General features: G+C 72.7%; 49 protein-coding genes, 5 tRNA genes, 1 other RNA gene and 3 pseudogenes (2 of these 58 running past the window's edge). 31 read left to right on the plus strand and 27 right to left on the minus strand.

Annotated features, from left to right (window positions below; all coding sequences use genetic code 11):
- Together purQ and purS are read right to left on the minus strand one after the other, a co-directional pair.
- Positions 1-14 carry the start of a phosphoribosylformylglycinamidine synthase subunit PurQ gene (gene purQ, locus QRN89_RS16805; protein WP_290350254.1) on the minus strand. 667 nt of this gene lie to the left of the window's left edge, so the window shows 14 of its 681 coding nt (coding positions 1-14); the start codon lies at positions 12-14; its stop codon lies beyond the left edge, outside the window.
- A complete protein-coding gene (purS, locus tag QRN89_RS16810; RefSeq protein WP_017946142.1) occupies positions 11-256 on the minus strand; it encodes a phosphoribosylformylglycinamidine synthase subunit PurS in 246 nt (81 codons plus the stop codon). Before purS ends, purQ begins: the two co-directional genes overlap by 4 nt.
- A 299-nt stretch (positions 257-555) precedes the next feature.
- On the opposite strand from purS, the gene QRN89_RS16815 reads away from it, so the two are divergent.
- The 8 genes from QRN89_RS16815 (at position 556) to QRN89_RS16850 (ending at position 5,315) form a co-directional block, all read left to right on the plus strand.
- Positions 556-885, plus strand: coding sequence for a histone-like nucleoid-structuring protein Lsr2 (locus QRN89_RS16815; RefSeq protein WP_290350255.1), 330 nt, complete (start codon positions 556-558; stop codon positions 883-885).
- A 136-nt stretch (positions 886-1,021) separates the two neighbouring features.
- A tRNA-Gly gene (locus QRN89_RS16820) sits at positions 1,022-1,093 on the plus strand.
- 80 nt (positions 1,094-1,173) lie between these two features.
- Positions 1,174-1,246 (plus strand) — tRNA-Gly (locus QRN89_RS16825).
- A 149-nt stretch (positions 1,247-1,395) separates the two neighbouring features.
- Positions 1,396-2,331 (plus strand): ABC transporter ATP-binding protein, encoded by a 936-nt coding sequence (locus QRN89_RS16830; protein WP_290350256.1) that lies wholly within the window; start codon positions 1,396-1,398, stop codon positions 2,329-2,331.
- Positions 2,328-3,188 carry an ABC transporter permease gene (locus QRN89_RS16835; protein ID WP_435833257.1) on the plus strand — a complete coding sequence of 287 codons (861 nt, stop codon included), beginning with the start codon at positions 2,328-2,330 and terminating at the stop codon, positions 3,186-3,188. Before QRN89_RS16830 ends, QRN89_RS16835 begins: the two co-directional genes overlap by 4 nt.
- A 24-nt stretch (positions 3,189-3,212) precedes the next feature.
- Positions 3,213-4,562, plus strand: a complete 1,350-nt coding sequence (locus QRN89_RS16840) for a sensor histidine kinase (RefSeq protein ID WP_290350257.1) — start codon at positions 3,213-3,215, stop codon at positions 4,560-4,562.
- Positions 4,563-4,599: 37 nt separating this feature from the next.
- Positions 4,600-5,217, plus strand: a complete 618-nt coding sequence (locus QRN89_RS16845; RefSeq protein WP_290350258.1) for a response regulator transcription factor — start codon at positions 4,600-4,602, stop codon at positions 5,215-5,217.
- 22 nt (positions 5,218-5,239) lie between these two features.
- Positions 5,240-5,315, plus strand: a tRNA-Gly gene (locus tag QRN89_RS16850).
- A gap of 42 nt (positions 5,316-5,357) precedes the next feature.
- Here the strand turns inward: QRN89_RS16850 and QRN89_RS16855 are convergent.
- The 6 genes from QRN89_RS16855 to ffs all read right to left on the minus strand — a co-directional run bounded on the left by QRN89_RS16855 (position 5,358) and on the right by ffs (position 14,759).
- Positions 5,358-6,257: a phosphoribosylaminoimidazolesuccinocarboxamide synthase gene (locus QRN89_RS16855; protein WP_290350259.1), complete on the minus strand. Its 900-nt coding sequence runs from the start codon at positions 6,255-6,257 to the stop codon at positions 5,358-5,360.
- Positions 6,258-6,375: 118 nt separating this feature from the next.
- The gene (locus QRN89_RS16860; protein ID WP_290350260.1) at positions 6,376-7,863 is read right to left on the minus strand and encodes a N,N-dimethylformamidase beta subunit family domain-containing protein; all 1,488 of its coding nucleotides are present in this window, start codon (positions 7,861-7,863) and stop codon (positions 6,376-6,378) included.
- A gap of 162 nt (positions 7,864-8,025) precedes the next feature.
- Positions 8,026-9,795: a M48 family metalloprotease gene (locus QRN89_RS16865; RefSeq protein ID WP_290350261.1), complete on the minus strand. Its 1,770-nt coding sequence runs from the start codon at positions 9,793-9,795 to the stop codon at positions 8,026-8,028.
- Positions 9,796-10,829: 1,034 nt separating this feature from the next.
- Positions 10,830-12,083 (minus strand): phosphoribosylamine--glycine ligase, encoded by a 1,254-nt coding sequence (gene purD, locus QRN89_RS16870; RefSeq protein ID WP_290350262.1) that lies wholly within the window; start codon positions 12,081-12,083, stop codon positions 10,830-10,832.
- A gap of 61 nt (positions 12,084-12,144) precedes the next feature.
- Positions 12,145-14,511: a DNA polymerase III subunit gamma and tau gene (locus QRN89_RS16875; RefSeq protein WP_290350263.1), complete on the minus strand. Its 2,367-nt coding sequence runs from the start codon at positions 14,509-14,511 to the stop codon at positions 12,145-12,147.
- A gap of 151 nt (positions 14,512-14,662) precedes the next feature.
- Positions 14,663-14,759, minus strand: an RNA gene (gene ffs, locus QRN89_RS16880) — signal recognition particle sRNA small type.
- Positions 14,760-14,831: 72 nt separating this feature from the next.
- Between ffs and QRN89_RS16885 the strand changes: the two genes are divergently transcribed.
- Positions 14,832-14,919: transfer RNA gene (locus QRN89_RS16885), tRNA-Ser, on the plus strand.
- Between the two features lie 62 nt (positions 14,920-14,981).
- Here the strand turns inward: QRN89_RS16885 and QRN89_RS35610 are convergent.
- The gene (locus QRN89_RS35610; protein WP_356948639.1) at positions 14,982-15,176 is read right to left on the minus strand and encodes a hypothetical protein; all 195 of its coding nucleotides are present in this window, start codon (positions 15,174-15,176) and stop codon (positions 14,982-14,984) included.
- A 284-nt stretch (positions 15,177-15,460) separates the two neighbouring features.
- On the opposite strand from QRN89_RS35610, the gene QRN89_RS16895 reads away from it, so the two are divergent.
- Positions 15,461-16,720, plus strand: coding sequence for a sensor histidine kinase (locus QRN89_RS16895; RefSeq protein WP_290350264.1), 1,260 nt, complete (start codon positions 15,461-15,463; stop codon positions 16,718-16,720).
- Here the strand turns inward: QRN89_RS16895 and QRN89_RS16900 are convergent.
- From QRN89_RS16900 to QRN89_RS35825, 11 genes and pseudogenes are all read right to left on the minus strand, one after another.
- Entirely contained in the window at positions 16,645-17,406 is a 762-nt protein-coding gene (locus tag QRN89_RS16900) for a class I SAM-dependent methyltransferase (RefSeq protein WP_290350265.1), read from the minus strand. The genes QRN89_RS16895 and QRN89_RS16900 overlap by 76 nt on opposite strands.
- Positions 17,407-17,478: 72 nt before the next feature.
- Positions 17,479-18,147, minus strand: a complete 669-nt coding sequence (locus tag QRN89_RS16905) for a response regulator (RefSeq protein WP_356948640.1) — start codon at positions 18,145-18,147, stop codon at positions 17,479-17,481.
- 610 nt (positions 18,148-18,757) lie between these two features.
- Positions 18,758-19,786: an LLM class flavin-dependent oxidoreductase gene (locus QRN89_RS16910; RefSeq protein WP_290350267.1), complete on the minus strand. Its 1,029-nt coding sequence runs from the start codon at positions 19,784-19,786 to the stop codon at positions 18,758-18,760.
- The gene (locus QRN89_RS16915) at positions 19,783-21,681 is read right to left on the minus strand and encodes an ABC transporter ATP-binding protein (RefSeq protein ID WP_290350268.1); all 1,899 of its coding nucleotides are present in this window, start codon (positions 21,679-21,681) and stop codon (positions 19,783-19,785) included. Before QRN89_RS16915 ends, QRN89_RS16910 begins: the two co-directional genes overlap by 4 nt.
- Positions 21,671-24,916 (minus strand): lantibiotic dehydratase, encoded by a 3,246-nt coding sequence (locus QRN89_RS16920; RefSeq protein ID WP_290353739.1) that lies wholly within the window; start codon positions 24,914-24,916, stop codon positions 21,671-21,673. Before QRN89_RS16920 ends, QRN89_RS16915 begins: the two co-directional genes overlap by 11 nt.
- Positions 24,917-24,918: 2 nt before the next feature.
- A complete protein-coding gene (locus QRN89_RS16925; protein ID WP_290350269.1) occupies positions 24,919-26,160 on the minus strand; it encodes a lanthionine synthetase LanC family protein in 1,242 nt (413 codons plus the stop codon).
- An 82-nt stretch (positions 26,161-26,242) separates the two neighbouring features.
- A complete protein-coding gene (locus QRN89_RS16930) occupies positions 26,243-26,425 on the minus strand; it encodes a hypothetical protein (protein ID WP_290350270.1) in 183 nt (60 codons plus the stop codon).
- Positions 26,426-26,598: 173 nt separating this feature from the next.
- The gene (locus QRN89_RS16935; RefSeq protein ID WP_290350271.1) at positions 26,599-27,183 is read right to left on the minus strand and encodes an LURP-one-related family protein; all 585 of its coding nucleotides are present in this window, start codon (positions 27,181-27,183) and stop codon (positions 26,599-26,601) included.
- A 143-nt stretch (positions 27,184-27,326) separates the two neighbouring features.
- Positions 27,327-28,040, minus strand: coding sequence for a DUF899 domain-containing protein (locus QRN89_RS16940; RefSeq protein ID WP_290350272.1), 714 nt, complete (start codon positions 28,038-28,040; stop codon positions 27,327-27,329).
- A gap of 43 nt (positions 28,041-28,083) precedes the next feature.
- Positions 28,084-29,550, minus strand: coding sequence for a DUF6777 domain-containing protein (locus QRN89_RS16945; protein ID WP_290350273.1), 1,467 nt, complete (start codon positions 29,548-29,550; stop codon positions 28,084-28,086).
- An 800-nt stretch (positions 29,551-30,350) separates the two neighbouring features.
- A pseudogene (locus QRN89_RS35825) lies at positions 30,351-30,695 on the minus strand (alcohol dehydrogenase catalytic domain-containing protein); the annotation flags it as partial.
- A 418-nt stretch (positions 30,696-31,113) separates the two neighbouring features.
- Here QRN89_RS35825 and QRN89_RS16955 point away from each other — a divergent pair.
- The 7 genes from QRN89_RS16955 (at position 31,114) to QRN89_RS16985 (ending at position 39,102) form a co-directional block, all read left to right on the plus strand.
- Complete coding sequence (locus tag QRN89_RS16955) at positions 31,114-31,869, plus strand: CAP domain-containing protein (protein ID WP_290350275.1); 756 nt, start codon at positions 31,114-31,116, stop codon at positions 31,867-31,869.
- 312 nt (positions 31,870-32,181) lie between these two features.
- Complete coding sequence (locus tag QRN89_RS16960) at positions 32,182-32,598, plus strand: YciI family protein (RefSeq protein ID WP_290350276.1); 417 nt, start codon at positions 32,182-32,184, stop codon at positions 32,596-32,598.
- Positions 32,599-32,824: 226 nt separating this feature from the next.
- Positions 32,825-34,087: an RNA polymerase sigma factor gene (locus QRN89_RS16965; RefSeq protein ID WP_290350277.1), complete on the plus strand. Its 1,263-nt coding sequence runs from the start codon at positions 32,825-32,827 to the stop codon at positions 34,085-34,087.
- 337 nt (positions 34,088-34,424) lie between these two features.
- Complete coding sequence (locus QRN89_RS16970) at positions 34,425-35,723, plus strand: YncE family protein (RefSeq protein ID WP_290350278.1); 1,299 nt, start codon at positions 34,425-34,427, stop codon at positions 35,721-35,723.
- A gap of 241 nt (positions 35,724-35,964) precedes the next feature.
- Positions 35,965-36,726 carry a class I SAM-dependent methyltransferase gene (locus QRN89_RS16975; protein WP_290350279.1) on the plus strand — a complete coding sequence of 254 codons (762 nt, stop codon included), beginning with the start codon at positions 35,965-35,967 and terminating at the stop codon, positions 36,724-36,726.
- Positions 36,727-36,818: 92 nt separating this feature from the next.
- Positions 36,819-37,400: an HhH-GPD-type base excision DNA repair protein gene (locus tag QRN89_RS16980; protein WP_290350280.1), complete on the plus strand. Its 582-nt coding sequence runs from the start codon at positions 36,819-36,821 to the stop codon at positions 37,398-37,400.
- Positions 37,401-37,560: 160 nt separating this feature from the next.
- The gene (locus QRN89_RS16985) at positions 37,561-39,102 is read left to right on the plus strand and encodes a M28 family metallopeptidase (RefSeq protein ID WP_290353740.1); all 1,542 of its coding nucleotides are present in this window, start codon (positions 37,561-37,563) and stop codon (positions 39,100-39,102) included.
- Between the two features lie 145 nt (positions 39,103-39,247).
- Here QRN89_RS16985 and QRN89_RS16990 read toward each other — a convergent pair.
- Positions 39,248-40,111 (minus strand): annotated as a pseudogene (locus QRN89_RS16990) (helicase HerA-like domain-containing protein).
- Positions 40,112-40,219: 108 nt separating this feature from the next.
- Between QRN89_RS16990 and QRN89_RS16995 the strand changes: the two are divergent.
- The gene (locus tag QRN89_RS16995; RefSeq protein ID WP_003999914.1) at positions 40,220-40,516 is read left to right on the plus strand and encodes a type II toxin-antitoxin system VapB family antitoxin; all 297 of its coding nucleotides are present in this window, start codon (positions 40,220-40,222) and stop codon (positions 40,514-40,516) included.
- A 155-nt stretch (positions 40,517-40,671) separates the two neighbouring features.
- The gene (locus QRN89_RS17000; protein ID WP_290350281.1) at positions 40,672-41,295 is read left to right on the plus strand and encodes a LytR C-terminal domain-containing protein; all 624 of its coding nucleotides are present in this window, start codon (positions 40,672-40,674) and stop codon (positions 41,293-41,295) included.
- A gap of 123 nt (positions 41,296-41,418) precedes the next feature.
- Here the strand turns inward: QRN89_RS17000 and upp are convergent, their stop codons facing one another.
- A complete protein-coding gene (gene upp, locus QRN89_RS17005; protein WP_290350282.1) occupies positions 41,419-42,054 on the minus strand; it encodes a uracil phosphoribosyltransferase in 636 nt (211 codons plus the stop codon).
- Positions 42,055-42,141: 87 nt separating this feature from the next.
- Between upp and QRN89_RS17010 the strand changes: the two genes are divergently transcribed.
- From QRN89_RS17010 to QRN89_RS17045, 8 genes are all read left to right on the plus strand, one after another.
- Positions 42,142-42,348, plus strand: a complete 207-nt coding sequence (locus QRN89_RS17010; RefSeq protein WP_290350283.1) for a hypothetical protein — start codon at positions 42,142-42,144, stop codon at positions 42,346-42,348.
- Positions 42,349-42,530: 182 nt separating this feature from the next.
- Positions 42,531-43,046 carry a tRNA adenosine deaminase-associated protein gene (locus tag QRN89_RS17015; RefSeq protein ID WP_290350284.1) on the plus strand — a complete coding sequence of 172 codons (516 nt, stop codon included), beginning with the start codon at positions 42,531-42,533 and terminating at the stop codon, positions 43,044-43,046.
- A gap of 35 nt (positions 43,047-43,081) precedes the next feature.
- Positions 43,082-43,567 (plus strand): tRNA adenosine(34) deaminase TadA, encoded by a 486-nt coding sequence (gene tadA, locus QRN89_RS17020; protein WP_290350285.1) that lies wholly within the window; start codon positions 43,082-43,084, stop codon positions 43,565-43,567.
- Between the two features lie 48 nt (positions 43,568-43,615).
- Positions 43,616-43,700, plus strand: a tRNA-Ser gene (locus QRN89_RS17025).
- Positions 43,701-44,146: 446 nt separating this feature from the next.
- A complete protein-coding gene (locus QRN89_RS17030) occupies positions 44,147-44,308 on the plus strand; it encodes a hypothetical protein (RefSeq protein ID WP_167746024.1) in 162 nt (53 codons plus the stop codon).
- Positions 44,309-44,607: 299 nt separating this feature from the next.
- Positions 44,608-45,435: an RNA polymerase sigma factor SigF gene (locus tag QRN89_RS17035; protein WP_384077051.1), complete on the plus strand. Its 828-nt coding sequence runs from the start codon at positions 44,608-44,610 to the stop codon at positions 45,433-45,435.
- 234 nt (positions 45,436-45,669) lie between these two features.
- Entirely contained in the window at positions 45,670-46,572 is a 903-nt protein-coding gene (locus tag QRN89_RS17040) for an RNA polymerase sigma factor SigF (RefSeq protein ID WP_290350286.1), read from the plus strand.
- A 567-nt stretch (positions 46,573-47,139) separates the two neighbouring features.
- Positions 47,140-47,424, plus strand: coding sequence for a hypothetical protein (locus QRN89_RS17045; protein ID WP_290350287.1), 285 nt, complete (start codon positions 47,140-47,142; stop codon positions 47,422-47,424).
- A 34-nt stretch (positions 47,425-47,458) separates the two neighbouring features.
- Here the strand turns inward: QRN89_RS17045 and QRN89_RS17050 are convergent, their stop codons facing one another.
- A complete protein-coding gene (locus QRN89_RS17050; RefSeq protein ID WP_290350288.1) occupies positions 47,459-47,674 on the minus strand; it encodes a hypothetical protein in 216 nt (71 codons plus the stop codon).
- A gap of 224 nt (positions 47,675-47,898) precedes the next feature.
- Here QRN89_RS17050 and QRN89_RS17055 point away from each other — a divergent pair, with 224 nt between their 5' ends.
- The 4 genes and pseudogenes from QRN89_RS17055 (at position 47,899) to QRN89_RS17070 (ending at position 52,245) form a co-directional block, all read left to right on the plus strand.
- Entirely contained in the window at positions 47,899-48,348 is a 450-nt protein-coding gene (locus tag QRN89_RS17055) for a MarR family winged helix-turn-helix transcriptional regulator (protein WP_290350289.1), read from the plus strand.
- A 96-nt stretch (positions 48,349-48,444) separates the two neighbouring features.
- Positions 48,445-50,802 (plus strand): MFS transporter, encoded by a 2,358-nt coding sequence (locus QRN89_RS17060; protein WP_494478359.1) that lies wholly within the window; start codon positions 48,445-48,447, stop codon positions 50,800-50,802.
- A gap of 123 nt (positions 50,803-50,925) precedes the next feature.
- Positions 50,926-51,765 (plus strand): annotated as a pseudogene (locus tag QRN89_RS17065) (YceI family protein).
- 9 nt (positions 51,766-51,774) lie between these two features.
- The gene (locus tag QRN89_RS17070) at positions 51,775-52,245 is read left to right on the plus strand and encodes a PPOX class F420-dependent oxidoreductase (RefSeq protein WP_290350291.1); all 471 of its coding nucleotides are present in this window, start codon (positions 51,775-51,777) and stop codon (positions 52,243-52,245) included.
- Between the two features lie 93 nt (positions 52,246-52,338).
- Here QRN89_RS17070 and QRN89_RS17075 read toward each other — a convergent pair whose 3' ends face one another.
- The 4 genes from QRN89_RS17075 to QRN89_RS17090 all read right to left on the minus strand — a co-directional run.
- Positions 52,339-53,136 (minus strand): TetR/AcrR family transcriptional regulator, encoded by a 798-nt coding sequence (locus tag QRN89_RS17075; protein ID WP_290350292.1) that lies wholly within the window; start codon positions 53,134-53,136, stop codon positions 52,339-52,341.
- Between the two features lie 45 nt (positions 53,137-53,181).
- The gene (locus tag QRN89_RS17080) at positions 53,182-54,717 is read right to left on the minus strand and encodes an MFS transporter (RefSeq protein WP_290350293.1); all 1,536 of its coding nucleotides are present in this window, start codon (positions 54,715-54,717) and stop codon (positions 53,182-53,184) included.
- Positions 54,718-54,788: 71 nt separating this feature from the next.
- On the minus strand, positions 54,789-56,918 hold the full coding sequence (locus tag QRN89_RS17085; protein ID WP_290350294.1) for an ArnT family glycosyltransferase: 2,130 nt from the start codon (positions 56,916-56,918) through the stop codon (positions 54,789-54,791).
- Positions 56,915-57,671 carry the 3' portion of a bifunctional glycosyltransferase family 2/GtrA family protein gene (locus QRN89_RS17090; protein ID WP_290350295.1) on the minus strand. Its footprint extends 572 nt past the window's final position, so 757 of the gene's 1,329 nt are visible here — the last part of the coding sequence; its start codon lies off the right edge, out of view; its stop codon occupies positions 56,915-56,917. The genes QRN89_RS17085 and QRN89_RS17090 overlap by 4 nt, the downstream gene beginning before the upstream one ends.

The raw sequence follows: 57,671 nt of genomic DNA on the forward strand, positions 1-57,671 counted from the left end.
ATACGAGCCGTCACGACTCCACCTTTACGACGAAGTCCTCGATGACGGTGTTCGCGAGGAACGTTTCCGCCATCTCATGGATACGGGCGAGGGCGGCCTCGTCGACCGGCCCGTCGACCTCGAGTTCGAAGCGCTTTCCCTGACGTACGTCCGCGATCCCCTCGAAGCCCAGGCGGGGCAGTGCGCGCTGCACCGCCTGGCCCTGCGGGTCGAGGATCTCCGGCTTGAGCATGACGTCGACTACGACGCGTGCCACTGGCACTCCCGGTGGTGTGGTGCTGAAGGCGGTTCCCTCAGCGTACCCGCCCGAAAAATCTACGCGCATAGATATACGGAGAACACGAAGGGAAAATCCAAGGAAAAACCGCGCACGCCCATTGCGGAGGACACGCGGATGCAATTGGCTGGGCTTCCCAATACGACGCCGCCCGCTGTACAAAGGAATACAGCGGAAAGCAGCATTGACCCCGCAACAGCCGGAATACCGGATTCGCCCCGTGTCAGCACTGACCTGTACTGACCCGCACGGCGGACCGCAGGAAAGGACCGACATCCGTGGCGCAGCGCGTAGTGGTGACGCTCTCCGACGACATCGACGGCGGAGCAGCAGCGGAAACGGTTTCGTTCGGGCTGGACGGGAAGTCGTACGAGATCGACCTCAATCGCGCCAATGCAAAGAAACTGCGCACCGCCCTCGCGCCGTACATGGCGGCGGGGCGCAAGGCGGCGAAGCACTCCGGCCGGCCGCACAAGGAGTACCGGCGCACCGACCTCGCCCCCGACCCCGCCGCCGTCCGCGCCTGGGCGCAGTCCAACAAGATGGACGTACCGGCGCGCGGCCGGATCCCCAAGCGCGTGTACGAGGCCTTCCGCGAGGCGAGCTGAACACCCGCCCGCACGGCGGGAGAAGACCCCCCGGACCGGCTCCGGCGAGATCCGAGTTGCGCTGCACCCCCGCAGGTGGGCTACAGTCTGGATCACGCCGAGGGGCGAGGCCGGAAGGCCGGACCTCACGGAGCGTGCGGGTGTAGTTCAGTAGTAGAACAGCCCTCTTCCAGAGGGAAGGCGCAGTGTGCAATTCCTGTCACCCGCTCCGCACCACGTACCCGACCACCTCGGTGGATCAGGTAGAGTGGTGAACGCGCCGCCCAGTGAGAGCTGAGCGGATGCAATGCGGACGTGGCTCAGTTGGTAGAGCATCACCTTGCCAAGGTGAGGGTCGCGAGTTCGAATCTCGTCGTCCGCTCGGGAATGAAGGCCCTGGTCGTCTCGACCGGGGCCTTCGTCGTGTTCACCCTTCCCTCCCGTATGCCGCCCGCCGGTTCTGACATTTGTCATGCGCGCCGATGACAGCGCGCACTCCCCGCGGCCGGGATCCGGCGGAACGCTGGAGCCATGAACACCGAAGGGCACGTGATCGAGGCAGCCGGACTGCGCCGCAGTTACCGCGGCGGGTTCGAGGCTGTGAGCGGAATCACCTTCTCCGTGGGGCGCGGCGAACTGTTCGCGCTGCTGGGGACGAACGGCGCCGGCAAGACCTCCACCGTCGAACTGCTGGAAGGACTGGCCGCCCCGAGCGACGGCGCCGTGCGCGTCCTCGGCCACGACCCGTACCGCGAACGCGCCGCCGTCCGGCCCCGGATCGGGGTCATGCTCCAGGAGGGCGGTTTCCCCTCCGACCTGACGGCCGCCGAGACGGTACGGATGTGGGCCGGATGCACCAGCGGCGCCCGTCCCGTGGCGGAGGCGCTGGAGCTGGTGGGCCTCGGCCGCCGGTCCGGCGTACGGGTCAAGCAGCTGTCCGGCGGTGAGCGGCGCAGGCTCGACCTGGCTCTGGCCCTGCTCGGCCGGCCCGAGGTGCTCTTCCTCGACGAACCGACGACCGGCCTCGACGCCGAAGGGCGCCGCGACACCTGGGAACTCGTGCGGGAACTGCGGGACACCGGCACGACCGTGCTGCTGACCACGCACTACCTGGAGGAGGCGGAGAGCCTCGCCGACCGGCTGGCGATCATGCACGCCGGACGGATCGTCGCCACCGGCACCCCGGAGGAGGTGACCGCCTCGCGGCCGTCGCGTATCCGCTTCGTCCTGCCGCGGGAGGTGCCCGCCTCCCGGCTGCCGCTCACGCTGCGGGCCGCCGCGGACGGGCAGCGCGTCGAGATCCGCACCCGTGAACTGCAGCGCTCGCTCGGCGAACTGCTGCGCTGGGCCGACGAGTCCGGCGTTCGCCTCGACCGCCTCGACGCCCGCTCCGCCTCACTCGAGGAGGCGTTCCTGGAGATCGCCCGACCGGGCACGGACTCGGAACCGGCAGGAGCCGCCCTGTGAACACGAACACCACGCACACGAACACCACGCACACGAACACCACGCGGACGGAGACGGCGGGCGCGAGCGGGACCGGGACCGGCGCCGGCGCCGGGACCACGGCCGCCGGGCGGCTGGGCGCGCTCGGCCGGGCCGAGATGACCCTCCTCGTCCGGAACCGGACCGCGCTGTTCGTCGCCCTGCTCATGCCCGTCGCGATGGTGGGCGCCCTGCGCGGGACGCTCGGCGGGATGGACCTCGCGGGAGCCGGCCTGAGCGTCGAGGAGGCCCTCGTGACCGGCGGCGTCGGCATGGTGCTGATCCTCGTCGTGTACCTCAACCTCACCTCGGCCTTCGTGGCACGGCGCGAGGAACTGGTGCTCAAGCGGCTGCGGACGGGCGAGGTGTCGGACACGGAGATCCTCGCCGGGACGGCACTGCCGGCCGCCGCGCTCGCGCTCGCGCAGAGCGTGCTGGTGGTCGTGGCCGGGGTCGCGATCCTCGGCGCCGGCGGCCCCCGGCACCCCGAACTCCTTGTCGCCGGGCTGCTGCTGGGCACCGTCGTGATGACGGCACTGGCCGCCGCGACCTCCGCGATCACCCGGACCGTGGAGAGCGCGCAGATCACCACCCTGCCGCTGTTCATGGTCTCGGCCGGCGGCTCGGGGCTGTTCATCCCGCTCGACGTCCTGCCCGACCGGGTCGCCTCGGTGTGCGAACTGCTGCCGATGACCGGCGTGATGCGCCTCGTGGAGGCCGGAGTGAGCGGCGGTGCGGACGCGGGACAGCTGACCGGCGCGGCGCTCAACGCGCTGGCCTGGACCGTCATCTCGGTGTTTGCTGTGCGACGGTGGTTCCGCTGGGAGCCGAGGCGCTGAGGACGGGACGGACGGGGGTCCGGAGTGCGGGTACGGGGCTGGAGCGGGCGCAGCGGGCTCGCCAAGGTGGATCTCTACACACGCGGCACCGTGTACCTCCTCGTCTGGGTGGCCCTGTTCGCGCTGGCGCTGCTCATGCTGACCCGTCCCGTCCGCCTCGGCACCCACCCCGTCGTGGCGGTCGGCGCCCCGCTGCTGGCGGTGGCGAACGGGGTGCTCTCCACCCTGCTGGCGCGGCACGCGATGGACGCCTACCTGGGGCAGGGCCCGGTCCCCCCGAGGCTGGTCGGCCGCGCCGCGGCGGCCGCCGCCCTGGCGACCGGCACGGCACTGTGGCTGGCGGCGACGGTCGGCATGGAAGAGATGCTGCCCATGGCCCTGTCGACGGCCCTGATCCCGTTCGTCACGGCGCACTGCCTGATCGTGCGGCGACGGACGACGGTGCTCATCCACGCGGGCGTGCTGGCCCTGCTGGCCGTGCTGGTGCCACTGACCGGCCGGGGCGCCGCGGAGACCCTGTTCACCCTCGGGACGGTCGCCTTCTCGATCGGCTGGCTCGCCTTCACCGCCCGGATCTCGATGTGGGTCCTCGCCGTGATGTGGGAGCTGCGCGAGGCCCGGGACGTGCAGGCGCGGCTCGCGGTCGCGGAGGAGCGGCTGCGGTTCGGCCGTGATCTGCACGACGTGCTGGGCCGCAATCTCGCGGTGATCGCGCTGAAGAGCGAACTGGCCGTACAGCTCGCGCAGCGCGGCGGCGAGCACCGGGCGCTGGAGCAGATGACCGAGGTGCAGCGCATCGCCCGGGAGTCCCAGCGCGAGGTCCGGGACGTCGTACGCGGCTACCGGGGCGCGGACCTGCGGACCGAACTGGACGGGGCCAGGGGCGTGTTGGGCGCGGCGGGAATCAGCTGCACGATCGAGTCGCCGGACGCCGGACCGCCGGCCGAGGAGCTGCCGGCGGAGGTCCAGTCCGCGCTGGCCTGGGTCGTCCGCGAGGCCACGACGAACGTGCTGCGCCACGGGGACGCGGCCCACTGCGCCATCGGCCTCACGACGACCGCCGGCGCCGCGGTCCTGACCGTGGAGAACGACGGAGTCCGCGGGAGCGCCCCGGGCGCTCCCGGCACCGGTCTGACCGGGCTGCGGGAGCGTCTGGCCGTACTGGACGGCACGCTGGACGCGGGCCCCGCCCCGGGCGCCCGCTTCCGCCTCACGGCACGGGTACCGGTCCCGGCGGGGGGCACGGACCTGCCGAGGCGGGAGCCGCCCGCACCGGCCGGCGGCACGGACGACCCCTCGAGGGCCGGGGGCGCGGCGGACGAACGCGCGCCGGGCGCGGAACCCGGGGGAACGGAACGGGGCGCCGTGGTGTGACGTACGGGACGAGCGGAACGAGAGGGAGGGACGGGGCGTGACGCAGGATCGCGTGCGGGTGCTGCTGGCCGACGACGAGCATCTGATCCGCGGCGCGCTCGCCGCGCTGCTCGCGCTCGAGGACGATCTGCTCGTCGTCGCCGAGGCCGCGTCCGGTTCGGAGGCGCTGGCGATGGCCCGCGCGCACCGTCCGGACGTGGCCGTCCTGGATCTCCAGATGCCCGGCGGCGACGGTGTGAAGGTCGCCACATCGCTGATGGCCGAGCTGCCCGGCTGCCGCACGATGATCGTGACCAGTCACGGCCGCCCCGGCCACCTCAAGCGCGCCCTCGCCGCCGGGGTGCGCGGCTTCGTGCCGAAGACGGTCAGCGCCCGGCGGCTCGCCGAGATCATCCGTACCGTGCACGGGGGAAACCGCTACGTCGACCCCGAGTTGGCCGCCGACGCCATCTCCGCCGGGGACTCACCGCTCACCGCGCGTGAGGCCGAGGTGCTGGAGCTCGCCGGGGACGGGGCGCCGATCGCGGAGATCGCCGCACGGGCCTCGCTGTCGTCGGGCACGGTCCGCAACTACCTGTCCTCGGCGGCGGCGAAACTGGGCGCGGAGAACCGGCACACCGCGGTGCGCCTCGCACGGGAGCGAGGTTGGGTATAGTGGGCTCCGCGCCACGGCGCATGCGGACGTAGCTCAGTTGGTAGAGCGCAACCTTGCCAAGGTTGAGGTCGCGAGTTCGAGCCTCGTCGTCCGCTCCAGTCGAGAAAGCCCCCGGCCCGAAGGCCGGGGGCTTTCTCGTGTCACGACCAGGCGGTGCCGGTCAGCAGTTCGTACGCCTCCAGGTACCGGGCGCGGGTCGACTCCACGACGTCCTGCGGAAGGGCCGGCGGGGGCTGCTCGCTCCTGCGGTCCCAGCCGGACGCCGGCGAGGTCAGCCAGTCGCGCACGTACTGCTTGTCGTACGACGGCTGGGCGCGGCCCGGCTGCCACTGGTCGGCGGGCCAGAAGCGCGAGGAGTCGGGGGTGAGCACCTCGTCCGCGACGATCAGCCGCTCGCCGTCGAAGCCGAACTCGAACTTCGTGTCGGCGAGGATGATGCCCCGCTCGCGGGCGATGTCCCGGGCCCGGGCGTAGACGTCGAGCGTCGTCCGGCGCAGCAGCGCGGCCGTCTCGGTGCCGACCTGACGGGCGACCTCCTCGAAGGACACGTTCTCGTCGTGGTCGCCGACGGCGGCCTTGGTGGCCGGGGTGAAGATCGGGGCGGGCAGCTCGGAACCGTCCACGAGCCCCTCGGGCAGGGCCAGCCCGCAGACCGTACGGCTCTCGTCGTACTCGGCGAGGCCGGAGCCGGTGAGGTAGCCGCGGGCGACGCACTCGACCGGGACCATGTCGAGGGCCCTGCAGACGAGGGTGCGGCCGGCCCAGTCGGCCGGGGCGCCGGCCGGGAGGTCGGTGGAGACCACGTGGTTGGGGACGAGGTCGGCGAGGCGGTCGAACCACCAGAGGGAGAGCCTGGTGAGCACCCGGCCCTTGTCCGGGATCTCGGTGGGCAGCACCCAGTCGTACGCGGAGATGCGGTCGCTCGCGACCATCACGAGGTCCCCGGCCTCGTTCTCGTAGAGATCGCGCACCTTGCCCGTGTGGAGATGGGTGAGGCCCGGGACCTGAAGCGGCTCGGGCTTTTCTACGAATCCGGACACGGTTCCTCCGCGTAGGTTGATCCAGGAGCGCTACCGATTCTCTCGCACCCGGGGACCGCGGCGGGCCGGAGGGTCGGCCCGTGCCCCTCCGGAGGGGGCCTCCCCCCGCGGCGGGTACTCAGTCGCGTTTGCAGATCCGGTCGAGGAGGTTGGCCGTGGCGCGCTGGATCCGCTCGTCCACATGGCCCGGACGGTCGAGCCCCGGGGACCAGGCGAACGTGCCGGACGCGAAGACGAGTGCGCCGGAGGGGGCCCGGTAGAGCGAGGTCTCCTGATGCCGGGTGGCCCCGTCGCCGTCGGTGTACGGCGAGTGGGCCAGCAGGATCCGGCCCTCGTGCTCGGGGAGCGGCGTCCGCGGGAAGTAGCGGTCGGCCTCGCCCGCGACGAGGCCGGGGATCTCGTCCCCGTCCCCGGCGCCGGTCGCCTCCCACAGCCAGTGGTCGGCGTTGCGCACCACCATCGGGTGGGGCTCGGGCACCCGGCCCGCGTACTGGATTCCGAGCAGCTGCTGCTCGGCACGGTCGATCTCGCGCCAGAGGGCGGAGCGTCCGGGCCCGCGCCGCTTGCGGCAGGTCAGCAGCCGGTCGGCGACGCCGGAGGGGGACGGGCCGAGCTCCACCTGCCAGTACATGGTGTTGGCCGAGAGGAACACGAGGGACGTGCCGTGCTCACGGGCCAGCTCGGCGGTCCGGCGCATGGGCGCGGACCAGTACTCGTCGTGGCCGGGGAAGACCAGTCCGCGGTAGCGGGTCGGGTCGACCCGGCCGGCGTGCAGATCACGGGTGTCGGCGTACGCGAGGTCGTAGCCGTACCGCTCGGCCCAGCGGATGAAGTCGTAGGCGTGCCCCACGTGCAGCGGGAGGCCCGCCCCGGCGTACGGGCGGTCGAAGGAGACCGTGGTCGCGGCGTCGTTCTCACCGAGCAGCCGGCCCTGCTCGTCCCAGGCGTGGTAGAGGCTGGCGCCGGTCCGCCCGTCCTCCGGGTAGAGGTTGTACGCCTGCCACGTGATGTCGGGCATGAGCAGCAGCAGATCGGCGGGGCGGCCGTCGCGGACCGTGAAGGGGATGTGCGACCGGTAGCCGTCCTCGGTGGTGAGGACGGCGACGTGGGCCCCGACGGACCAGTACGACGGCACCTGCAGCCGCCAGGAGAGCCACCAGTGGTGGCACGAGACCGTGCGGTCGGCGGTGAGCGGCGGCGGCTGGACGATGCCGGCGAGGCGCGGGCTGGTGATGATCTTCGCGGCGCCGTCCCCGCCGTAGTGACCGATGCGGTACACGTCGACCGAGAACCGCTGCGGTGGGTCGACCGTGATGTGGAAGTCGATGGCCTCGCCGGGGGCGACCGCGCCGTTGGACGCGAAGCCCTTGATCTGGCGGTGCACGTCGTCGGCGGTACGGAGGCCGCGGGAGCGTCCGCCGCGGCCCGCCGCCGCGTCCGGGTCCGCGTACCAGGGCACGACCTGGCCGGTGTCGTCGAAGTAGTGCTCACTGCCGCGCAGCCAGGGCAGCGGGCCCTGGCCGAACGGATCCGTGACGGCATGGGCGAGGGCGCCCGATTCCCAGCGCCGGATCGGCTCCGTCCGACGGATCTCCTCCGCCCCCATTGCGCCCCTCCCTCGTCCCCCGGCCCGGTCCTGGCGCGCTGACCGTCAGCGCCGGTCCCAGCACATCACATAACGCACGCACTCCGTCACCGTTCGTCGTGAATTGACGTGAACGGAACGCAATATTCCGGCCTGGGATGGCGAAAACCGACCGGGGCCGCCTCACACCAGCCGGACGGGCTTCTCGGGGCGGATGCCGGCCGTGGCGAGCCAGGCCCGCAGCGGCCCCGGGTCCCCGTCCTCGACCAGGCTCAGCACTCGGGCGCCCAGGTCCCCTCGGCGCTCGCCGTTGATCAGCAGGGCCGGGCCGTCGAGCCAGTCCATGCCCGGGGTGGCGCCCGCCGTGTCCACGGCCGCGCAGCACACCATGGCGGTCACGTGGTCGGCGAGCAGTTCCCGAGCGGTGCGCGGCGGCTGGAGGGGGACGAGCGGCAGCGGGTCGGTACCCCAGGGGTCCGGTTCGTCGCCCGCGCGGTCCGCGGTCCTGGGCGGGATGGCCGAGCGCTCGCGGGCGGCTTCCTCCCGGGCGACGTCGGCGCTGATCCCGGCGGCGAGCGCGGCGCCGGGGCCGTCGGTCCCGGGCGCCTCGGGCACGGGCGGGACCTGCACGGGCGGGACCTGCACGGGGGCGTCCGTCGGCGGCTCGGGCGACGAGCCGTCCGCCGCGGGCCCGTGCGCCGCCCCGGAGCCACCGGCCAGGTGCTCCATGACCCGGGCGAGCGTGGGGCCGGCGGGAACGCCCGCGGACGGCCGTACGCCCATCGCGTCCAGGACGCGGTGCAGTCGCGCGGCCTCCGTGCGCCACTTCCGGTCGACGACCTCTTCCGGGTACTGCTGCCAGTCCACCGGCGACCAGTCCGGGCCGATCTCGGCGGGCCCTCCGTGGAACAGCCGGGCTGCCAGCAGCGACGCGGCCTCGTCCACCACCCCCGGCTCCTCCAGCAGATCGCAGGCCGGCCGCTCCCCGAGCCGGGAGGCGAAGCCCTCCGCCAGCCGGTCGCGGCGGGACAGCTCGGTGAGCGCCGAGACCACTCCCGCGTCGAGGCGGCTCGGCCACCGGCCCATGCGCCAGGCCGGCAGCGCCACCCGCGTCAGCAGGCGGTCCCATCCGGCGTAGGCGAGGCCGACCTGCTCCTGGGCCACGATCCGCAGCCCGTAGTCCACAGCCTGTGCACGCTCCGAGGCGGCGGCGGCGACCCCGCGCTCCATCTCGGCGGCATGACCCCGGCAGCTGCGCAGCAGGACCCGGGCGACCCGGCCCACGGCCCCGCACGCGAGCCTGCGCACCGGCCCGATCCCGGGACGGGAGGCGAGACCGGCCGCGGCGTCCAGACCGCGCACGAAACGACGGGCCGCGGCTATGTCGGGATGCGCCGAGGGCCCCGTACCGGCGACGACCGGTGCGAGCACGGCGCGCAGCTCGGCGACCCGCATCCACCACAGGAACGGGGAGCCGATGACCAGGACGGGAGCGCCCTCCCCGGTGGTGGGTCGGGGGCTGCGGCGCGGGCCGTGCGCCCGGTGCGTACGGTCCTCCAGCCAGCTGTCGCAGTCCGGGGTGAGAGCTATGGCCGAGGGCGCCGGCACGTCCATCCGCTCGGCCAGGTCCTCCACCAGCCGGTACAGATCGGGGGCCGCGGCCGGGGCCAGCGGCACCGTCGGGCTGACGGCGGGCCTGGCCCGGGCTATGACGGCGGCGACCACGGCGGCGACGACCAGCACGATCACGGCGGCCGGGGCCACCACCCAGCGTGCGACGTCCCAGGAGCCACCGCCGATCCGGCCGGTGGCCCCGCCGACGAGCAGCACGACGGCGACGGCCGCGGGCAGCAGCACCAGGGCCAGCGCCCTGCTGCGCACCCGCAGCACGGCGAGGGCACGGGAACGCGCGGTCAGCGCGCCCGCCTCCTCACCGACGACGGTTCCGGACACGGCCGGACTCACCCCCTCTGCCCTGCGGCGGTGTTGCTCACTCCCCCACTGTGGCACCCGCCACGGACATCGCAATGTCGGTGGGCCAAGTGCCGGAACGCTTGCGCCGCACCCTAGTTGGGGCTTTCCCGGCCGTCATCCGGATGGGGCAGCGGTCACTCGATGGAATGCCTTTGGGCAAAGCTGCTGACATTGTGACCGGGCTCTTGCAGGCGCCCGGACCTCGCCGAACGCCGGGCCGCGACCCGACGCGGGCCAGGGCACCGCCCCCGGGGGGACGGCCGCGCGGCGGTCGGACGAACGGGCCGGGAGGGGGCAGTAGGCCGGACGGGTCCGGGCTCGTGCCGCGCACGGGCCGACGAGGCCGGCTGCCGGGCCCGGGAGACCGGGGCGCAGGCGCAGGGCCGCAGGGCCGGGGGGCCACACGGCCGCGCGACCGCAGGGCCGGGGGGCCACACGGCCGCGCGACCGCAGGGCCGGGGGGCCACACGGCCGCGCGACCGCAGGGCTACAGACCCGCAGGACCGCCGTCGCAGGGCTACAGGCCGCAGGGCCGCACGCGCAGGGCTACAGGCCGCAGGGCCGCACGCGCAGGGCAGCCGGCGCAGGGCCACGGGTCCGCAGGCACACGGCCGCGCGTCCGCAGGCGCAGGGCCACGGGTCCGCAGGCACACGGCCGCGCGTCCGCAGGGCTACAGACCCGCAGGACCGCCGTCGCAGGGCAACAGGCCCGCAGGCCCACGGCCGCACGCGCAGGGCCACAGACCCGCAGGACCGCCGTCGCAGGGCAACAGGCCCGCAGGCCCACGGCCGCACGCGCAGGGCCACAGGGCCGCGGGTCCGCAAGGCCACAGGGCGGCTTTCTCCGACAGGGCGGGAGCAGGGAGCGGCCGGGGAGCGGTTTCCGCCGACGGGACCGGGCCGGGGCACGGCCTCCGCCGGCGGGCACGAGCGGTACACCGGCCGGGCGGCGCGGCCCCGCCCGCTCGTGCCGAGGGGCACGGGCCGACGGGGTCGCGCGGGGTCCCGGTCCGTCAGGAGTGCGAAGCGGCCTTCGCGGCGATGTCCTTGCGGTGGTGCGAGCCGTCCAGGTGAATGCGCCCCACGGCGGTGTACGCGCGGTCCCGGGCCTCCGTCAGGTCCTCGCCGGTCGCGGTCACCGAGAGCACGCGGCCACCCGCGCTGACGATCGCGTCGCCCTCCCGCCTGGTCCCGGCGTGCAGGACGTACGCGTGCGGGGCGTCCTGCTCGGCGACCTCGTCGAGTCCCCCGATCGGATCGCCGGTGCGGGGCGTGCCCGGGTAGTTGTGGGAGGCGATGACGACGGTCACGGCGGACTCGCCGCGCCAGTTCAGCGGCGGCTCGTCGGCGAGGGTGCCCCGGGCCGCGTGCAGCAGCACGCCCGCGAGCGGGGTCTTGAGCCGGGCGAGCACCACCTGGGTCTCGGGGTCGCCGAAACGGGCGTTGAACTCGATCACGCGCACACCGCGGCTGGTGATCGCGAGACCCGCGTACAGCAGGCCCGCGAACGGTGTGCCGCGCCGGCGGAGTTCGTCCACGGTGGGCTGGAGCACGCTCTCCATGACCTCGTCGACGAGCTTCGGGTCGGCCCACGGAAGCGGCGAGTACGCGCCCATGCCTCCCGTGTTCGGCCCCTCGTCGCCGTCCAGGGCGCGCTTGAAGTCCTGCGCGGGCTGGAGCGGCAGCACCGTCTCGCCGTCGGTGATGGCGAAGAGCGAGACCTCGGGCCCGTCCAGGTACTCCTCGATGACCACGCGACCGCAGGCCAGCGCGTGCTCCCGCGCCTGCTCCAGATCGGCCGTCACGACGACGCCCTTGCCCGCGGCGAGCCCGTCGTCCTTGACGACGTACGGCGCACCGAACGCGTCCAGGGCCTCGTCGACCTCCTCCGGGGTGGTGCAGACGTAGCTGCGCGCCGTGGGGACGTTCGCCGCGGCCATCACTTCCTTGGCGAAGGCCTTGGAGCCCTCGAGCTGGGCCGCCTCGCGGGACGGGCCGAAGCAGGCGATGCCCGCGGCCCGTACGGCGTCGGCGACGCCGGCGACGAGCGGCGCCTCGGGGCCGACGACGACCAGATCGGCCTCGAGCCTGCCGGCGAGCGCGGCCACGGCGTCGCCGTCGAGGGCGTCCACCGTGTGCAGCTCGGCGACGTCCGCGATCCCGGCGTTGCCGGGGGCGCAGTGCAGAGCGGAGACGTCGGGGTCGAGGGAGAGAGCGCGGCACAGGGCATGTTCGCGGGCGCCGCCGCCGATGACGAGGACCTTCACGGCAGCCAGGGTAGCCCGCTCGCCGCGGGTGACCTTGTGCGGGCCGCCGAAGCGGCCTCGCCTACTCGTTTGTGTATTCCTCCACAACGGTGGCGCCGAGTTCCCTCACGATCAGGTCGTGACCGGACAGAGCCGAGTCCACGAGGTCCGGATCGTCCTCCTCCGGGATGTCGTCCTCGAGCGCGACGGGCGGCGGCGGAGGCGGGGCCTGCGGGGCGGCGGCCCGTGCGGACTGCGCGGCGGACGACCCCTGCTGCGGGGCCGGACCGCCCGTCCCGCCCGCCGGGGGCGGGGAGGAGGGCGCCGCCGGCTGCTGGGACGCCCGCGGAGCCTGCGACGGCTGGGGTGCGGGCGACGAGGCGGCGGGGGACTGGGCCGGCCGACCGGCCGGTGCCCCGTGACCACCGCCGTAGCCGCCCCCGGACGAACCGCCCGGGCCGGACGGGGGCTGCCCCCCGCCGCCCGACGGATCGATGATCGCCTCGATCTTCCACTGCACGTTGAACTGCTCGGCGAGCGCCTGCCGCAGCACGTCCTCGCTGCCGCTGCTCGCGAAGTTGTCACGCGCTCCGGCGTTGATGAAGCCGAGTTGGAGGGTGGTGCCGTCGAATCCCGCCACCTGGGCGTTCTGGCTGAGGAGGATCCAGGTGAAGCGGCGGCGGTTCTTCACCGCCTCCAGGATCTCCGGCCACATGTTGCGCACCTGGGCGGCTCCCTGGGCCGCGGCGGGGGCGACGCCCTGGGGCGGGGAGGCGGGAGCGGCGGCCGCCGGCGCGGGGGCAGGGGCGGCGGCGGGGGGCTCGGGTGCCACCGACGGGCGGGCGCCCTGGCCGGGCGCGGCGGCCGACGGCCAGGCGCCGGGCCGGGTGGCGGAGCCTCCGGAGCCGGGTGCCGCGGCCCCCGGCCACGCGCCGGGCCGCGGTCCGGTGGGCTCCGGGGCGGGGGCCGGCGGCGGGCCGGCCGGCGCCTGCGGGGCCCCGGGCTCCGCGGACTCCGCCTCGACGGGCTGCTGGGGAGCCTGCGAGGGCTGGGGCTGCGGGGACTCGGCCGGTGCGGGCTGCCGGACCGGCTCCGGCCGAACGGGCTGCGACGGGGCCTGCTGTCCTTGGACGGACTGGGGCTGAGCCTGCTGGTCGGGGGCCGCTCCGCCGCCCCGTACCGCCGCACGCGCGGCGGCCGGCCCACCGCCCGGAACCATCGGCGCATGCGCCTCCGGCCCCGGCACGTAGCCCATCGTCGGCCCGGACTGCTGCGCCGGGAACGCCGTGGCGGCGCCGCGCTCCAGCCGGTCGAGCCTGGCCTGCAGGGACCGCTCGTCCCCGAAGGCCGCGGGCAGCAGCACCCGGGCGCAGATCAGCTCCAGCTGGAGCCGGGGCGAGGTGGCGCCCCGCATCTCCGTCAGACCGGTGTTGACGAGGTCCGCGGCCCGGCTGAGCTCGGCGGCCCCGAACACCTGCGCCTGCGCCTGCATCCGCTCGACCACGTCCGCGGGACCGTCGATGAGCCCCTTCTCGGCCGCGTCCGGGACCGCAGCGAGAATCACCAGGTCCCGCAGCCGCTCCAGCAGGTCCGCGACGAAACGACGCGGGTCGTTGCCGCCCTCGATGACCCGGTCCACGACCTCGAACGCCGCGGCGCCGTCGCCGGAGGCGAAGGCGTCGACGACCGAGTCGAGCAGCGATCCCTCCGTGTACCCCAGGAGGGCCGTCGCCATGGCGTACGTCACACCGTCGTCCGCTGCGCCGGCCAGCAACTGGTCCATGACCGACATCGAGTCCCGCACCGAACCCGCGCCGGCGCGCACGACCAGCGGAAGGACCCCGTCCTCGACGGGAATCCGCTCCCTGCCGCACACCTCGCCCAGGTACTCCCGGAGGGTCCCGGGCGGCACGAGGCGGAACGGATAGTGGTGCGTACGCGAGCGGATCGTCCCGATGACCTTCTCCGGCTCGGTCGTCGCGAAGATGAACTTGAGGTGCTCCGGCGGCTCCTCGACCACCTTCAGCAGGGCGTTGAAGCCCGCCGGGGTGACCATGTGGGCCTCGTCGATGATGTAGATCTTGTAGCGGCTGGAGGCGGGCCCGAAGAACGCCTTCTCCCGAAGCTCACGGGCGTCGTCCACACCACCGTGCGATGCGGCGTCGATCTCGATGACGTCGATCGACCCCGGCCCGTTGCGCGCGAGGTCCCGGCAGGACTGGCACTCCCCGCAGGGGGTGGGAGTGGGACCCTGCTCACAGTTCAGGCATCGCGCGAGGATGCGGGCACTGGTCGTCTTCCCGCATCCGCGCGGCCCGCTGAACAGGTACGCGTGATTGACCCGGTTGTTCCGCAGCGCCTGCTGCAGCGGGTCGGTGACATGCTCCTGCCCGATGACCTCGGCGAAGGACTCGGGTCGGTAGCGGCGGTACAGCGCAAGGGACGACACGCATACGAGGTTATCGGGGCGCACCGACAATCACGGAGGCCGGCGGGGGACCGGACGTCCGGGAAGCCCCGCGGGCTCCGGACGAGGACGAGGCTGCGGCCGGGATCCCGCAGCCGGCCGCGACGGGCGACCGCGGCGACCGACGCCGAACGCAAAGGGCCCCCCACGCACCCGCCAGAGCCGACCTACCCTTGCTGCCTTCCGGCCCTGGGGGAGTTCAGTCAGATAGCGCCACGTGAGGGGCTGCGCACAGACTACCTGATGGTGGGGGCGGGGAACGAGTTCGCGAGCACTCCTCCGCGTCATGTAATGTTTCCGGCGGAGGATTCGCCTAGAGGCCTAGGGCGCACGCTTGGAAAGCGTGTTGGGGGCAACCCCTCACGAGTTCGAATCTCGTATCCTCCGCCAGTGCCTCACCGGGCACGAAGTCGAAGGGCCCCACCGTTCGCGGTGGGGCCCTTCGACGTGTCTCAGCTCTCGTTGTCCTGGTTCCCGTCCACAAGGGCCGTGCCCGGGTTTCCCCGGATCGCCGTTCCGATCTTCCGGGCCACCTCCTTGAGTAGCTGGTCCGGCACGTTGGGGTACCAGGTCCGCATCCGCGCGGCACAGCCCGGCTCCCATCCCATGATCCGGTCGATGACCCGGTCCGGGACTCCCAGCAGCACGAGCACCGTCCCGCGCTGTGCGGCGGGCCTGATCGCGGTGCCGGCGAGGGTCGCGAACCTGTGCCCCTTCGAGCCGCCGCTCCCGGTCGTGGGAGTCGGCGCACGGGCTCAGCGGCACGCCCGGCAGCACGAGTCGGGAGGCGGACACCTCCCATCGACCGTCCAGGCGCCGCGTCCTGACGGCTGCGCACCACGCGGCGCGCCTCAACACCCCCTCGGTGATACTGCTTTACGGGGCAGGCGCAACGGCCCGCCCCAGCAGGACACCACGGGGGAAGCACCACATGAGCACCGCCGGACCAGGCTCCGTTCCCACACCGAGGAGGACGCTCCGCGACACGTCCCGACGCACCGCCCTCACCGTCGACGTACTTCTCACTGCGGCGGCGGCACTGGAAGTACTCACCTGGTACGGGCACCACGACATGGCATCCGCCCTGGTGTGCCCACCCGCGCTGCTCGCCCTCCTGGTGCGGCGCAGGTTCCCCGTGCCGGTGCTCCTGGCCACCCTCCCGTCCATGGCCACGGGCGACCTGTGGCTCGCCCCCATGATCGCCCTGTTCACGGTGGCGTCCGGAAGTGCCGGCCGCGCCGCCGTGATCGGTTCCACCGCGGCGGTGTTCGGGGCGGCGCTGTGGTCCGGCTACGCCGTCGACACCGGTTCCCTCGGCTGGGGCGACCACCTCTTCGCCGTCGAGGTGGCCCTCATGTTCAGTGTCGGCCCCGCCGGCCTGGGCCTCCTGGCCCGCACCCGCTCCCGGCTCCGGTCCCGCCTCGCCGACCTCACGGCCTCGCAGTCGCACGGCCGCCGGCTGGAAGCCGAACGGGCCGTCGCCCAGGAGCGCGCCCGTATGGCGCGGGAGATGCACGACACGGTCTCGTACCACCTCGGCATCATCGCCGCCCAGTCCGGAGCCCTGTGGGCGACGGCGACCGACGAGGTGATCCGTGAGGACGCCGACACGATCCGCCGCCACAGTGCCGACGCGATGGCGGAACTCCGCACCATCGTCGGGGTGCTGCGCCGCTCCTCCGGACGGACCGACGACGACTCCCCGGGCCTGGAGCGTCTGCGGACCCTGGTCCACGAGGCGCGTCTGGACGCCGGGCTCGATCTCGTCCTTCCCCCGGCGCCCTGCTCACCGGCCGTGGAGCGCGCCGCCTACCGGACCGTCCAGGAAGCACTCACCAACGTCCGCAAGCACGCCCCCGGCGCACCGGTCACCGTCACCGTGCGCCCCACCCCCCGGGGCGACGCCCTGCTCGTCGAGATCCGCAACGGCCCCGTGCCCGACGCGGTGCGGCCCGTCGTGCCCGACACGACCACGGGCGGATACGGCCTCACCGGCCTCAAGGAACGCACTGCCCTGGTCAACGGCACGTTCAGAGCGGGCGGCACCCCGGAGGGCGGCTTCGTCGTACGCTCCGAGATCCCCTTGGTCCCGGCACCGGCGAGGGGTACGACTCCTCAGCGCGCCTCCGCCCCGGGGGCTTCCGACGCGCGCTCGTACACCGACACGTGCCGCAGGCTGGACGCGGTGTAGGGGTTCCCCGCCCAGTCCTCCGTGCGCTCCACGAGGCGCAGCCCCGACAGTTCGGCAAGCAGGTCGATCTCGAAAGGGAAGGCATAGCGCAGCACGTGCTCGCGGGTCTCCGGTGCGCCGCCGTCGATGATGGTGTGCGTCGACACCATCAGTTGAAGGGACCGGTCGACGGTCAGCGTGTCCAGCATGACGGCCCGCTCGTCGAGGTGCCGTACGGAGAAGTCGGGCTTCTCCATGGTGTGGTACGGCGCCGGATCGAAGGCCTCCAGCACGAACCGCCCCCCGGGTGAGAGCTGCCGGCGGACGAGCTCCAGGCAGCCGAGCTGCTGCTCCTTGGTGATCGCCACGAAGAACGTGTTCAGTATCAGGGTCACCGTGTCGAAGGTGCGGCCCGTGCCCTCCGCGGTGAAGTCGCCGAACTGCGTGGTCACCGCGCCCTGCGGGTCCCGCCTGGCGAGTTCGGCGAGCATCGCCTCGGACCCGTCGACGCCGTGCACCGCGAAGCCGCGCTCCGCCAGGGGGACGGCGATCCTGCCGGTGCCCACCCCGAGTTCGAGGACGCTCCCGCCCGGTGGGGTCAGCGCGGCCACGAATTCGACGGCCTGGTCCGTGTCGTGGCCGATCGGGTACATGCGGTCGTACACGCTGGCCAGCTTCTGGTCGTACAGGGCGTTTCCGAGGGCCATGCAGATGTCACTCCAAGCGGGTTGCCGTCAACGGCGGGGTGGGGGTCGGTTCCTGCGGTCCGGCGGGCGGACTCAGCGGGTGCCGGCGAGCACGGGCCGGCGGTGCCGGCCCTCGGCCGACGCCGCCCGGTGCGCCAGCACGGCCGCCTGCACACGGTTGGCCAGCCTGAGCTTGGCCAGGATGGCGCTCACGTGCTCCTTGGTCGTGGACGCGCTCATCATCAGCCTGCGCCCGATGTCGGCGTTGGTGAGTCCTTCCGCCAGCAGATCCAGAACCTGGTGCTCCCGCGCGGTGAGGGTGTCCAGGCGGGGGTCCCGCGCGTCGTGCCCCGGGCCCCGGTCCAAGTAGCCGTCGACGACGACGCGCGCCGCTGCCGGCGACAGCACCGTCCCTCCCGAGGCCAGCACCCGGACCGCGTGGGCGAGTTCCTGCGGGGTCGCGTCCTTGAGCAGGAATCCCTTCGCGCCCGTTCGCAGGGCCGCCGCGATGTCCTCGTCGGCCAGGAACGTCGTGAGCACGGCCACCGCCGGCGCGGACGTGCGCTCGCCGATCCCGGCCAGGACGGCGAGCCCGTCCACCTCCGGCATGCGCAGATCGAGCAGGACGACATCGGGCCGGTGCACGTCGATCGCGGCGAGCGCCCCGCGGCCGTCGCAGGCGACCGGGACTTCGATGTCCGGCTCGCTCTCCAGAATGCGCTGCATACAGGTCCGGAGCAGCATTTCGTCGTCGACAATCATCACGCGGATCATCACGCCCCCTCAGCGCGGCCTCCCCGTTCGGCCGCATCTTGATCAAGATAGCAATCGGTGAAGGGACCCGAACGTCCGGGGTGGCGCCCCGAAGGGAATTGGGGAATTCAATTCCCTTGGCCGGCGGGGAATTTCAGGCTTCGGTGTCGATCGTCTCCCTGATCAGTGCCACCATCTCGGAGTCCCAGGTGAGCACCAGCAGTTCGACCTTGTCCCCCGTGACAGTGGTGCAGCTCACGGCGGTTCCGCCGCGCCCGCCCCCGGTCGCCGCTTCCGCCGGGCCGGCCAGCCGGACGCGGTTCACGGCCGGCCCTTCCAGAACCGCGCCCGACCCGCTGAGGGTGATTTTCCCGGGCTGCATCGAAGGGGCTGACGGACCCGTCCGGTACTTGCACCGAATCGTGACCTGCTCCCCCCGCCTGAATGCGGCGACACGACGCGCGGACCGGGACCGGTCCACTCCCTTGCCGCCTGTCCAGAGAACCAGATCCATCAGGGAATGCAGCAGGAATTCCAGCAACAGCATGCGATCGCTCGCTCCTCGGCTCGGACGACTCGTCGATGACGAGCCTCGTGTGTGTACGCGGACGCGGGGTCGTCATCGGACGCGGGCCGTCCGGTCCCGCATCGCCTCCGCGATGGCCCGTACGTCGGCCAGTGCCGCCTCGGGACCCTCGGTCAACAGGACCCCGGCACAGCTCAGCGCGATCTCCGTCGCCCCCGCCTCACCGTAGCCGGTGAGGTGTTCCGCCACTTCCTCAGGTGTGCCGTGGACGAAGACCCCGGCGTCGACCAGAGCGCCCGCTCCCGCCCAGGGGTCCGACACGTCCGCGTCGACTCCGCTCGAGCGCAGCATGGCCGCGTAGTGCTCGCCGCCCAGGTGGAGTTCGTGCGCGGCGAAGGCCAGCTTCCTGGGGTCCCGTCCGGGCCTGCGCACCGCGCAGGGAACGATCGCGGTCACCGTCGGCGCGGCCCGTCCGCGTGAGGCGGCCCCCCGGGCGAGGGCGGGCACGATCTGCTCCCTCAGGTACCCCGCCGGCGTCAGCAGGGTGATCGCCACGTCGGCCACCTGCCCCGCCGTGTAGGCCATGCGCGGCCGCAGCACGCCGACGCCGAGGGAGACCGGTGGGTGCGGCACCTGGAGCAGACCGTCGTCGATGCGTACGTACCGTCCCTGGAAGTCCTCGACCACCTCGCCGTCGAGCAGTCGCCGCATCACGGTCAGGTACTCGGCGACGGCCGTGCGCGGGCTTTCGTAGGGCCGTCCGCGCACCGACGCCACGAATGCGGGGTCGCCGGTGCTGAATCCGGCCACGCACGGTTCCCCGGTCAGCAGCGCCAGTGATCTCGCCTGCACGGCGGCGTCCAGGGGATGCCGCAGCGCGGTGAGGGCGACGCTGGTACCCGCGGGCACCCGGATGCCCCGCCCGGCCAGGTGGGCGAACGCCTGGTGCGTGTCGACGACGAGCGACTGCCCCATGTAGAGCCGGTGGAGGGCGTGTTCCCGCACCGCCTCGGCGAACGCGGCGACCTGGTCGAGGTCGTGGGCCATGAGCGGATACATGAGGGAGAGACGTGGCGGCCTACCGGCCATGGAGTCCTCCGTGTGCGTCGCGGTGGTGGTCATGGACGGACCTCGGCGTGGTCGTGGCCGCGGTCGGCGGCGTCGGTCAGATAGGCGTCGGCCTGGAGCCGGAACAGACGGGCGTAGGTCCCGTCGAGGGCCAGCAGTTCGGCATGGGTGCCTTCCTCGATGAGCGCGCCCCCCTGCATCACGAGGATCTTGTCCGCGAGACGGACCGTGGAGAACCGGTGGGAGACGATCAATGACGTGGCCCGTGCGCAGATGGTGCGCAGCCGGCCGAAGAGATCGGCCTCCGCCTCCGGGTCGATCGCCGCGGTCGGCTCGTCGAGGACCGCGACCGGCGCGTCCCTCAGGAAGGCTCGTGCCAGGGCGATCTTCTGCCACTGGCCGCCGGACAGCTGGTGTCCGCCCTCGAAGTGCCGGCCCAGCACGGTGTCGTACGTGTCGCCGAGCCCCTCGACGAACTCGGCCGCGCCGCCGGCCTCGGCGGCCGCACGGATGCGCGCCGTGTCGTCGAGGAGTTCGAGCCGGCCGAAGCCGATGTTGTGGCGTACGGGCAGCTCGTACCGGATGAAGTCCTGGAAGACGACTCCGATGTTCCGCTGCAGGTCGGTCGTGTCGTACTCCTCGATGGGCACACCGTCGACGAGGATGCGGCCGCTCGTGGGCTCGTACAGCCGGGTCAGCAGTTTGACGATGGTGCTCTTGCCCGCCCCGTTGGCGCCGACGAGGGCGCAGCAGGTGCCGGCCGGGAGGAAGCACGTGAAGCCGTCCAGAGCGGGTTCCGTGCTGCCGGGGTAGCGGAAGGTCACGTCCTGGAACTCGATGCCGTGGGTGAGGCGGCGCGGGAACGGGCGGGTGCCGCTCGCGATCCGGCCCTCGGGCAGTGACAGGTAGTCGAAGAGGTTCCCCGTGAAGAGCGTGTTCTGGTAGAGCGTCGCCACGCCCAGCAGCAGCCCCGTGGCCGCCGCGTGGACGGCGCCCAGGGCCTGGAGGTACCCCGCGAGCTCACCGAGGCGACCGGTCTCCACGGTCGACGTGAGGGCGAAGACCAGCGCGCCCGCCGAACAGGCGACGCTGACCAGCCCCAGTACCGCCGACCAGCCGTGCCGCCTGCGGGCCAGCGCGCGGTCGACGCGGAAGAACTCGCGCACCAGCGCCCCGTAGCGTTCCACGAAGTAGGGGCCGAGCTGGTAGAGCTTCACCTCCTTGTAGGAGGAGTCCGTCGTCGTCAGGTCCTGGTAGTAGAACGCACGCCGGCGGTCCTGCGCGCGGTGGTACTCGACCGCGTAGCCCTCCTTGCTGAACACGATGTGCGCGGCGAGCGCGGGCAGCGGGGCCAGCAGGATGGCGAGCGCGATCCAGGCGTTCCACGAGAACAGCACCGAACTGACCATGACGAGCGAGGCCAGCGAGGTGAGCGTGCGCAGCATCTCCTCGAAGACCTCGAACGCCGTGCCCCCGCCGCTCTCCCGCAGCGCCCGCTGCAGGCGGTCGTACGCCTCGGCGTCCTCGTAGGAACTGAGGTCCATGCGAGTCCCCTTGACCATGACCCGCTCGCCGATCTTCGCGGAGAACTCCAGTTGCAGCAGGGTGTTCAGGTACTGGGAGAAGGACGACAGGACGTGCTCGCCCAACGCCACCGCGACGAGTCCCGCGGCGGCACGGGCGAGCCGGTCCATGGCCCCCGGGACGTCCGCGAACGCGTCGGCGACGGCCTGTACGGCATCCGCGGTGAGCCAGATCCCGGCTGCCGGCACCGCGGCGGTCGACAGCGTGAGCAGCGCCAGCGCGGAGACCCGGGCGGGACTCAGTCCCCAGAAACTCCGCAGGACCAGCCACCAGTAGCGCAGGTCCCGGGAGAGTCTGCGGTGCTCGTCGGACGCGGTGCCGTCGGGTGCCGAGACGGCCGTGCCCCCGGTGTGCTCAGTGGTCACCGGGCCTCCCCCGCAGACAGTTCAGCACGTGCCCCCAGAGCAGGTAGCACCGGTTCTCGGCCGGCCGGTCCATGGGCAGCAGCCGGTTCACCTGCATGTGCGCGAGGCTCGCCAGGATGGCGTCGCGCGTGCCCCACAGGGTCCCGGCCTCCTCGGCCGCGGCTACCGCCGTCGCCGCGCGGCGCACCGCCTCGGCCTGCCCGTCGAGGGCATCCGCCAGCTTCTCGTGGTGGGCGCGGCCGAGCGGGTGCGGGCGACGGTCCCAGGGCTGGAGCAACTCGCACAGATAGTCGCGGTCCTTCCGGTACCGCTCGCGGGACTCCTTGTCCTCCGGCGGACGCGGCATGGCCGCCAGTCTCTGGTGGACGTCGAGCCCCCACTGCGTGTACAGCGCGTTCACGGCGGCGAGGGTGACGGCCTCGGGGTCCAGTCCGGGCTCCCTGTCCCAGAGGAGGCGCAGCAGCCGGCAGGAGACGGCGGAGTTCGCGGCGAAGAGGGCCTCGACGGAGTCGTACACGTCCGGGCCTCCGTAGCGGCTGATCTCCGGTCGGTACGTGGCGACTTCGAGGCGCTCGGCGGTTCCGTTCCGTACGAGTTCCCCGCCCCAGTCGAGCAGGAGCGGCAGCAGCCGGCCGTCGGCGCGGGCGGTGCGCACCCTGATGCGCAGGTGGGGGTCCGGGTCGGCGTAGCGGATGTAGAACCAACGGCCGATGTCGAGACCTGCGTCCCGTGTCCGCTCGAGCAGGGCGGGCAGCTCGACGGCCGCGATCTCGTCGTGGAGGTCCCTGGCCGCGTACAGCTTGAGGTACGACCAGTCGGATCCCGGCAGATGGCTCCGGTGCGCGGCCGGGTCCGTGCCGAGGGCCCTCCGTGCCTCGGAGGGGCGGGGCCGCCCGTCCGGCCGCGGCACGGCGTCGGGCACGGCGATGAGCGGGACGACGACCTCCGACAGGTAGCCGCGGCCCGCGCGGTCCCGCAGCCACAACCGGTCGGGCCCGGGCAGGGCTTCCTGGAGGGTGACGCGTCCGTCGGCGGTGCGCAGTTCGGCGAGGAGTTCCTCGACGCACACGGGGTGGTCGAGGTCGAGGAGCAGCCGGTTGTCGTCGTCCGCCAGGTACACGTGGCGGGGCACGCCCCAGGTGCTGCGCCAGCGGCTCAGCTCGGCCGCGGAGCGCGGAAAGTGCGCTGCCCCGGCGGTGGCGGAGCCTCGCGCCCCCACCGGGTGGAGGTTCCATTCGGCGGCGCGCACGACGACCCGGCCGCGTACGACGCGCGGGAGGTGCGGGGCGCCCTCGACGGGGCCCCAGGTGAAACCGGTGGGCACGGTGTACCGGGCGCGGGAGACCTCCAGCAGGAAACGGCAGACGTTGGGGGCGCCGAGCGGGCTGAGCATGTGGTTCTGGACGACGACCACCTCGCGCCCCAGGCGCGCCGAGTAGAGGCGGAAGCCGTCGTCGTCGGCGCCCACGTGGATGTCGGCCAGGCCGAGGACCCGGTCGGGAGCGACCGACGGGGCCACGTTCACGGGGATCTCGTACGCGTGGACGGCGGGCCGGATCGCCACGTTGGCGCCGCGGCCGTTGGGTGGCAGGTACGCCAGCTCGGCGACGACGACCTCCGGTTCCAGGGCCTCCCGGGCCCGGGCGTAGGCCCGGAGGTGTTCGCCGGCGGCCGGGCCGAGCAGAGGGAAGAACCGCCCGAAGGTGCGGCCTCCCTCGCCGAGACCGTCGGTGTTGAGGACGGCGGTCCAGTCCCCCCGGTCGATGCCGTCGGTGCTGTCCGCGGCGATCTGCACGTACGCGTCCACGCCGGGGCAGAGCGGACCGGCGGCGGCGCGCTCCGGGGGCAGCAGGCGTTCCAGCACGTCGTCGGTCAGCTTCACCTCTTCGGCACCGCGCCGCCACGCGTCGGCCGCGAGGGCGACCAACTCCCGTGCCGTGTGGGGCTCGCCCTCGTCCGCCGACTGGGTCATGGCCATGGCACGCGGCGGGTTCACATAGCCGTTGGGCGCGTCGAGGCCGTGCTCGGCGCCGAGGAGTTCGAGGACGGGGACGACGGCGTCGGTGCCGTACCGCTCCATGAACGCCTGGTGGTACGCGGCGAGATGGTCGTATCCCCCGGGCTGGGCCCGGCCGAGACGGGCCAGGCAGCCGACCGTGTCGGCGATCTCGTCGGCGACCCGGCGGTCGAGGGACCCGGCGTCGAGGCCGAGGGCGGAATCGACCTGGAACGGCTGGCCCTTGTGGTCGGGGACGAGGGCGCGCTGCACGGAGCGCAGCCGTCGGAGGGTGGTGGTGTGGCCGTGCGCGGTCCGGCCGGTCAGCTCGACGACCTCCCGCAGCGCGGCCGCGGAGGAAACGCCCGCCCCCGTGGCGTCGAGGCGGTCCAGGACGTACCGCTCGGGGTGGGGGTCGGTGACGGGAGGCCGGAGATCGGTGACGAGCAGACCGAGGCCGACCAGTTCGGTGAGGAACGCGGTGATCCGTTCGCGCCCCGTCCCGGGAAAGCCCTCCGTCAGCTCGTCGGCCAGGGCCGCGAACGGAACGGGGGCGGCGGGCGGCGCGAGTCGCAGGACGTGCGCGAGGGGTTCGGTGTGGCGTACGCGTACCGAGCGGCGGTCGGAGGCGTCGCCGTGCACACCGGACGCGGGCAGGACGACCCGGTCGCCCACCTGCCGGGCCAGGGCATTGACGGAAACGCCGAGACGGGTCAGGACTCCCGGGTCCTCCTCCAGCCGCCGTACGAGGGCGAGCAGCCAGCCCATGTCGGCCCGTACACGGGCGGAGGCGAGCGCGGTGTCGCCGAGCGCCGCGGTGGTGCTGTCGCCGAAGGTGCCGAAGCCGACTCCGGAGAAGGCCCCGAAGGGGGTCGGCCGGGTGCTCATCCGCGTGAGGTAACGGAGCGTACGCGAGTGCACGCGCCGGTCCTCCTTGCCTCCCGCCCGTCCCTGGCGCGTCCGGGCCAGACCGTCGAGCAGTCCGCTCCCGGCCGCGACGAGCGCATGCTGCACCTGTGGGTCGTCGGCCAGGGACCGCAGCCGGTCGCGGGTGAGGTTCTCGTCGCTGTCGCCGCCACGGGTGCCGTCGCCGCCCACGGCGAGCGCGTCCCGCCAGACGTCGACGGGGAGGGCCGGCGCACGCAGCAGGTGGAAGTCGAGGGCTCGGTACAGCGGCGTGCGGCGGGTCGGGTCCTTGTGGGTCACGTTCTCGGTCTCGGTCCTGTCGTCACTGGTCACGGTCAACGGGGGAGGAGCACCTTCCACCAACTGGGGCGGTGGCCCGTGGCGAGGGCGCTGAGGGTGAGGGCCACGCCTGCCGCGCCGGTGAGGAGCCCGGGGTTGTCGACGACGTGCCCGGTGGTCTCGTGGTCGCGGTAGACCAGAGGGAGGTCCGGGTCGGCAGCGTCGACCAGTCGCCGCGCCAGACCGGGGAGGGCGCGGGCGGCTCCGTCACTCCCCTTCGCCGCGAACTCCTGGGCGAGGGCGGCGATTCCGGCCAGCCCGTGACAGACGGTGGGCGAGCGCGGCACGTCGCCGCCGGCCACCCGGTCGAGCAGTCCGTCCAGCGCCGCGAACGCCTCGGTCTCCAGGGCCCGGTCGTCCAGCGCCTCGGCCACGGCCAGCAGTCCTGCGGCGACGCCCCCGGTGCCGTGGCACCAGGCCGGCCCGGCTTCGCCGGGCTCCGCCGCCGGTACGGACCGGGGCCACCTGAGCCTGCACCCACCGCCGTCACCGACCGCCAGCAGCCACTCGGTCACCTCGTCGAGCGCGGCCCGCTGCCCGGGCACCCGGTGCCCTCGCCGCCACGCGGCGGCCAAGGCCGCCGCGATCCCGGCCGCACCGTGGGACATGCCGGTGTCGAGACGTCCCTCCACGGCCCAGCGCCCGTCGGTCGCGACCCACACCAGGTACCGCAGGCTCTTCTCCAGAGCCCGCTCGACCAGCGGGGTCGTGGGGCGTACGGAGCACAGGTGGGCCACGACCCCGGCGCTGCCGTAGAGGAGGTCGTAGTGGTGATCGGCCACGGCGCCGGGACGACGCGGCCGGGGGGTGGCGAGCACCTGACGACCGAGTTGCTCGTGCAGTCCACCCAGGCTGCCGAGAAAGCGCGGTTCCTCCAGCGAAATGTCCTGGAGCACGAACGCGATCCCGGCGGTTCCCTCGAAGAGCCCGGGATGCGCGAGGGGCTTCTGCCGGGTGGCGGAAAAGGCCGCGCGCACAAAGGAAAAGCTCCGCTGGAGGGCGCGGTCCCGCTCTTCTCCGACGGCTGCACCACGGGCGGCGTGCACATGCAGGAGGGCGAGCCCCGCGTGCCCCTCGCTGAGAGAGGCGCCGTGCCAGAAGGGCGTGTCGGTCTGTTCGGCGGCACGAGCTGCGGCCGCGGCGGCCCGCTCGGGGGTGTCCAGACGTTCTCGGATCAATGCGGCCACCGCTCCGGCGCGGGCGGCCACATCGGGCGGGAGGAAAGGGGCGACGGTCATGTACTTTTCCGCGGGAACTCAGGGCTGGGCCCTCCGACCTGCGCCGGAGGGCCCATGACTCAGACTCGAGCCGGAAGCGCTGTCAGCACTTGCCGTTCGTGCGCACCGCGGCGCAAGCGGCCGTCAGCTTGATCGTCTGCCGGATGGTCTGCTTCACGACCGCCTTGCTGACGACGCGCGAAGCGATGCTGGCGACCGGCGAGAGCGACGTCTCGGCCGGGTCGGCGGAGACGGTCACACGGGCGTCGAGGTTGAACTCGTCCATGGAAAAACTGCACCTTTCATTCCGGAGGGACGCCGCTCCGCGAAAAACCGGATGGAATTCCAGCGGCGACCCGGGAATGAAATTACCGATGGGCGGTACACGAGTGAACCCACCGATCTTCCTTTTCCTCCCCACCGTTCGTCGGGTGCGGGCACCCGACTTTCGGGGTGGGTTCACCGCCCTTGCAACGCATCGAGCGCGACGGCCATGCACAGGGCCAGAACCCGGTCGAGTTCCGGATCCTGGACGCGGATCACGTAGCGGTCGCGTATTCCCCACTTCCGTTCCACGGAAAGGACGGGCCGGCCGTCCCGCACGAAGTCGAAGTGGTAGAGGAACGGCACCGGCGGCACGGGGACGACCGGCACGAAGGCGTCGACCAGATCCCACGCCCGGCGCGCCACCGCGACACCGAGCCGTCTCTCCCTCCCGACGGCGGCGGCCCGGTCCGCCTGGGTCAGATGCCACGTCGAGCGCACCAGCGAAGCCTTGAAGTCCTTGCGGAAGGAGCCGATCGGCTCGCCGTCCGGGCCGGTGACGTCGTAGGTGGCACCGAGGTCGAGGGCCTCCCTCGCCGTGAACCGGCCGATCACCCGGGCCCGGTCGTCCCCCGTCCAGAGCGTCAGGTCCTCCTTCAGGGCGAATCTCTTCTGCTCGCCGAACGCGACGACGTCCCCCCCGTCCGCAGCCGCGATCACATAGCGGTTGACCAGGGGAGTGACCTTCTGCGTCATCAGGAATTCGCTGAGTTGCTCCATGGGGGAACAGTAGGCAGCGGTGATCGCACCCCCCGTACGCCTGAGGTGGGATCACACACCCCCCGATCGGGGGGTGCTCCGCCCTCCGAAGGAGAGAGCAGGGCCGCGACGGCACCGTGGGGCGCCCCGTCCGGAGAGGGAGCTCAGCCGACCCCGCGGGGCTCGGAGGGCCCCTCCGTTGCCGGTTCGGCGTCGTCGCCGTACGCGTCGTGCCAGTTCCACCAGGCGTACGGCGGCGTCTGGGGATAGCCCTCGGGCGAGCTCTCCCACGTCTCCTGCCGTCCGAGAGCGGTCATGTCGAGGTAGCTCCAGGTGCTCCCCAGCGCCTCGTCCCCGCGGTTGTTGACGAAGTAGGTGCGGAACACCCGGTCGCCGTCACGGATGAACGCGTTCGTCCCGTGCCACTCGTCCACCCCGAAGTCGGCGTCGAAGTCGCCGGTGATCGTGTACCAGGGGATCGTCCAGCCCATCCGTGCCTTCACCCGCTCGACGTCCGGCTGCGGCGCACGCGAGACGAAGACGAGAGTGGTGTCGCGGGCGTTCAGATGGGCGAGGTGACCGACGTGGTCGGCCACCATGGAGCAGCCGCGGCAGGCGTGGTCGGGCCAGCCGGACACACCGGGCTCGAAGAACGCGCGGTAGACGATCAGCTGCCGACGGCCCTCGAAGAGGTCGAGCAGGCCCGCCTTGCCCTCGGGGCCCTCGAACTCGTACGCCTTCTCCACCGCCAGCCACGGCATCCGCCGACGCCTGGCGGCCAGTTCGTCACGAGCGCGGGTCAGCCTCTTCTCCTCGACGAGCAGTTCCTGCCGCGCGGACTCCCACTCCTGCGGCGAGACGACCGGGGGTGTCTCCATGGTGACGTTCACCTTCCCCTTCGGGTCCGGACTCGTTCCGGCACTACGAGTGCTGGGGCTCCTGCTGAGGCTGTTCCTCGGCGGGCTGCTGCGGCTGCTCTGCCGGAGGCGACTCGGGGAGCTGCTGTTCCGGCTGCCGGGGCTCGGCCGGCTCCTCGGGCTCGGGGGGCTGTGGCTGCTCGGGCTCGGGGGGCTGTGGCTGCTCGGGCTCGGGGGGCTGTGGCTGCTCGGGCTCGGGCGCGACGGGCTGGTCCTCCTCCTGCTGGGGCTGCTGCTCCTGATCCGTCTCGGGGGCCACGGGCTTCTCCGGCTCGTCGGGCGACTGCGGCTCCTCCGGGTCCGGCGCCACGGGCTCCTCCTTCTCGTCCTTCTTCTGCTCCTCCTCCTTCTGCTCCTCCTTCTTCTTCTCGTCCTCCTTCTTCTCCTCGTCCTTCTTCTTCTCCTCGTCCTTCTTCTTCTCCTCGTCCTTCTTCTCCTCGTCCTTCTTCTCCTCCTCCTTCTGCTCCTCCTCCTTCTGCTCGTCCTTCTGCTCGTCCTTCTGCTCCTCCTCCTTCTGCTCCTCCTCCTTCTGCTCGTCCTTCTTCTCCTCCTTGCCCTTCTCCTTGTCCTCGTCCGTCCGGCCGTCCTGCGTGTCCTCGTCCTCCCCTTCGGGTTCGCTCTGCTCCTCGCCCTCCGGGAACAGGTCCGAGGACTCGGTCGGCTCAGGCAGGACCGGGAAGGACGCGTCCGGCGGCTGTCCCTTGGGAGCCGGGATCCGGTGATCGCTCCGGCCCTGGACGTCTCCGTTCGGACGCTCGAACCACGCCTTGGTCTCGGGGTCGTACATCGTGACGGCCTTCATCGGCTTGGGCGCCGGGACGACCGCGACGATGGCGGCCGAGCGGAAGGAGGCCCACTTCCTGCCGGTGTACGTCTGCTCGCCCTGGACCGCCACGGCGGGCGCGAGCGGGTTGCCGCAGGCGCAGCGCACCCGCGGGACGCCCCGGTCGTCGACGAGCACCGCCGTACCCGCCTGGAGGACGGCCTGGTACTCCGTCGCCCTGCCGTCCCGGTAACCGTGATTGGTGACGCGGGTGTCCCACGTCAGCCGGACCGGCGTCAGCGACCGCAGATACGCGGGGACTTCGGCGCGCGGGATGCGCAGGGCACCCGCGAACGCGCTCCCCTTGTTCTCGTTCTCCGCGAGATACGCGATCTGCTTCTCGACGTCGCAGCTCGCGACGTTCTGCGTGCCTCCGTAGAGACCGGGATGCGCACCGCTGACGGCCACGGTGCGTGAGCCGATCCTCGATGTGCTGGGGCCGGAAGGGGTCCCGGCGCCCCGGGTGTCCGTGGCCACCGACGGGGTGAACGGGTCACGGCCGGCCGCCGAGGCGGTCTGGAGGAAGATCTCCCCGCCTCCCTGGGATCCGCCTCCCATGAGCGAGAAGGCGAGGATCACCGCCATCGCCACCACGACGGCCATGCCGGCGCTCAGCAGGGTGAGCCGGCTGCGCCGCCAGAACGGCACATTTCCGTGGCCCCGGCCCGGTTCGTCGGGTCCGCCCGGCTCGGGCGGCCCGCTCGGGGGGCTGGGCGGGGGTGGAGGTCCGGGCGGCGGAGGGGGCTTTTCCCACTCGTCGGACGACCGGCCGGTCAGCGGACCGGACGGCGGGCCCGTGGGACGTGTGGGGCGCTCGGACGGAGGAAGCTCTGACGTCACGGCATGCTCCCCAGAATCGGGGACGTCGGGGAAATGATGCTCGTCATCATTTGCCCTCCTTATCGTCATTATGGGCTTCTGGTCCGGGAATCGTGGATCTTGGAAATCTGCCGCCGCCGCACCCGTCCGGGCACTGCCGACGACGCGGCGAATACGGAAGGGCGGTGCGTTTCCACCGGCCCAGGTCCCAGGAAAGCCCGGCCGCCACCCGCGCGTCATGACGCTGCATTTCGGGACTTGACAGGGAAGGCCGCCGAGGTGCCGGCGGTCCGTACACGACACATCGTGATCACGACCTTGCCGCGCGCCCCGTGCTCCCTGAGATACCGAGGGGCCCCGGCACTCGTCCAGCGGATAGGTCCTGTCGACGACCGGAGTGACGCTTCACCGGTGTCTGCAGCACGACGAAGACGGACCTGGTCCGGTCCCTCGGCGCCGACGCCGTCATCGACTGCACGCGCGAGGACTACGCCGACCAGTACGCGCCGCCCCGCCCGTACCCGGCCCCCGTCCCGCAGCGCCTGGAGCGCGGTGACCGCGGAGAGGGGGACGGCCGCCGCCTGCACCGCCGTGAGGTTCGCTGGCCGCGCCGCGAACCGCTCCTCACCGGCGCTCACGTACTCGGCGAAGGCCCCCTCGCGGAAGCCGAACACCTCGTCGCCCGGCCGGAAGCGGCTGACCCCGGCGCCGACGGCCTCCGCCCGGCCCGCAACCTCCCGGCCGCACACGGGGACCCTGGGCGCGCGCAGGCCGTACCCCATGAGGCGAAGGAGGTACGGCAGCCCCGTCAGCAGGTGCCGGACGCCCGCGTCCACGCCGGCCGCGCGTACCCGTACGAGCACCTCACCGGCCCTTGCACCGCACCCGGCTCGCCCTCCGACTCGGCCACCGGCCCACCACCCGATCGACGACCGGCCCGGGTCAGCGGCCCGGCCGGGGCGCCGCGGTTCCATGAACACTCGGGTTATTTCGTGACATCCGTCACGCGGAATTCCGCACTAGGACGGCCGAATAGTAGAAAGCCCGGGACTGGACAAATGAGACTTGTCCGCTTTGAGAGAGACATGTCCTGCGGTGGTCATGGGGGTATTGGACCGGCTGGCCGGTTCCGCCCGTTTGTCCGGCACTCAGGGGTTCCTGACGGGTCAACAGAAGCGCGCGGCAATTCCGGAACCGGGGCCAGCACGCCTGTGGGCGCTTTTCAAGAGGTGTCCAGCCCTACGAACCGAGGTAGTAACGAGGCCCATTGCTCCGGCCGCTCGGCGCTTCTAAGAATGGCGGCCCGCAAGGCGTCTCCGCAGCTCAGCACAGGACCAGTGCCGGGTCGACCGTTCCCCGGGGGCGCTCCGCGAAAACCGAGTGAGGTCATGCATGAGGAAGCACCGCAGGAAGACGCACTACCGGAAGATAACGATCGCCGCGGTCGCCCTGGGCGCCGTGGCTGTGCCTTCCGTAGCCATGGCCTGTATGGACCAGCAGGAGAGCCCGCAACGCCAGGCGAGCCGTGACGGACGGTCCTGGGCGGACTGGAAGAACGCCTCGGCCGAGAATCCGTGGCAGCGGGGCGGCTGGGACTGGAAGAAGAAGCACGGCGACGCCGAGCAGCCCGGCGCGGAGCCGGGTGCCGCCGAGCCCGGCGGTGCCGACCCGGCACCGCAGGCCCCCGCCCCCGCCAAGCCCGCGGCGCCCAAGCCGGCGGCCCCCAAGCCCTCGGCCTCGCCGAGCACGCCCGCCTCCTCCGCTCCCGCCTCCGGCGCCGTGGCGCGTGTCGTGCAGCTCGTCAACAGCGAGCGCAGCAAGGCCGGTTGCTCCCCGGTGACCGTCAACGCCAAGCTGACCAAGGCCGCCCAGGACCACAGCACGGACATGGCGTCCCACCGCAACATGTCCCACACGGGCTCCGACGGCTCGAACCCCGGCACCCGGATCACCCGCGCCGGATACGACTGGAGCACGTACGGCGAGAACGTCGCCTACGGCTACGAGACCCCCGAGAAGGTCATGGCGGGCTGGATGTCCAGCCCCGGCCACAAGAAGAACATCCTGAACTGCGAGTTCAAGGAGATCGGCGTCGGCCTCGCACAGCCCGGGAACTACTGGACCCAGGACTTCGGCACCGCCCGCTGACCACGCCCGCGGCCGTTCGACGCCCCCGAACGAACGGACCCCCACCGCGGCCTGCGAATGGGCCCCGACCGTGCTCGGTCGGGGCCTTCGCCGTGCCCGTGGACCGGGCGGACGAGTCGCGACGGTCGTCGACGGGAGCTCCCCGTCGACGCGCTGCCCGAGGCCGCGGAGAGGCGGGGCGTGGGCGGCAGCGGCAGAGGGGTGAGAGCCGGGAAGATTTCCGCGGAAGGTGTCGAGAAGCGCGCGACGGCTCCGACGTCCCCTGTGAGAGTTGCCCACGAGGGGCGACCACGCAGCCGAGGAGCTGAAGTCATGAAGTATCTGGTGATGGTCCAGGGCTCGCAGGCCGACTACGAGGCGATGACCGGGCAGGCGTCCTCCGACAGCCCCGCCTGGGGCGAGAAGGACCTGCAGGCGATGTTCTCCCACATGGAGGCCATCAACAACGACCTGGCCGAGTCGGGGGAGCTCGTGGACGCGCAGGGGCTGGTCGAGCCCGCCAGGACCCGGCTGGTGAGCCTGGACGACGAGGGCCGGCCGGTGGTCTCGGACGGCCCCTACGGCGAGACGAAGGAAGTGCTCGCCGGCTACTGGGTGCTGGACTGCGCGAGCCTGGAGAGGGTCACGGAGATCGCCGTCCGGGTCGCCCGGTGCCCGGTCCCGGAGGGGGCGACCGACTACCCGGTCGTGATCCGGCCGATCCAGGAGGGCGGAGGCGATCTGTGCTGAGCGGGTCCGTGCCGAGGGGATCTGCGCCGAGGGGCTCTGCGCACGGGCGGTCGCGCCGGCCGGTCCTCGCGGGCCGGTCGCCGGGCCCCGGAGGACCAGGCCCGGAGAGCCGGCCGGCTGGAACGAGCCGGGCGGCTGCGAGACCGTGAGGCGGCGATCAGTGTCCCGCTTCCGTGACCGTGGGACGTCGATGCCGACCGTGGGACACCGGTGAACGTGAGGCGCGATGAGCCGTACGACCCGGGTCGAGGACCTGCTGAGGCTGCACGCCCCGCAGGTCCTCGGCGCGCTGGTGCGCCGGTACGGGCACTTCGGGACCGCGGAGGACGCCGTGCAGGAGGCGCTGCTCGCCGCCGCGCAGCAGTGGCCGGAGGCCGGTGTGCCGGACAACCCGCGCGGCTGGCTGATCCGCGTGGCCTCCCGCCGCCTCACCGACCGGTTGCGCGGCGACGAGGCGCGGCGGCGGCGCGAGGAGACCGCGGCCCGGCTCACCCCGCGCGACGCGCACACGGCGCCGCCGCCCGGGGAGGGCCGCGCCGCGTCCGAGGACGACACGCTCACCCTGCTGTTCCTCTGCTGCCACCCGGTGCTCACACCGGCCGCGCAGATCGCCCTGACGCTGCGCGCGGTCGGCGGGCTGACGACGGGGGAGATCGCGCGTGCGCTGCTGCTGCCAGAGGCGACGGCGGCGCAGCGGATCAGCCGTGCCAAGGCGAAGATCAAGGGTGTGCCGTTCCTCCGCCCGCCGGTGCCAGAGGACCGTGACGAGCGGCTGTCCGCCGTGCTCCAGGTGCTGTATCTGATCTTCAACGAGGGCTACACGGCGACCTCGGGCGCCGCGCTGCACCGCGCCGACCTCGCCCAGGAGGCGATCCGGCTGACCCGTGCGGTGCGCCGGCTGCTGCCGCGGGAGGGGCGGGTCGCCGGGCTGCTGGCGTTGATGCTGCTCACCGATGCCCGCAGCGCGGCGCGCACCGGCCCGCACGGCGAGCTGATCCCGCTCGACGAACAGGACCGGACACGGTGGGACCGGGACGAGATCGCCGAGGGCATCGCGCTGGTGGAGGAGGCGCTGTCGGAGGGGCCGGCCGGCCCGTACCAGCTGCAGGCGGCGATCGCGGCACTGCACGACGAGGCGGCACGGGCGGAGGACACGGACTGGCCGCAGGTCCTCGCGCTGTACGACGTGCTGGTGCGGCGTGCGCCCGAGCCGATGGCCGAGCTGGGCAGGGCCGTCGCGGTCGCGATGGTGGAGGGACCGGAGGCGGGGCTGGCGGAACTGGACGCGCTGGAGGACCGGCTGGCGGGACATCACCGCCTCGACGCGGTGCGCGCGCATCTGCTGGAGCGGGCCGGGGACCCCGTCGCCGCCCGCGACGCCTACCGGCGAGCCGCCTCACGCACCCTCAGCACCCCGGAGGCGCACTACCTCCGGATGCGGGCGGCCCGATTGCGCGAGGACGGCGACAGGGGCCGCGGCACGCCCTGACGCGTGACAGGACGAACCGCGACACGGCACGCGACGTGACGTGGCATGACGTGACGCGCCGCGGCGCACAACCGCCGTCGAGCGGCGTCATCACGTGCCGTCGGATGGCTGCGGCGAACGGACGGCGGCCACGGCAGGGGCGACGGGCGTCGACGGGGAGACCGGCGACGGAGAGATCGGCGGCAGGTGTCGACGGGGGATCACGGAGTCGCCGCGGAGCCCCCGGCCACTGTCGCAGGAAGTCCGGTCGGACCTCTGGTCTTTCATGTGACCCACCAGTACCTTACCGCCGGTAAGCCCCTGTCTCCCTCCTGCCCCACGCCCTCAGGAGCGCGCCGTGAAGACAGCACTTCCCCCGACCCTGGCCGGTGTCGCCGTCGCCCTCGCGGTCACCGCCGCCCTCTCCGCCCCGGCATCAGCGGCCCCGGTGTCGCCGGCTGCGGCCGCGGCGGCCGCGACCACCGCCGCGCCCGCCCCCACCGGTCTGCGCGAGGTGCTGTTCGTCGGCAACAACTGGGACGGCACCGCCGACGTGCTCGAGCCCTCCGGGTCCCTCACCAGGATCGGCCGGATCAACGTGATCCCGGACAAGGACCAGCGGATGCTGGAGATCCACCTCAACCCGGTGAAGCTCGCCTACTTCCTCGGCATCCGGATGTCCGTCGGCGAGGGGCACGACCAGTTCGTCGACGACATGTACTCGACACCGGACGGCTCGGCCGTCGTCGTCTCCCGCCCGAGTTTCGCCGACGTCGTCTCGATCGACGTGGCCACCGGCACCCTCAACTGGCGTTTCCCCGTGTCGGGTTACCGATCCGACCACATGGCCGTCTCCCCGGACGGGACCCGTGTCGCGGTCTCCGCGTCGACGTCCAACACCGTGCACGTCCTGGACATCGGGACCGGCCGGCAGACCGGCTCGTTCGCCACCGGCGACAAGCCGCACGAGAACGTCTTCACCGACGGCGGCAAGCGGATCTGGAACAGCGCGATCGGCGAGGTCAACACCGCGCTGGACGACCCCTTCTGGGACTTCACCAAGGGCGACCGCAAGCTCACCGTCGTCGACGCGGAGACGTACCGCACCGTCAAGGTCATCGACATGCGGCAGCGGCTGGACACCTTCGGCCGGAAGGACCTCTCGGACGCGGTACGCCCCGTGGCCTTCACCCCCGACGAGTCGAAGCTCTACTTCCAGGTGTCGTTCTTCAACGGCTTCCTGGAGTACGACGTGGCCGCCGACCGCATCACCCGCGAGAAGACGCTCCCGAAGAATCCGGCGACCGGCGAGGACCGCACGACCTGGGTCAACGACTCCCGCCACCACGGCATCTCGATGAGCCCCGCGGGCGACAAGATCTGCGTCGCCGGGACGATGGACGACTACGCGACCGTCGTCGACCGGGCCACCCTCGAGGAGGGTCCGCTGATCACGGCCTCGAAGCCGTACTGGGCCACGGTCAGCGGGGACGGGAAGTCCTGCGTGGTCTCGGAGAGCGGATCGGACTCGGTCACCGCGATCGACTTCGCCACCGGCCGGAAGGTGGCGAGCGTGCCGGTCGGTGACCATCCCCAGCGCGTACGGCTCGGCAGGGTGGCGGCGGACTGGACGGGCCCGTCGGCCGCACGGAAGTAGTCCCGGCCCCGGCCACCGGCGCCCACGAGGCACGGCCGGCTCCGGCAGCCGCACGCCCCCGGGGAAGGCACGGCGGACCTTCCCCGGACCGGAGGACGCCCGCCGACGGCCGCACGACGGGCCCAGGCAGCAGGCCGACGCCCGACCGGTCCGACGGCGGGACGGCGGCCCCGGCGCGGAAGGGTCGCGGCACCCGGCCAAAGGGGTGGCGGCTCCCCGGGCAGGACGGCACCATCGGTTCATGACCCGCACGTTCGACCATGTGGTGGCCGAGGCCGAATCCGTGTCCGTGGCGGGCTGGGACTTCTCCTGGCTCGACGGGCGGGCGACCGAGCAGCGCCCTTCCTGGGGTTACCAGCGGCTGATGAGCGAGCGGCTGGCGCAGGCGTCGGCCGCCCTCGACCTCCAGACCGGCGGCGGGGAGGTGCTCGCCGGCGCCCCGAAGCTGCCGCCGCTGACGGTCGCCACCGAGGGCTGGCCGCCGAACGTCGAGAAGGCCACCCGGCTGCTCCATCCGCTGGGCGCGGTGGTCGTGGTGGACCGCGACGAGCCCCCGCTGCCGTTCGGCGCCGAGGCCTTCGACCTGGTCGTCAGCCGGCATCCGGTGCGGGTCTGGTGGGACGAGATCGCGCGTGTCCTGCGGCCCGGCGGCACGTACCTCTCGCAGCAGGTCGGCCCGGCCAGCGTCTTCGAGCTGGTCGAGTACTTCCTGGGGCCCCAGCCGGAGGAGACGCGCCGGTCGCGCCATCCCGACGACGCCCGCGAGGCGGCCGAGGCGGCCGGCCTGGAGGTCGTCGACCTGCGGTCGGAGACGCTGCGGACCGAGTTCTTCGACATCGGGGCGGTGATCTACTTCCTGCGGAAGGTGGTGTGGATGGTGCCCGGCTTCACCGTGGCCCGGTACCGCGACCGGCTTCGCGAGCTGCACGAGCGGATCGAGGCGGAAGGACCCTTCGTCGCCCGGACGACCCGCTTCCTGATCGAGGCCCGCAAGCCCGGCTGACCCCCGCCGGACGCCCGGCCCCGGCACCCGTGAAAGGCCCGAAGGGCCGCCGCGGAGGTGCGGCACGCCCTGGCGGGAGAGATCATCGGGTAATGAGTCCCGAGATCCACATCGCCCAGCAGCCCGAGGCCGACGAGCTGCTCGGGCGCAGTCCGCTTGCCCTGATGATCGGCATGCTGCTGGACCAGCAGGTCCCGATGGAGTGGGCCTTCACGGGCCCCCGCACGATCGCCGAGCGCCTCGGAAAGGACGATCTCGACGCCCACGAGATCGCCGCCCAGGACCCCGAGGCGTTCGCCGCGCTGCTCTCGCGGAAGCCCGCGGTGCACCGCTATCCGGGGTCGATGGCGAAACGGATCCACCAGCTGTGCCAGTACCTGGTGGACGAGTACGACGGCGACCCGACGGCGCTGTGGGAGAGCGCGTCGTCGGGGAAGGAGGTGCTCGGGCGGCTGCTCGCCCTGCCCGGTTTCGGCAAGCAGAAGGCCCAGATCTTCCTCGCCCTGCTGGGCAAGCAGTACGGGGTGCGGCCCGAGGGCTGGCGGGAGGCTGCGGGGCCGTACGGCGAGGAGCGCGCCTACCGTTCCGCCGCGGACATCACCGGTCCCGAGTCGCTGGCCAAGGTCCGTGCGCACAAGCAGGAGCTGAAGCGCGCGGCGAAGGCGGCCAAATGACTCACAAGTACGCCCGAAGACGTACCAGTTGATGTCAATGGCGCTAAATAACGCGTGAGTTGCGGCACATGTGTTCACAGAACACTCAGAGATCGCTAGCTTCCCCTCAACCTCGTTCGCACCGGGAAGGACCTCTGTGAACGCAACCCATCGCAGAGCAGTGGCCACCGTGGCCGCAGCCGCACTCGCGACCCCGCTCCTGCTGGCATCCGCCTCGCCCGCCACCGCCCACCGGCACGACCCTGCCAAGGCGGCGGCGAAGGAAGCGGCCAAGCTCTCCAAGAAGCTGGTCCGCGAGTCGTCCGCCAAGGACGCCTTCAAGCACTTGCAGAAGTTCCAGCAGATAGCCGACAGCACCGGCGGCCACCGCGCCGCCGGTTCGCTGGGCTACGACGCCTCCGCGGCGTACGCCTACCAGCAGCTGAAGAAGGCCGGGTACGACGTCTCGTACCAGAACTTCGACTTCATCTACACCGAGACCCAGGCCGAGAAGCTGTCGGTGGTCTCCCCCGCACCGCGCGACATCGCGATATCGGCGATGACCTACACCAAGTCGACGCCCGTGGGCGGCGTCAAGGCCGATCTGGCCGCCGTGCCCGTCGACGCCGACGGCACCACGGGCTGCGAGCCCGCGGACTTCGCCTCCGGAACGTTCACCGGCAAGGTGGCGCTGATCCAGCGCGGTGGCTGCACGTTCGCCGCCAAGCAGGAGAACGCGGCCGCGGCGGGCGCGATCGGCGCGGTCATCTACAACAACACCGAGGGAGCCCTGTCCGGCACCCTCGGCGGCCCCGAGGCCGGAAAGATCCCGACCGGCGGCATCACCCAGGCCGAGGGCACGAAGCTCGCCGGGGACCTGGCCAAGGGCCCGGTGAGCATCAACTTCGAGATCCGCCAGCTCCAGGAGAAGCGGACCACGCGCAACGTCATCGCGGAGACGCGGCACGGAAACGCCGCCAACACCGTGATGCTCGGCGCCCACCTCGACTCCGTGACGGCCGGCCCCGGCATCAACGACAACGGCTCCGGCTCGGCCGGTCTGCTCGAGGTCGCGCTGGAGTTCGCCAAGGCCGAGAAGCGTCCCGCCAACAAGGTGCGGTTCGCCTGGTGGGGCGCCGAGGAGAACGGTCTGCTGGGCTCCGAGCACTACGTCGCGAACCTGAGCGACCTGGGCAAGAAGGAGATCAAGCTCTATCTGAACTTCGACATGATCGCGTCGCCGAACTACGGCCTGTTCGTGTACGACGGCGACAACTCCGACGGCGTCGGCGCGCCGGCCGGTCCGGCGGGCTCGGCCCAGCTGGAGCGCGACATCAACGAGTTCATGGACCGTGTCGGCGCGCCCCACGAGGGCACGGACTTCACGGGCCGCTCCGACTACGGCCCGTTCGTGGAGGCCGGCATCCCGTCCGGCGGCACGTTCACCGGCGCCGAGGGCATCAAGTCCGCCGCACAGGCCAAGAAGTTCGGCGGCACGGCGGGCGTCGCGTACGACGCGTGCTACCACGCCAAGTGCGACGACCTCAAGAACGTCAACATGAAGGCGTTCGACGTCAACATCGACATCATCGCCAACGCCGCCGGCACGTACGCGCACGACCTGAGCTCGCTGCGCAAGCCCGTCGCCACCGTCCCCACGGACGGCGACACGGGCAGCGGCGGCGGTCTGCACGACGGCCACGACCACGAGGTCACCGAGTAGCAGCGGGGACCTGCGTTCCCCGGACCCGCCCCGCACGACCTGCGGGGCGGGCCCCACTCCCGGCGCCGGCGGGGCTTCACCGAAGCCCCGCCGGCGTCCGCCCGTCCGGTGCCCGCCGTGCCACCACCGCGAGCCTCCGGCCGCCCTACCGGCGGCGTCGGCGGGCCGTGCCGAAGAGGGAGCGGGAGATCTCCCGGCCCAGCCGGGTGCCGACCGAGCGGGCGAGCGACGTCAACAGTCCGCTGCCCATCACCTGTCCGGCCAGGGACTCGTCCCTGCGCGGCGCGGGCCGCGCGCTCCTCCCGGCGGACGGCCTCCTCCACCTCCCGCGCGGCCTCCGCGCCGCACGCAACGCCACCTCCTCGGCCGCCTGCTGCTCCGCCGTCAGCCGCTCGTACGCCGACTCCCGGTCCACAGCCCGTGCACAGCGCGGGTACAGCACCGAGGACCTACCGCGGCGTCCAGCGCGGCGTCCAGCGCGGCGTCGCCGACCGGGCCCATCAGCGACCGCGGTGCCCGCAGCCGGGTCGCGGCGACGGGGGTCGGCGCGCCCGACTCGCCCAGCACCGTGACGACCGCCTCGCCCGTGCCCAGCCAGGTGCGGGACTCGGCGGGGAATCCCTCCGCCTGCCACTCCTGGCCCACCTGCGCGGCACGCTCCACGAGCTCCTCCCCGCCCTGGCCGGGCGCGGCGATGCCGGAGAGGTCCCCCCTTCATGTCGGCGAGGAAGACGGGAACGCCGTTCGCCGACAGCTGTTCCGCGACGAGCTGGAGCGTCTTGGTCTTGCCCGTGCCGGTCGCGCCGGCGACCAGACCGTGCCGGTTGAGCATGCCGAGCGGGATCCGGACGGGTGCCTCGGGCAGGCACCGGCCGCCGTGGAGCAGGGCGCCCAGTTCGAGGGCGGGCCCCGGAAAGGCCTAACCGGAGGCGATCTTCCGCGCCTCGGCGTCGAGATCCGCCGCCGCGGACGGGCCCGTGGACGAGGACGGCTGCTCGGGCTCAGTCATGACACGGCCCCTACTTCCGGGTTTGCGAGGCTTTTGCAGGGTTTTGTTCAGCATCCCACCGGCGTTGCCTGGCTGCGCCGACCGCCGCTTGCCCGGTAGGCTTTCCGTGTGATCTTCAAGCGCATCGGAAACGGGCGGCCGTATCCCGACCACGGCCGGGAAAGCACCCGGCAGTGGGCGGATGTCGCGCCGCGCCCGGTCCGCCTCGATCAGCTCGTGACCACCAAGGGCCAGCTGGACCTCGAGACCCTCCTCGCCGAGGACTCGACGTTCTACGGCGACCTCTTCGCCCACGTCGTGAAGTGGCAGGGCGACCTCTATCTCGAGGACGGTCTGCACCGCGCCGTGCGCGCGGCGCTCCAGCAGCGGCAGGTGCTGCACGCCCGCGTGCTGGAGCTGGACTGACCCGGACCGGCCGTCACGGGCGCCCCGTTCGGCCCCGCGCCGCGACCCCGTAAGGCGCAGTCCCGCGACCCGTTAGGCGCAGCTTCGCGCCCATACGGACGCAAGCAGATGATCGTTAAGTAGGCATAGCCACCGGACCGCATTACGCTGCGCCCATGAGCATGCTCACTCCCCCAGGCATGGGCGGAAAGTACCGCATTACGGGCAACGCCTATCCGCGTATGCGCCGCCCTCGTCGCCGCCGCAAGGTCGTGCTCGCAGTCGTCGCAGCCGTGGCCGTCCTCGGCCTCGGCGGGTGGGGAACGCTGCAGCTCATCGATGTCTTCTCGGGCGATGCCGAGAAGGCCGGCGCCAAGAGCCGGGCCGCGGCCTGCAAGCCCCGGTCCGCGCCCTCCGCCGCGCCGGCACCGCCGAGGCCGGCCCAGATCACCGTCAACGTCTACAACGCCACCCCGCGCAGCGGGCTGGCCAAGGCCACCGCCGACGAGCTGCAGAAGCGCGGCTTCAACATCGGCAAGGTGGGCAACGCCCCGGCGGAGTACGACAAGAAGGTGCCCGGCGCCGGGCTGCTGCTGGGCGCGCCGGGCGCGTACGACGGGCCCTTCGGCGTGCTGGGCACCCAGCTCGCCGGCGCCCAGGTCAAAGCCGACGCCCGCACCTCCGCGGACGTCGACCTGATCATCGGCACGGCCTTCAGGACGCTGAACACCAAGCCGGTCGCGGACAAGGCACTGGCCGCACTGGCCAAGCCGTCGCCCGCGCCGGGCGAGTGCGGCTGAACCCCGCACTCCCCGGGGGCCGTACGGCCCGGCATGCCCCGCGCACCCGCTCCGGGGACGCGCGGCCCTGCCGGGCGTCTGACGGGCCGGTGGTTCCGGGCGGTCCGGGCCCGGCCTCGGGTCCTACTCGGCCGCGCCGTACATCCGGTCGCCCGCGTCGCCCAGGCCCGGAACGATGTAGCCCTGCTCGTTCAGCCGCTCGTCGACGGAGGCCGTCACGACCGTCACCGGCGTGCCCGCGAGCTCGCGTTCCATCACCTCGACGCCCTCCGGGGCCGCCAGCAGCACGACCGCCGTCACATCGTCGGCGCCGCGCTTGATCAGCTCCCGGATCGCCGCGACCAGAGTGCCGCCCGTGGCCAGCATGGGGTCGAGGACGTACACCTGGCGGCCCGAGAGGTCCTCCGGCATGCGCGTCGCGTACGTCGACGCCTCCAGGGTCTCCTCGTTGCGGATCATGCCGAGGAAGCCCACCTCGGCGGTCGGCAGCAGCCGCACCATGCCGTCGAGCATGCCGAGGCCGGCCCGCAGGATCGGCACCACGAGGGGCCGCGGACGGGAGAGCTTCACGCCCGTGGTCGCCGACACCGGCGTCTCGATGTCGATCTGCTCGGTGCGCACGTCACGCGTGGCCTCGTACGCGAGCAGGGTCACCAGCTCGTCGGCGAGTCGCCGGAACGTGGGGGAGTCGGTGCGCCGGTCGCGCAGGGTGGTGAGCTTGTGCGCCACCAGGGGGTGGTCGACGACGTGGATCCGCATGGCCCCCACAGTAGCCGGGGCTGGCGTGGACGCGGCCTCCGGAGGGAAGGTGGGACATAGCCTTCCAGCGCCGAGGTGGTGTGGCCGATGCCGGAGCGGGATCAGCAGGACCGGGAGCAGCGGCGGGAACCGCGGCAGGAACAAGAGGAGAACGACGCCGAGCGCAGGCGCCGGCGTGCCCAGTTCCTCCGCGAACTGCACGAGGCGAAGGCCTTGCGTGACCGCGTCCAGCCCCGGCGAGCCCGCGCGGCGCGGATGCGCCAGGCCATGCGCATGCGCTCCTTCCGCTGGTGAGCCTCGGTGTCCCCTGGACGGACCCGTACGACGCCGTTCGGTGGGCCCTCTCACTGAACGCGTGCACGACGCAACGCCGGAAGACCTCTCGCGAAGCCGCTGTTTCTGCCACGATTCCGAGTGGGCGGGGCACGAGCAGCGCTCCGCCGGTCGTCACAACTCTGATCAGTGGGAGAGTCACGGTGTACTTCGCCGCACTGCTCGCGCGCACCGAAGACGGGTGGGTAGCGAGCGACACAGAGCTCGACGATGTGGAGACCCTGTCGGATCTGACCGACTTGGCCCGCGACGCCTCGGTGAACGAGGACACGGTGCTCGCCTTCATCGAGCAGGAAGACACATGGTTCGGCATCGTCCGGGTGGACGGCGAGGACGATCCTCGTGTCTTCGTCTCGGACGCCGCCTCGGCAGCACGCTCCTCCTACGGGGCGATGCTCACGGACGAGCTGCTCGGCAAGGACGAGGAGGATGACGAGCTGGACTCGCTCGACCTCGACGGTACGGAGGACGGCGAGCCGGTGACCGAGGAGGACACGTCCGACGACTCCGACGCGGTCCCGGTCGGGCCGCTCGGCGACTTCGACCTGCTCGCCGACCTCGGGATGTCCGCGAAGGAGCTCTGCTCGCTCAGCCCGGACGCGCTGACCGAGATCGCCGACACGCTCGGGGCCTCCGAGATGCTGGAGGCCGTCCGCTAGTGACGGACCCCGTACGGGCGCCGTGGGAGGCGCCCATGCGGCTCGCGCTGGACGAGGCCGCACGTGCGCCGCTGACCGGGGACGTCCCGGTCGGCGCCGTCGTGCTGGCCGAGGACGGCACGGTCCTGGCCACCGGCCACAACGAGCGCGAGCTGACCGGCGACCCCACCGGGCACGCCGAGGTCCTCGCGCTCCGGCGCGCGGCCGCGGTGCGCGGGAGCTGGCGACTGACCGGCTGCACCCTCGTCGTCACGCTGGAGCCGTGCACGATGTGCGCGGGCGCGCTGGTGCTCTCCCGGGTGGACCGGGTCGTCTACGGCGCCCGCGACGACAAGGCGGGCGCGGCGGGCTCCCTGTGGGACGTCGTACGGGACCGGCGGCTCAACCACCGCCCGGAGGTGATCCACGGGGTGCTGGAGGCCGAGTGCGCCCAGCAGCTCACGGCGTTCTTCCGGGGCTCCCGCACAGGTGCCCCGGAGCCCCCCGGGGAACGGCCGGCGAACGGTCTTCCGGACCGCTGACCGATACCGATTTCAGAGCACGCCCCACCTTGGGCTAAGCTCTCTCCCGGTAGCGTGTCCGAGCGGCCGAAGGAGCTCGCCTCGAAAGCGAGTGTGGCGCAAGTCACCGAGGGTTCAAATCCCTCCGCTACCGCTCCTGTGAGGGGCCCCGTCGCTTGTTCTAGCCCGGGGCCCCTCATCATGTACGCGTGCGCCCCCGCGCACGGGCGCCCGGACGCGGGCGGTCGGCGGGCGCGGCGCACGCATGAGGGAGCCCCGGCCGTTCGGGGGATCGGGCCGGGGCTTCCGTTCGGTCGGGGGAAGCGGGGTCGGGGGACTCGCCGCTTCCCCCGATGGGAACGCACCCGCCGGCCCGAGCGCCGCTGCCCGGGGGGAGCGCGTGGCGCGGGCCCCGCAGTGGGGGCACGGTTCCGCACCCATCGGATTCCTGCCAGATCCTCCGGGTTCACCCCCAATACTGCTGGTCGGAAAGGTCTCCACGGCCGGACGAAGGACCCCGGCAGCAGGGTCCTTGGTCCCTAAACGCTCGGTTAGACTCACGCGTCCGCACAGGGGCCACAGGGGAGGCAGGGACTAGTGGTGCAAACGAAGAAGATCGCTCTCTACGTGGTCGTCGTCTTCGTGCTGTACACGATCATCAATTCCCCGGCCCGGGCGGCCGACCTGGTCCAGGTGGGTTTCGAGGGCATATCGAGCGCCGCACAGGGCGTCGGCGAGTTCATGTCGGAGCTCGTCAACTAGGTCACCGCGGACGCCGTGCCCCACCCGGACGCCGCCGGTCGGCGGTGCGAGGCGTCACCACGCGGGTGATCACCGTCCGCGACGTCCGAGCCGCCCGCTCGTGCAGGCCCTCCAGCCCCCACCGTAGAGGTGTGGGGCTTTCTTCACTTATGCACCAACTTGCCCCCAACACGGCACTACGGGGTGCTTGAACACAGTGGACCTGTGTTGTGATGCTATGACCGCTTTTGATGGATGAGTTGACCCGGAGTTGACCCCTGGGGTTGACGTCGTTCGACCCGTGAAGGGGTGGCGTGACCGTGCCGGCCAGTACTGCGCCTCAAGTGCCGCCCCAGAACGAGAGCGAGGGCCGGACCAAGCAGAGCCGGGGCGCGGACACCAGGGCGCTGACCCAGGTGCTCTTCGCCCAGCTGAAGGACCTGGAGCCCGGCACGCCCGAGCACACCCGCGTCCGGGCCGCACTGATCGAGGCGAACCTGCCCCTGGTCCGGTACGCGGCGGCGCGTTTCCGCAGCCGCAACGAACCGATGGAGGACGTGGTCCAGGTCGGCACGATCGGCCTGATCAACGCGATCGACAGGTTCGACCCCGAGCGGGGCGTGCAGTTCCCGACGTTCGCGATGCCGACCGTCGTCGGCGAGATCAAGCGGTACTTCCGCGACAACGTGCGGACCGTGCACGTGCCGCGCCGGCTGCACGAGCTGTGGGTGCAGGTCAACGGCGCGACGGAGGACCTGACCACGACGCACGGGCGGTCCCCGACGACGGCCGAGATCGCGGAGCGGCTGAAGATCTCCGAGGACGAGGTCCTCGCCTGCATCGAGGCGGGCCGGTCGTACCACGCGACGTCGCTGGAGGCGGCCCAGGAGGGGGACGGACTGCCCGGACTGCTGGACCGCCTCGGTTACGAGGATCCCGCGCTCGCCGGGGTCGAACACCGCGACCTCGTACGCCATCTCCTCGTACAACTGCCCGAGCGCGAGCAGCGGATCCTCCTGCTGCGCTACTACAGCAATCTGACGCAGTCCCAGATCAGCGCGGAGCTGGGGGTCTCCCAGATGCATGTGTCAAGGCTCCTCGCCCGTAGCTTCGCGCGATTGAGATCCGCAAACAGGATCGAGGCGTAACCGAATCGGGTAGACCCCTTTCGGCCCATTTCGAGCGACACGAAAGCCGCATACCCCCTTTTTCCTGCGCTGTTTTGACGCTCCGTTGTCGACATGTCACTACAGCGTGTTGCCGACATGTGACATTCTGCGGGAACCGCGTTTGCCGCGGCCCCGCCTCCGGTATTCAGGTGGAGGCTGCGTTCCTCCGATGGTCGTGGCCGACGCGACCGTCCGCGACCTCCAGGGGGTGGCATGTCCGCAGAACAGGGCAGCTCGAAGGTGCTCACGCTCACGCAGAGCACTCCCTCGCCCGACGCGCTCCCGGCGCCCGAACCGGTGTCCGCACCCATGTCCGTGGACGCGTCCATGGATCTGCCGGCCGAGGCCCCCGGGGCCCTCGACACCCGCACACTCTCGCGCTCGCTCTTCCTGCGGCTGGCCGCCCTCGACGTGGACAGCCCCGAACGCACGTACGTACGCGACACCCTGATCGAGCTGAACCTGCCGCTGGTGCGCTACGCGGCGGCCCGCTTCCGCAGCCGCAACGAGCCGATGGAGGACATCGTCCAGGTCGGCACGATCGGCCTCATCAAGGCGATCGACCGCTTCGACTGCGAACGGGGCGTGGAGTTCCCGACGTTCGCGATGCCGACCGTGGTCGGGGAGATCAAGCGCTTCTTCCGGGACACGAGTTGGTCGGTCCGCGTCCCGCGCCGGCTCCAGGAGCTGCGGCTCGCGCTGACGAAGGCGAGCGACGAGCTGGCCCAGAAGCTGGACCGCTCGCCGACGGTGCCCGAACTCGCCGCGGTGCTGGGCGTGTCGGAGGAGGACGTGGTCGACGGCCTCGCCGTGGGCAACGCGTACACGGCGTCCTCGCTGGACTCACCGTCGCCCGAGGACGACGGCGGCGAGGGCTCCCTGGCGGACCGCCTCGGCTACGAGGACGGCGCGCTGGAGGGCGTCGAGTACCGCGAGTCGCTGAAGCCGCTGCTGGCCAAACTCCCCCCGCGCGAGCGGCAGATCATCATGCTCCGCTTCTTCGCCAACATGACGCAGTCGCAGATCGGCGAGGAGGTCGGCATCTCCCAGATGCACGTCTCCCGGCTGCTCACGCGGACGCTGGCGCAGCTGCGCGAGGGTCTGATCGCCGACTGACGCCGACCGGCCGGGCGCGCGCCTCCACGGCCGGCGCCCGGCTCCCCCACCGCTTCCCGCCGCGGGGTTTCTCTTTGACGGACCGTCAGACAAACTGGTCCGATGCGACGGCGACGGGTCGGATACGGGCTGGCGGGGGTCGCGCTCTGCCTCGGCGGGGTGCTCGCGGCCTCCGGGGCCGACGGGCGGGCCGGCGGATACGCGGCGGTCGGTGCCGGCGGACACGGACCGGAGGACGCGGTGCCGCCGTCCGGCGACGTCGTGCTGGTCCCCCTCGACGAGGGTTCTCCCGCCGGTTCGTCCCGGGCGGGACCGGGTGACGGGCCGGACGGGAGGGCGGACACGCGTGCGGGCGCGCCGGGCACGGCACCGGATGCGCCGGGGCACCCCACGGCGCCCGGGGCCCCGGGCGGGCAGCCCGCAGGAGGAGGAGCGGACGCCGGATCCGGTCCGGGGTCGTCGGGACCGGGGAGCACGCCCCCGGCGCCGCGCCCGAGCCGGCCGGCTCCCCCGCCGCCGGCACCGTCGCCCTCGCCGCCCGGGCCCGCCGTACTGGCGGTCGCGGAGGTGCGGAGGACGCCCGCGGACGAGCGGTGGTGCGAGAACGTCACCGTGGAGTTCCGCAACACCGGTGGATCGGCGGTGCGTTCGGGCACCGTCCTGTTCGGCACGCACATCATCGGTGCGCTCGGCGTCGACTGGGCGACGATCGATTCCACCCAGCCGCTGCCGGCGCCCATCGCCGCGGGCGCGGCGAGGACGACGACGTACCGGGTGTGCGTGGACGCCTGGCGCGTACCGCTGGGCATGCGCGTCGAGACGCAGGACGTGCGCGCGGAGCATCCGTCCTGAGCGGACGGGCCTCGGGAGGTCCGGTTCCGGCGGGTCAGCCGAGGGCGAGCCAGACGACCGCGCCGACGATCGCGACGGCCGCCACGATCCCGACGATCAGCCCGATCCGCGGACCGGCCGGCGCGGGCGCCGCCGCGGCGCGGCCGCTCTGCTGCGGGCCACCCTCGTCGACGAAGGCGCGGAACATCTGCGTGCTGCCCGCGGGGTCGTAGCCCTCGGGACCCTGGGGCGCTTGGGGGTTGTGTGCCATGGGTCAGGACCCTAGCGAACACGGGTGACCCGCCCAACCCCCGGTCGGCCGCCCTCGCGACATGCGCGCACGTCGTCCGCACCTTCCCCGCCGACATGGCCGGATCGTGACGTCGCACAGGCAAAGCCTTTGGGGTTCCTTTACCCCGAAGGGCCCCTTTTCGTTTGCCTGCAGCAACCAACCGCTTTTATGGTTGCCCTAAGCAACAAGATGGGGGTGTGTCCGTGGCAGAACGGAGTCAGTACGAGGAGCTGGGCCGCCAGATCAGCGCCATGGGCGCCGTCAAGAGGGGCATCGCCCGCCTGCTTCCCGCGGAGTGCCCGTCCGGATCCGCTGCCGTGCTGGCCCTCCTCGACCGGTACGGGGAGATGCGGATGAGCCGGCTCGCGGAGCTCCTCGCCGTCGACATGTCCGTCACCAGCCGCCATGTGGCGCACGTCGCCGGGCGCGGCTGGATCGAACGGTCACCCGACCCGGACGACGGGCGCTCGCGCATCCTGCGGCTCACCCCCGCGGGGGAGGCGCAGCTCGACGACCTCGGCCGGCGCACCACCGACCTGTTCGCCCACTACCTCGAGGACTGGTCCGACGACGACGTCGGACGGCTGAACGCGCTGCTGGCCCGCCTCCGCGAATCCGTCGGGGACTGCCGGACCGCCCGCACACCTACGTAAGAGACAAGGAAGTACATGGCTACGACCACACCGACCGGTGTGCGGGGCGGCCACGCCAGGCACGGGGGGACCTCCGCCTCCGAGGGCGGCGCGCCGATGACGCACCGGCAGATCATGGAGGCGCTGTCCGGGCTGCTGCTCGGCATGTTCGTCGCCATCCTGTCCTCGACCATCGTCTCCAACGCCCTGCCCGAGATCATCTCCGACCTGGGCGGCGGCCAGTCCGCCTACACGTGGGTGGTCACGGCGGCCCTGCTGGCGATGACCGCGACCACCCCGCTCTGGGGCAAGCTCGCCGACCTCTTCAGCAAGAAGCTGCTGGTCCAGATGGCCTTGATCATCTACGTGGCGGGTTCGGTGGTCGCCGGGCTCGCGCAGAACACGGGCACACTCATCGCCTGCCGCGTGGTGCAGGGCGTCGGTGTCGGCGGCCTCACCGCCCTGGCACAGGTCATCATGGCCGCGATGATCTCCCCGCGGGAGCGCGGCCGCTACAGCGGCTACCTCGGCGCGACGTTCGCCGTCGCCACGGTCGGCGGCCCGCTGCTCGGTGGCGTCATCACCGACACCGAGTGGCTCGGCTGGCGCTGGTGCTTCTACGTCGGCGTGCCGTTCGCGCTCATCGCGCTGCTCGTGCTGCAGAAGACCCTGAAGCTCCCCGTGGTGAAGCGGGAGGTCGAGGTCGACTGGGCGGGCGCCTTCTTCATCAGCGCCGCGGTCTCGCTGCTGCTGGTCTGGGTCACCTTCGCGGGTGACAAGTACGCGTGGCAGTCCTGGCAGACGTACGCCATGACCGGCGGTGCCGCGGCCCTGGGCGTGATCTTCCTGATCGTCGAGTCCCGGGCGAGCGAGCCGATCATCCCGCTGCGGCTGTTCCGCAACCGGACCATCACGCTGGCCTCCCTGGCGTCGCTCTTCGTCGGTGTCGCGATGTTCGCCGGCACGGTCTTCTTCGGCCAGTACTTCCAGCTGGCCCGGGGCGAGTCGCCGACGATGTCCGGCGTCATGACCATCCCGATGATCGCCGGTCTGTTCGTCTCCTCGACCGTCAGCGGACTGATCATCACCAAGACCGGCAAGTGGAAGGCGTGGCTGGTCGCCGGCGGTGTCCTGGTGACGGGCGGCCTCGGACTGCTGGGCATGATCCGCTACGACACGGAGTACTGGCGCATCGCCGTCTTCATGGCCGTCATGGGCCTCGGGCTCGGCATGATGATGCAGAACCTGGTGCTGTGCACCCAGAACCAGGTGGCCCCGCGGGACCTGGGCGCGGCGTCGTCGGTCGTCACGTTCTTCCGGTCGCTGGGCGGTGCCGTCGGTGTCTCCGCGCTCGGCGCCGTGCTCGGCAACCGCGTCACCCGCTACGTCGAGGACGGCCTCGCCGAGCTGGGTCCGCGCGGGGCGGCACCGGGTCACGGCGGCACCGGAGGCGGGGGCATCCCCGACCTGGCAGCGCTGCCCGCCCCGGTCCGCACCGTGGTCGAGAGCGCCTACGGGCACGGTGTCGCGGATGTGTTCCTGTACTCGGCCCCGTTCGCGCTGCTGGCGTTCCTGGTGACCCTGTTCATCAGGGGAGTGGCGCTGAAGGGCGCCTCGGCCACCGCTCCGGACGCGGCGTCCGAGCACACCGCGGTCACCGCGGTCACCGCGGACACCGTCTCCGTCGAGGCGTCCGCGGCCGTCGCCGGAGGGACCGCCGTGCACGGTGTGGTGCGCGGCTCCGAGGGCGCGCCCGTCGGACGGGCCGCCGTCACACTGATCTCGCCGGCCGGGCGTCAGCTGGGCCGCGCGGTGGCGCAGGGGGACGGCGCGTACGCCCTGGACGCGCCGGGCTCCGGCTCGTACGTCCTGATCGCCTCGGCCGACGGTTTCCAGCCGCAGGCCGCCACGGTGGTCGTCGGGGACGAGCCCCTGGCCCACGACATCCTCCTCGCCGGGACCAGCGGGCTGACCGGCGCCGTCGTCGCGGCCGAGGGCGGTGCGGCGGTCGAGGGCGCGATGGTGGTCGTCACCGACGTGCGCGGCGGCGTGCTGGCCACCGGCACGTCGGGCCCGGACGGGGGCTTCGCCTTCGCCGAGCTGGTGCCGGGCGGGGTGACCGTCGCCGTCAACGCCCCCGGCTTCCGGCCGCTGGCCCTGCCCGTGGAGATCGGCGGCCAGGGTGTGACCCGGCTCGAGGTGGCGCTGCACGCGGGCGCCGTGGTCCGCGGCACCGTCCGGGCCGGGGACGGCGGGAGCCCGCTGACCGACGCCCGGGTGACGCTCGTCGACGCGGCGGGGAACGTGGTCGCGACCGCGACCACCGGCGACGACGGCGCGTACGCCTTCGCCGACCTCGACCCGGGCGAGTACACCGTCATCGCGACCGGCTACCCGCCGGTGGCGAGCACGCTCACCGTGACCGGCGGCGGCGTGGACGGCCACGACCTCGCACTCGCCCACGCGGGCGAGTGACCAGACCCCCGGGCGGCGCTCCCAGCGGAGGCACCGCCCGGGGCCGGGGCGGCGGGCAGGGGACGGCCGGCCGCCCCGGCGACTTGTCCGGACGTCCGGCAAGGAGACGAGAACGGGACGGGACTGCACGCACGGATCAGGACACAGGACGGCTGGGCCGTCCGGGACGCGGTGGTGGCGGTGACGGACACGGCCGGTACCCAGGTGCTCCGGGCCGAGGCGGACGCCGAGGGCGGTGTGCGCACGGACACGGCGCTGCCCGCCGGCCCGTACACGGTGATCGTGACCGCGCCGGGCCACGCCCCCCCCCCACGCCTCGACCGCGCTGGTCACGGCGAGCGGCCGGGCGGAGGTCGGCACGGTGGTGCTCGCCCGGCAGGGCGGCGGCGAACCTCCCTCGGCCGGCGTCTGGTCGGTGGACCCCGCCCGCTCCTCGGTCGGCACGGTGGCCCGGCACCTGGGCATCTCCAGCGTCCACGGGCGGTTCACGGAGTTCGCCGGCCGAATCGAGATCGCCCCGGACGTGTCCCGCTCCCGGGTCGAGGCGGTGATCGCCGCGGCGTCGGTCGACACCGGCAACGCGATGCGGGACGGGCACCTGAGGTCCCCGGACTTCCTCGACGTGGAGCGCTTCCCCGAGATCACGTACCGCAGCCACGGGCTGTCCCGGGCGCCCGGCCGGGACCGCTGGACGGTGCACGGGGTGCTGTCGCTGCACGGCGTGGAGCGCGAGGTGGACCTCGCTCTGGAGTACATCGGTACGGGCCCCGACCCGTGGGGCGGGGCCGTGCCGCCTTCCGCGCCACCGCCGAACTGCGCCGCGAGGACGTCGCGATGACCTGCAACCAGGTCGTCCGGGCGGGGATGACCGCCGTCGGGACGACGCTGAAGGTGAATCTCGACATCCAGGCGGTACGGGACGCGGGCCCGGCGCAGGCCCCGATCCCGGGACGGAACACCTAGGGTGCGGTCATGGCAGCGAACATCGCGAGCAACACCCCCGTGGACCTGGACCGGTTGCTGGAGTTCGTGCGGCCCCGCCACCGCGCGGTCCTGCTGACCCGCCGCTCCGACGGCTCCCCGCAGGGCTCCCCCGTGACGTGCGGCGTCGACGACGCGGGCCGGATCGTCGTCTCGACGTACCCCGAGCGAGCGAAGACGCGCAACGCCAAGCGCGACGACCGGGTCACGGTCATCGTCCTGAGCGACGACTGGAACGGCCCGTGGGTGCAGGTCGACGGCACGGCGGAGGTCATCGACGCACCCGCGTCGGTGGAGCCGCTGGTGGAGTACTTCCGCAACATCAGCGGTGAGCACCCCGACTGGGACGAGTACCGCGAGGCGATGGTCGAGCAGGGCAAGTCCCTCATCCGCGTCACCCCGGACCGGTGGGGGCCGGTGGCCACGGGCGGCTTCCCGGCACGGTCCGCACCGGAGGCATGAGGCACGTCCGCGGCCGTGCGGCACGGCGGTGGTACCGGTGCGGCCGCGGTCGGGACGTCCGGCGGCCGGCGCGGAAGGGCATGGGGCCGGCCCTCAACGGGGCCCGGCCTCGCCGGTGTCCCGGGTGCGCTCCACCATCGTCTCGATGCCCGCGACGACCAGCTCCAGGGCGTAGTCGAAGTCCCGCTCCAGCATGTCCTCCACCGTGTCCCCGCCGCGGGCCGCCATCACCTTCTCGGCTTCCTCGAACAACTCGGTGAGCTCCGGCACCTGCCGGGTCGCACCCATCGCTTCGGCGTAGTAGTCGTCGAGGGTCATCCCGGCGTCGGCGCAGCGCTTCCTGAAGTTGCCCTCGATCGTCCCCACGCCGTAGACGAACTGGAAGACGGCGGACGTGCCGGCCGACTGCCGGCTCAGCGGCAGACCGGTGCTGCGGATGACCCTCTGCACGGTGCTCGCGAAGGCCAGCGCGTTCGGGCCGATGTTGAGGTACCTGCCGATCAGCGAGGGCACCCAGGGGTGGGCGACCAGCAGCCTCCGGTAGCCGACGGCGAGTTCGCGCAACCGGTCGCGCCAGTCCGCCCCCTCCTCCGCCCGGTCCGGCACCGGGAACTCGCCGAAGACCGCGTCGAGGGCGAGCTCCAGCAGATCGTCCTTCGTGTCGACGTACCAGTACACGGACATCGCGGTGACGCCCATCTCCGCGGCCAGCCGGCGCATCGAGAACCCGGCCAGCCCCTCGGCGTCGAGCATCCGCACCGTCACCGCGGTGATCCTGTCCCGGTCGAGCCCGGTGGGCTGTTCGGCCCTGCGTCCCCTCGGCGGCGCCTTGGACTCCAGCCACACACTCGTCCGCGCCGGTCGCTTCGCGCGGTCGGCTGACGACACCATGGCGCACCCTCCTCGTTCCTGCCGGGCGGTCGCCCGGTTCAGATGCTATGCCGCGGGCCCGGCGGACTCGGTCCTCCCTCGCTTCCCGTCCGGGGCCGCCCCCTCGGCCCGGCGCAGCAGCAGCGCGGCGACCAGGCCGCCCGCCAGCACCGCCACCGCTCCGACGAGCTGACCGGTCTGCAGGCTCGAGGCGAAGGCGTCCTCGATGCGCGCCCGGTCGGCGGGGCCCTCGGCGGCGGCCAGCGCCGCCGGGAGGGAGGCCGCCGGGACGGCGACAAGGGAGGCGAAACGGGAGTTGAGGACGGCACCGAGGACGGCGACGCCGAGTCCGTTGCCGAACTCCGCCAGGGTGCCGTTGATGCCCGCGCCCACGCCCGCCTTCTCCGCCGGGATCGCGCTCATCACCGCGTTGGCCATGGCGGGCATGGACAGCGCCACCCCGGCGCCCATCACGACCAGGCCGAGGAGCGTCCCGCCGTACCCGTGCCGGCCTCCGAGCACGGCGATCGCCGCGAGCCCGGCCGCCACCAGCCCCATGCCGAGGGCGATGGTGGCGGGTGTGCCGATCCTGGACAGCAGCCGCGCGCCGAGACCGGTGAGGTTCAGCACGACGACGGTCAGGGCGAGCGGGGCCGTCCGCAGTCCGGCCTCCAGGGGCCCGTGGCCGAGCACGAACTGCAGGTGCTGGGTGAGCAGGAACAGCGAGCCGGTCATGCCGAACGCGACGAGGACCGCACCGGCGACCGCACCCACGAACCTCCGGTTCCGGAAGAAGTGCATGTCGAGCATGGGGTGTTCGGTGTGCAGCTCCCAGAGGGCGAACGCACCGAGGACGACCGCCCCGGCCAGGGACGGGACCACCACCTGCGCGGAGGTCCAGCCGTGTTCGGGGCCGGTGATGACGGCGTAGACGAGCGCCGTCATACCGACCGTCGACAGGAGCGCACCGAGCAGGTCGGGCCGGGCGCCGGCCTTGTGCCTGGACTCCGGGACGAGGGCGACCACCGCGACCAGGCCGATCACCGCGACCGGGATGTTGACGAGGAAGATCGCACCCCACCAGAAGTGGTCGAGCATCACCCCGCCGATCAGCGGCCCCGCGGCGAAGCCGAGCGAACTGACCGTGGACCAGAGGGCGATGGCCCTCACCCGCTCGCCGTCGTCGAAGATCTGCACCACGACGGCGAGGGTGGTGGTCATCAGCAGGGCGCCGCCGATGCCCATGCCCGCCCGGGCGGCGATCAGCTGACCCGAGGTCTGGGCGAGCCCGGCCGCCAGCGAGCCGACACCGAAGACCACCAGCCCGGAGACCAGCATCAGCCTGCGGCCGTAGCGGTCCGCGGCGTTGCCCGCGGTGAGCAGCAGGCCCGACTGGACCAGGGAGTAGGCGTTGATCATCCACTGGATGTCGGCGGTGGAGGCGTCGAGCTCCCTGGTGAGGGAGGGGATCGCGACGCCGAGGACGGTGTTGTCGAGCAGCACGGTCAGCTGGGCGAGACAGATGACGCCCAGGATCAGCCAGCGCTGCGGGTGTCCGCCCGGGGCGGTGGGTGCTTGCGATTCCGTGGTCGGGGCGGTCACACGACTCCTTGTACGGTGTACGGAACGGATTCCCGTACACCGTACAAGGGTTTCCCTTACGCCGTACAGCGTCAATGCGCCGAGGTGAGGTCGTAGAGCGTGGTGCCCCCCACGGTGACCTGGGTGAAGTTCGCCCGGACCCACGCCCGGATCTCGGCGCTGCCCCCGCCACCGGGCCCACCCGGCCGGCCGCCGCCGCCCGCGCCGCCGTCGATGAACCAGTGGATCCGCCCCTCGGCGACGTACTGCTGGAACCGGGCGAGCGTCGGCGACGGATCGCTGCCGTTGAACCCGCCGATCGCCATGACGGGCTTCCCGGTGGCCAGTTGGTACGCGGCCGCGTTCTGGGAGCCGATCGCGGCGGCCACCCAGGTGTGGTCGGAGGCGTTCTCCGTCAGCCTGGCCGCGACGGCGGAACCGACGTCCGGCCCGTCGAGCAGACCGCCCGCCCGGCCGGCCCCGCCCGGCCTTTCGCCCCACGCCCGGCCGCCGTGGCCCTGGCCCTGACCCGTGCCGGGCGAGAGCCCCGCGCCCTGACCGGTGCCGGGCGGCACGCCCGGCCCCCGGCCGGCCCCGCCTTGTCCCGGACCCTGCCCCGGACCCCGGCCGGCCCCCGCGCCCGGCGGGGTCATCGCGGGACCGCCGTCGCCCCGGCCTCCTGGCCCGCCGCGCGGGGACTCCGGTCCCGCCGTCACGATCGAACCCCGGTGCGCGCTCCCCAGCGTGGACAGCGTGTACGCCACGGGCCCGGCCAGCGACGCCGCGAGACCGAGGCCCGCCGCCCCCAGCGCGAGCCCGCGCCCGAGCCGCCCGGCGCACAGCAGTCCCGCCGCGGCCACGAGCCCGGCCACCGGCACCGCCGGACGCAGCCACGGCGCGAAGTCCGCGGTTCGGCCGAGCAGGACGTGGGCCCAGAGCGCCGTCAACGCCACCGCTCCGGCGAGCGCCGCACGGGCCGCGGGGTGCGCGCGCTCCTCCCAGAGCACGGTCGTGCCCATGCCGATCAGCGCCGCGAGGTACGGGGCGAGCGCCACGGTGTAGTACTCGTGGAAGATGCCGGCCATGAAGCTGAAGACCAGGAGCGTCGTCAGCAGCGCCCCGCCCCAGACGAGGAAGGCCGCGCGCGCGGTGTCGGTCCGGCCGCTCCGCCGGGTCACGACGAGGCCCGCGACGAGCAGGACCAGTGCGGCGGGCAGCAGCCAGGAGATCTGGCCTCCGACGCTCTCGCCGAACATCCGCCCGATGCCGGTCTCCCCCCAGCCGCCGCCCTGCCGGCCGCCGCCCCCCTCGCCTCCCACGCTCCCCGTCTCGTTGCCGCTGATGCGACCGAGGCCGTTGTAGCCGAAGGTGAGCTCGAGAAAGCTGTTGTTCCGGGAGCCGCCGATGTACGGGCGCGAGGACGCCGGCCACAGCTCGACGATCGCCACCCACCAGCCGCCGGACACGATCAGCGCCAGTCCCGCGAGGGCGAGTTGGCCGAACCTCCGCCGCACGGGCGCCGGCGCGCACACCGCGTACACGAGCGCGAGCGGCGGCAGCACGAGGAACGCCTGCAGGGTTTTGGTGAGGAACGCGAACCCGACCGCGACGCCCGCCCACACCAGCCAGCCGGTGCGGGCCGCTTCCAGCGCGCGCAGCACGCAGTACACGGCCACCGTCATCAGCAGCGCCAGCAGCGCGTCCGGGTTGTTGAAGCGGAACATCAGCGCGGCGACCGGAGTCAGCGCCAGCACGGCACCCGCGATCAGCCCCGCCGCCGCGCTGAAGCGCCTGCGGACCGCCGCGTGCACGACGGCCACCGCCGCCACGCCCATCAGTACCTCGGGCACCAGGATCTGCCAGGACCCGAGCCCGAACAGCCGTACCGACAACGCCATCGGCCAGAGCGCGGCGGGCGGTTTGTCGACGGTGATCGAGCTCGCGGCGTCGGACGAACCGAAGAGGAACGCCTTCCAGCTCTCACCGCCCGCCTGCACGGCGGCGGAGTAGAAGGAGTTGGCCCATCCGGAGGCGCTCAGGTCGTACAGGTACAGCGCTCCCGTCAGCGCCAGCAGGGCGATCAGGGCGGGTCGCGCCCAGACCGGGTCCTCGGCCCGGCCACGCCACAGCCGGGCGGCCCCGCCGGGCCGCGACGGCGGTCCCGGCGGTCCGGGCTCCGGGCTCCCGGCGGACGTGTGGAGATCGTGCGGTGCGGTCGTCATCGTCGGACCCCCGTGGTCGTGCCGGTCGTACGGACGTGCGGTGCCACCCCGTCCGCGGGGCGCGGGAGGTCGCGGCGGTCGGGAAAGACCCAGGCGCGGAAGAGCAGGAAGCGCAGCACGGTGGCGGCAAGGTTCGCCACGACCAGCACGGCCAGCTCGGTGCCGTGGGAGGGGCTGCCCGCGGCCGCGTCCAGCGCGGCGAGGGAACCGCTGGTGAGGGCGAGGCCGATACCGAGGACCACCAGCCCCTGCGCCTGGTGCAGCACCGCGCGCTCCCGCCCGCGCACCCCGAAGGTCAGCCTCCGGTTCGCGGCCGTGTTGGCGACGGCCGAGAGCAGCAGCGCGGCGGCGTTCGCGGTCTGCGGCCCCGCACCGGCCCGGAACACGGAGTACAGGAGCAGGTAGCAGAGCGTCGAGAGCACGCCGACGGCGCAGAAGCCGACCAGCTGCCGGGCCAGTCCGCCGGGGACGCCGCCGATCCGGCGGTCCCTCGGGTCGTCGCCGAACGGCCGAGCGAGCCGGTCCAGCGGCAGCGTCCCGACCGCCAGCGCCCGCCCGACCCGCAGCACGCCCTTCAGGTCGTCGACGGCCGTGCGCACGATGCGCACGGTGGATTCCGGGTCGTCGACCCAGTCCACGGGCACCTCGTGGATCCGCAGCCCCGCCCGCTCGGCAAGCACCAGCAGCTCGGTGTCGAAGAACCAGCCGGTGTCCTCGACCATCGGCAGCAGGAGCTCGGCCACGTCACGCCGT

It is taken from the genome of Streptomyces sp. HUAS CB01 (assembly GCF_030406905.1).
Classification (GTDB): domain Bacteria; phylum Actinomycetota; class Actinomycetes; order Streptomycetales; family Streptomycetaceae; genus Streptomyces; species Streptomyces chengbuensis.

Coding starts and splice junctions, on each gene's coding strand:
- QRN89_RS16830 (WP_290350256.1), top strand. CDS start 1,396: ATGAACACCGAAGGGCACGTGATCGAGGCAGCCGGACTGCGCCGCAGT.
- QRN89_RS16860 (WP_290350260.1), bottom strand. CDS start 7,863: ATGGGGGCGGAGGAGATCCGTCGGACGGAGCCGATCCGGCGCTGGGAA.
- QRN89_RS16895 (WP_290350264.1), top strand. CDS start 15,461: ATGAGCACCGCCGGACCAGGCTCCGTTCCCACACCGAGGAGGACGCTC.
- QRN89_RS16900 (WP_290350265.1), bottom strand. CDS start 17,406: ATGGCCCTCGGAAACGCCCTGTACGACCAGAAGCTGGCCAGCGTGTAC.
- QRN89_RS16905 (WP_356948640.1), bottom strand. CDS start 18,147: ATGATTGTCGACGACGAAATGCTGCTCCGGACCTGTATGCAGCGCATT.
- QRN89_RS16910 (WP_290350267.1), bottom strand. CDS start 19,786: ATGACCACCACCGCGACGCACACGGAGGACTCCATGGCCGGTAGGCCG.
- QRN89_RS16925 (WP_290350269.1), bottom strand. CDS start 26,160: ATGACCGTCGCCCCTTTCCTCCCGCCCGATGTGGCCGCCCGCGCCGGA.
- QRN89_RS16930 (WP_290350270.1), bottom strand. CDS start 26,425: ATGGACGAGTTCAACCTCGACGCCCGTGTGACCGTCTCCGCCGACCCG.
- QRN89_RS16935 (WP_290350271.1), bottom strand. CDS start 27,183: ATGGAGCAACTCAGCGAATTCCTGATGACGCAGAAGGTCACTCCCCTG.
- QRN89_RS16940 (WP_290350272.1), bottom strand. CDS start 28,040: ATGGAGACACCCCCGGTCGTCTCGCCGCAGGAGTGGGAGTCCGCGCGG.
- QRN89_RS16955 (WP_290350275.1), top strand. CDS start 31,114: ATGAGGAAGCACCGCAGGAAGACGCACTACCGGAAGATAACGATCGCC.
- QRN89_RS16960 (WP_290350276.1), top strand. CDS start 32,182: ATGAAGTATCTGGTGATGGTCCAGGGCTCGCAGGCCGACTACGAGGCG.
- QRN89_RS16965 (WP_290350277.1), top strand. CDS start 32,825: ATGAGCCGTACGACCCGGGTCGAGGACCTGCTGAGGCTGCACGCCCCG.
- QRN89_RS16975 (WP_290350279.1), top strand. CDS start 35,965: ATGACCCGCACGTTCGACCATGTGGTGGCCGAGGCCGAATCCGTGTCC.
- QRN89_RS16980 (WP_290350280.1), top strand. CDS start 36,819: ATGAGTCCCGAGATCCACATCGCCCAGCAGCCCGAGGCCGACGAGCTG.
- QRN89_RS17000 (WP_290350281.1), top strand. CDS start 40,672: ATGAGCATGCTCACTCCCCCAGGCATGGGCGGAAAGTACCGCATTACG.
- upp (WP_290350282.1), bottom strand. CDS start 42,054: ATGCGGATCCACGTCGTCGACCACCCCCTGGTGGCGCACAAGCTCACC.
- QRN89_RS17010 (WP_290350283.1), top strand. CDS start 42,142: ATGCCGGAGCGGGATCAGCAGGACCGGGAGCAGCGGCGGGAACCGCGG.
- tadA (WP_290350285.1), top strand. CDS start 43,082: ATGCGGCTCGCGCTGGACGAGGCCGCACGTGCGCCGCTGACCGGGGAC.
- QRN89_RS17040 (WP_290350286.1), top strand. CDS start 45,670: ATGTCCGCAGAACAGGGCAGCTCGAAGGTGCTCACGCTCACGCAGAGC.
- QRN89_RS17050 (WP_290350288.1), bottom strand. CDS start 47,674: ATGGCACACAACCCCCAAGCGCCCCAGGGTCCCGAGGGCTACGACCCC.
- QRN89_RS17060 (WP_494478359.1), top strand. CDS start 48,445: ATGACGCACCGGCAGATCATGGAGGCGCTGTCCGGGCTGCTGCTCGGC.
- QRN89_RS17070 (WP_290350291.1), top strand. CDS start 51,775: ATGGCAGCGAACATCGCGAGCAACACCCCCGTGGACCTGGACCGGTTG.
- QRN89_RS17075 (WP_290350292.1), bottom strand. CDS start 53,136: ATGGTGTCGTCAGCCGACCGCGCGAAGCGACCGGCGCGGACGAGTGTG.
- QRN89_RS17085 (WP_290350294.1), bottom strand. CDS start 56,918: ATGACGACCGCACCGCACGATCTCCACACGTCCGCCGGGAGCCCGGAG.